54 protein-coding genes (2 of these 54 cut by a window edge) are annotated in these 55,946 nt (G+C 68.4%); 37 read left to right on the forward strand and 17 right to left on the reverse strand.

Translation table 11 applies throughout. The features are described 5' to 3' along the window. A protein-coding gene (locus tag C5E06_RS16645; protein ID WP_104243527.1) for an FUSC family protein crosses the window boundary here: on the reverse strand, nt 1-1,096 show its 5' portion. The gene continues 1,043 nt to the left of window position 1, outside the view; only the first 1,096 of its 2,139 coding nucleotides appear in the window; its start codon is at nt 1,094-1,096; its stop codon lies off the left edge, out of view. Nucleotides 1,097-1,116: 20 nt separating this feature from the next. Beyond that, a complete protein-coding gene (locus C5E06_RS16650; RefSeq protein WP_104243525.1) occupies nt 1,117-2,667 on the reverse strand; it encodes a LuxR family transcriptional regulator in 1,551 nt (516 codons plus the stop codon). Nucleotides 2,668-3,168: 501 nt separating this feature from the next. Here C5E06_RS16650 and C5E06_RS16655 point away from each other — a divergent pair. The 9 genes from C5E06_RS16655 (at nt 3,169) to C5E06_RS16695 (ending at nt 14,511) form a co-directional block, all read left to right on the forward strand. Further along, the gene (locus tag C5E06_RS16655) at nt 3,169-4,359 is read left to right on the forward strand and encodes an amidohydrolase family protein (protein ID WP_219819658.1); all 1,191 of its coding nucleotides are present in this window, start codon (nt 3,169-3,171) and stop codon (nt 4,357-4,359) included. Between the two features lie 39 nt (nt 4,360-4,398). After that, nucleotides 4,399-5,169, forward strand: a complete 771-nt coding sequence (locus tag C5E06_RS16660; RefSeq protein ID WP_219819657.1) for an ATP-binding cassette domain-containing protein — start codon at nt 4,399-4,401, stop codon at nt 5,167-5,169. Next, nucleotides 5,166-7,121 (forward strand): YhgE/Pip domain-containing protein, encoded by a 1,956-nt coding sequence (locus C5E06_RS16665; RefSeq protein WP_104243521.1) that lies wholly within the window; start codon nt 5,166-5,168, stop codon nt 7,119-7,121. Before C5E06_RS16660 ends, C5E06_RS16665 begins: the two co-directional genes overlap by 4 nt. Nucleotides 7,122-7,192: 71 nt before the next feature. After that, nucleotides 7,193-8,599 carry a glutamate decarboxylase gene (locus tag C5E06_RS16670; RefSeq protein WP_104307604.1) on the forward strand — a complete coding sequence of 469 codons (1,407 nt, stop codon included), beginning with the start codon at nt 7,193-7,195 and terminating at the stop codon, nt 8,597-8,599. Nucleotides 8,600-8,677: 78 nt separating this feature from the next. After that, entirely contained in the window at nt 8,678-9,403 is a 726-nt protein-coding gene (locus tag C5E06_RS16675; RefSeq protein WP_104307605.1) for a hypothetical protein, read from the forward strand. A 3-nt stretch (nt 9,404-9,406) separates the two neighbouring features. Further along, entirely contained in the window at nt 9,407-10,324 is a 918-nt protein-coding gene (locus C5E06_RS16680) for a DMT family transporter (protein WP_104307606.1), read from the forward strand. 130 nt (nt 10,325-10,454) lie between these two features. Next, the gene (locus tag C5E06_RS16685) at nt 10,455-12,263 is read left to right on the forward strand and encodes an oleate hydratase (RefSeq protein WP_104243513.1); all 1,809 of its coding nucleotides are present in this window, start codon (nt 10,455-10,457) and stop codon (nt 12,261-12,263) included. A gap of 79 nt (nt 12,264-12,342) precedes the next feature. Then, entirely contained in the window at nt 12,343-13,422 is a 1,080-nt protein-coding gene (locus C5E06_RS16690) for a linear amide C-N hydrolase (RefSeq protein WP_104243511.1), read from the forward strand. A 117-nt stretch (nt 13,423-13,539) separates the two neighbouring features. Next, nucleotides 13,540-14,511, forward strand: coding sequence for an FUSC family protein (locus C5E06_RS16695; RefSeq protein ID WP_104243509.1), 972 nt, complete (start codon nt 13,540-13,542; stop codon nt 14,509-14,511). A 15-nt stretch (nt 14,512-14,526) separates the two neighbouring features. Here C5E06_RS16695 and C5E06_RS16700 read toward each other — a convergent pair whose 3' ends face one another. Next, nucleotides 14,527-15,531: an AI-2E family transporter gene (locus C5E06_RS16700; RefSeq protein WP_181062591.1), complete on the reverse strand. Its 1,005-nt coding sequence runs from the start codon at nt 15,529-15,531 to the stop codon at nt 14,527-14,529. 275 nt (nt 15,532-15,806) lie between these two features. On the opposite strand from C5E06_RS16700, the gene C5E06_RS16705 reads away from it, so the two are divergent. Genes C5E06_RS16705 through C5E06_RS16720 form a run of 4 tightly spaced genes read left to right on the forward strand, consistent with a single transcriptional unit; the run spans nt 15,807 to nt 20,074 of the window. Next, the gene (locus tag C5E06_RS16705) at nt 15,807-16,487 is read left to right on the forward strand and encodes a GntR family transcriptional regulator (protein WP_104307608.1); all 681 of its coding nucleotides are present in this window, start codon (nt 15,807-15,809) and stop codon (nt 16,485-16,487) included. Continuing rightward, a complete protein-coding gene (locus C5E06_RS16710; protein WP_104307609.1) occupies nt 16,484-18,019 on the forward strand; it encodes an MmgE/PrpD family protein in 1,536 nt (511 codons plus the stop codon). The genes C5E06_RS16705 and C5E06_RS16710 overlap by 4 nt, the downstream gene beginning before the upstream one ends. Further along, a complete protein-coding gene (gene prpB, locus C5E06_RS16715; protein WP_104307610.1) occupies nt 18,019-18,918 on the forward strand; it encodes a methylisocitrate lyase in 900 nt (299 codons plus the stop codon). The genes C5E06_RS16710 and prpB overlap by 1 nt, the downstream gene beginning before the upstream one ends. 40 nt (nt 18,919-18,958) lie before the next feature. Beyond that, complete coding sequence (locus C5E06_RS16720) at nt 18,959-20,074, forward strand: bifunctional 2-methylcitrate synthase/citrate synthase (protein ID WP_104300446.1); 1,116 nt, start codon at nt 18,959-18,961, stop codon at nt 20,072-20,074. Nucleotides 20,075-20,152: 78 nt separating this feature from the next. On the opposite strand, the gene C5E06_RS16725 is transcribed toward C5E06_RS16720, so the two are convergent. The 4 genes from C5E06_RS16725 to upp all read right to left on the reverse strand — a co-directional run bounded on the left by C5E06_RS16725 (nt 20,153) and on the right by upp (nt 22,810). Next, entirely contained in the window at nt 20,153-20,485 is a 333-nt protein-coding gene (locus C5E06_RS16725) for a helix-turn-helix transcriptional regulator (RefSeq protein ID WP_181058082.1), read from the reverse strand. Beyond that, the gene (locus C5E06_RS16730; RefSeq protein ID WP_104243495.1) at nt 20,469-20,933 is read right to left on the reverse strand and encodes a MarR family winged helix-turn-helix transcriptional regulator; all 465 of its coding nucleotides are present in this window, start codon (nt 20,931-20,933) and stop codon (nt 20,469-20,471) included. Before C5E06_RS16730 ends, C5E06_RS16725 begins: the two co-directional genes overlap by 17 nt. Before the next feature lie 160 nt (nt 20,934-21,093). After that, nucleotides 21,094-21,789 (reverse strand): winged helix-turn-helix domain-containing protein, encoded by a 696-nt coding sequence (locus tag C5E06_RS16735; RefSeq protein WP_104243493.1) that lies wholly within the window; start codon nt 21,787-21,789, stop codon nt 21,094-21,096. Nucleotides 21,790-22,174: 385 nt separating this feature from the next. Then, a complete protein-coding gene (gene upp, locus C5E06_RS16745; RefSeq protein WP_104243489.1) occupies nt 22,175-22,810 on the reverse strand; it encodes a uracil phosphoribosyltransferase in 636 nt (211 codons plus the stop codon). An 81-nt stretch (nt 22,811-22,891) separates the two neighbouring features. Between upp and C5E06_RS16750 the strand changes: the two genes are divergently transcribed. Then, nucleotides 22,892-23,353 (forward strand): nucleoside deaminase, encoded by a 462-nt coding sequence (locus tag C5E06_RS16750; protein ID WP_374953243.1) that lies wholly within the window; start codon nt 22,892-22,894, stop codon nt 23,351-23,353. Nucleotides 23,354-23,374: 21 nt separating this feature from the next. Here the strand turns inward: C5E06_RS16750 and C5E06_RS16755 are convergent, their stop codons facing one another. Then, on the reverse strand, nt 23,375-23,674 hold the full coding sequence (locus tag C5E06_RS16755) for a hypothetical protein (protein WP_146080122.1): 300 nt from the start codon (nt 23,672-23,674) through the stop codon (nt 23,375-23,377). Nucleotides 23,675-23,889: 215 nt separating this feature from the next. On the opposite strand from C5E06_RS16755, the gene proC reads away from it, so the two are divergent. From proC to C5E06_RS16770, 3 genes are all read left to right on the forward strand, one after another. After that, complete coding sequence (proC, locus tag C5E06_RS16760; RefSeq protein WP_104307611.1) at nt 23,890-24,729, forward strand: pyrroline-5-carboxylate reductase; 840 nt, start codon at nt 23,890-23,892, stop codon at nt 24,727-24,729. A 91-nt stretch (nt 24,730-24,820) separates the two neighbouring features. Beyond that, the gene (locus C5E06_RS16765) at nt 24,821-26,374 is read left to right on the forward strand and encodes a DnaJ domain-containing protein (protein WP_104243483.1); all 1,554 of its coding nucleotides are present in this window, start codon (nt 24,821-24,823) and stop codon (nt 26,372-26,374) included. A 103-nt stretch (nt 26,375-26,477) separates the two neighbouring features. Further along, nucleotides 26,478-27,671 carry a CPBP family intramembrane glutamic endopeptidase gene (locus C5E06_RS16770; RefSeq protein ID WP_104307612.1) on the forward strand — a complete coding sequence of 398 codons (1,194 nt, stop codon included), beginning with the start codon at nt 26,478-26,480 and terminating at the stop codon, nt 27,669-27,671. A gap of 111 nt (nt 27,672-27,782) precedes the next feature. On the opposite strand, the gene C5E06_RS16775 is transcribed toward C5E06_RS16770, so the two are convergent. Together C5E06_RS16775 and C5E06_RS16780 are read right to left on the reverse strand one after the other, a co-directional pair. Next, complete coding sequence (locus C5E06_RS16775) at nt 27,783-28,994, reverse strand: M20 family metallopeptidase (protein ID WP_181063014.1); 1,212 nt, start codon at nt 28,992-28,994, stop codon at nt 27,783-27,785. 62 nt (nt 28,995-29,056) lie between these two features. Beyond that, on the reverse strand, nt 29,057-30,628 hold the full coding sequence (locus tag C5E06_RS16780; protein ID WP_104243477.1) for an AbgT family transporter: 1,572 nt from the start codon (nt 30,626-30,628) through the stop codon (nt 29,057-29,059). A 109-nt stretch (nt 30,629-30,737) separates the two neighbouring features. Between C5E06_RS16780 and C5E06_RS16785 the strand changes: the two genes are divergently transcribed. After that, entirely contained in the window at nt 30,738-31,754 is a 1,017-nt protein-coding gene (locus C5E06_RS16785) for an Lrp/AsnC family transcriptional regulator (RefSeq protein WP_181063016.1), read from the forward strand. Here C5E06_RS16785 and C5E06_RS16790 read toward each other — a convergent pair. Both C5E06_RS16790 and C5E06_RS16795 read right to left on the reverse strand, forming a co-directional pair. After that, entirely contained in the window at nt 31,747-32,415 is a 669-nt protein-coding gene (locus tag C5E06_RS16790; protein WP_068478414.1) for a TrkA family potassium uptake protein, read from the reverse strand. The genes C5E06_RS16785 and C5E06_RS16790 overlap by 8 nt on opposite strands. Continuing rightward, nucleotides 32,408-33,865, reverse strand: coding sequence for a TrkH family potassium uptake protein (locus C5E06_RS16795; protein ID WP_104307615.1), 1,458 nt, complete (start codon nt 33,863-33,865; stop codon nt 32,408-32,410). Before C5E06_RS16795 ends, C5E06_RS16790 begins: the two co-directional genes overlap by 8 nt. 210 nt (nt 33,866-34,075) lie before the next feature. Here C5E06_RS16795 and C5E06_RS16800 point away from each other — a divergent pair, with 210 nt between their 5' ends. The 3 genes from C5E06_RS16800 to C5E06_RS16810 all read left to right on the forward strand — a co-directional run bounded on the left by C5E06_RS16800 (nt 34,076) and on the right by C5E06_RS16810 (nt 34,892). Beyond that, entirely contained in the window at nt 34,076-34,288 is a 213-nt protein-coding gene (locus C5E06_RS16800) for a helix-turn-helix domain-containing protein (RefSeq protein ID WP_104243471.1), read from the forward strand. A gap of 106 nt (nt 34,289-34,394) precedes the next feature. Beyond that, nucleotides 34,395-34,493 carry a 30S ribosomal protein bS22 gene (locus C5E06_RS16805; RefSeq protein WP_082775156.1) on the forward strand — a complete coding sequence of 33 codons (99 nt, stop codon included), beginning with the start codon at nt 34,395-34,397 and terminating at the stop codon, nt 34,491-34,493. A 135-nt stretch (nt 34,494-34,628) separates the two neighbouring features. Further along, a complete protein-coding gene (locus C5E06_RS16810) occupies nt 34,629-34,892 on the forward strand; it encodes a glutaredoxin family protein (RefSeq protein WP_104300462.1) in 264 nt (87 codons plus the stop codon). A gap of 25 nt (nt 34,893-34,917) precedes the next feature. Here the strand turns inward: C5E06_RS16810 and C5E06_RS16815 are convergent, their stop codons facing one another. Genes C5E06_RS16815 through C5E06_RS16825 form a run of 3 tightly spaced genes read right to left on the reverse strand, consistent with a single transcriptional unit; the run spans nt 34,918 to nt 37,609 of the window. After that, nucleotides 34,918-35,856 carry an FHA domain-containing protein gene (locus C5E06_RS16815; RefSeq protein ID WP_104300464.1) on the reverse strand — a complete coding sequence of 313 codons (939 nt, stop codon included), beginning with the start codon at nt 35,854-35,856 and terminating at the stop codon, nt 34,918-34,920. Between the two features lie 38 nt (nt 35,857-35,894). After that, the gene (locus C5E06_RS16820; RefSeq protein ID WP_104307617.1) at nt 35,895-37,082 is read right to left on the reverse strand and encodes a M23 family metallopeptidase; all 1,188 of its coding nucleotides are present in this window, start codon (nt 37,080-37,082) and stop codon (nt 35,895-35,897) included. Continuing rightward, on the reverse strand, nt 37,079-37,609 hold the full coding sequence (locus tag C5E06_RS16825) for a hypothetical protein (protein ID WP_146081411.1): 531 nt from the start codon (nt 37,607-37,609) through the stop codon (nt 37,079-37,081). Before C5E06_RS16825 ends, C5E06_RS16820 begins: the two co-directional genes overlap by 4 nt. A 317-nt stretch (nt 37,610-37,926) precedes the next feature. Between C5E06_RS16825 and C5E06_RS16830 the strand changes: the two genes are divergently transcribed. From C5E06_RS16830 to C5E06_RS16870, 8 genes are all read left to right on the forward strand, one after another. Further along, nucleotides 37,927-38,220, forward strand: a complete 294-nt coding sequence (locus C5E06_RS16830) for a hypothetical protein (protein ID WP_104243463.1) — start codon at nt 37,927-37,929, stop codon at nt 38,218-38,220. A 19-nt stretch (nt 38,221-38,239) separates the two neighbouring features. After that, nucleotides 38,240-39,058, forward strand: coding sequence for a hypothetical protein (locus C5E06_RS16835; protein WP_104307619.1), 819 nt, complete (start codon nt 38,240-38,242; stop codon nt 39,056-39,058). Continuing rightward, entirely contained in the window at nt 39,058-40,641 is a 1,584-nt protein-coding gene (locus tag C5E06_RS16840) for a hypothetical protein (protein WP_104307620.1), read from the forward strand. The genes C5E06_RS16835 and C5E06_RS16840 overlap by 1 nt, the downstream gene beginning before the upstream one ends. 4 nt (nt 40,642-40,645) lie before the next feature. Beyond that, nucleotides 40,646-42,139, forward strand: a complete 1,494-nt coding sequence (locus C5E06_RS16845) for an SCO6880 family protein (RefSeq protein WP_104243457.1) — start codon at nt 40,646-40,648, stop codon at nt 42,137-42,139. Beyond that, nucleotides 42,136-43,698 carry an ATP/GTP-binding protein gene (locus C5E06_RS16850; RefSeq protein WP_104307621.1) on the forward strand — a complete coding sequence of 521 codons (1,563 nt, stop codon included), beginning with the start codon at nt 42,136-42,138 and terminating at the stop codon, nt 43,696-43,698. Before C5E06_RS16845 ends, C5E06_RS16850 begins: the two co-directional genes overlap by 4 nt. After that, nucleotides 43,695-45,455 carry a type IV secretory system conjugative DNA transfer family protein gene (locus C5E06_RS16855; RefSeq protein WP_104307622.1) on the forward strand — a complete coding sequence of 587 codons (1,761 nt, stop codon included), beginning with the start codon at nt 43,695-43,697 and terminating at the stop codon, nt 45,453-45,455. Before C5E06_RS16850 ends, C5E06_RS16855 begins: the two co-directional genes overlap by 4 nt. Further along, a complete protein-coding gene (locus C5E06_RS16860) occupies nt 45,452-45,853 on the forward strand; it encodes a DUF4913 domain-containing protein (protein ID WP_104307623.1) in 402 nt (133 codons plus the stop codon). Before C5E06_RS16855 ends, C5E06_RS16860 begins: the two co-directional genes overlap by 4 nt. A 269-nt stretch (nt 45,854-46,122) precedes the next feature. Beyond that, on the forward strand, nt 46,123-46,518 hold the full coding sequence (locus C5E06_RS16870) for a type II toxin-antitoxin system HicB family antitoxin (RefSeq protein ID WP_104307625.1): 396 nt from the start codon (nt 46,123-46,125) through the stop codon (nt 46,516-46,518). A 104-nt stretch (nt 46,519-46,622) separates the two neighbouring features. Here the strand turns inward: C5E06_RS16870 and aspS are convergent, their stop codons facing one another. Continuing rightward, nucleotides 46,623-47,933: an aspartate--tRNA(Asn) ligase gene (gene aspS / locus C5E06_RS16875; RefSeq protein ID WP_104243447.1), complete on the reverse strand. Its 1,311-nt coding sequence runs from the start codon at nt 47,931-47,933 to the stop codon at nt 46,623-46,625. Nucleotides 47,934-48,050: 117 nt separating this feature from the next. On the opposite strand from aspS, the gene C5E06_RS16880 reads away from it, so the two are divergent. From C5E06_RS16880 to ccsB, 5 genes are read left to right on the forward strand one after another with little or no spacing between them, the layout of a single operon-like run. Continuing rightward, entirely contained in the window at nt 48,051-48,698 is a 648-nt protein-coding gene (locus C5E06_RS16880) for a histidine phosphatase family protein (protein WP_104243445.1), read from the forward strand. After that, entirely contained in the window at nt 48,695-49,333 is a 639-nt protein-coding gene (locus C5E06_RS16885) for a TlpA disulfide reductase family protein (RefSeq protein WP_258063382.1), read from the forward strand. The genes C5E06_RS16880 and C5E06_RS16885 overlap by 4 nt, the downstream gene beginning before the upstream one ends. A 53-nt stretch (nt 49,334-49,386) precedes the next feature. Further along, nucleotides 49,387-50,241 (forward strand): cytochrome c biogenesis CcdA family protein, encoded by an 855-nt coding sequence (locus tag C5E06_RS16890; RefSeq protein ID WP_374953245.1) that lies wholly within the window; start codon nt 49,387-49,389, stop codon nt 50,239-50,241. Further along, nucleotides 50,225-52,036: a cytochrome c biogenesis protein ResB gene (locus tag C5E06_RS16895; RefSeq protein WP_104307626.1), complete on the forward strand. Its 1,812-nt coding sequence runs from the start codon at nt 50,225-50,227 to the stop codon at nt 52,034-52,036. The genes C5E06_RS16890 and C5E06_RS16895 overlap by 17 nt, the downstream gene beginning before the upstream one ends. Then, entirely contained in the window at nt 52,033-53,124 is a 1,092-nt protein-coding gene (gene ccsB / locus C5E06_RS16900; protein WP_104300480.1) for a c-type cytochrome biogenesis protein CcsB, read from the forward strand. The genes C5E06_RS16895 and ccsB overlap by 4 nt, the downstream gene beginning before the upstream one ends. On the opposite strand, the gene C5E06_RS16905 is transcribed toward ccsB, so the two are convergent. After that, nucleotides 53,109-54,122 carry an o-succinylbenzoate synthase gene (locus tag C5E06_RS16905; protein WP_104307627.1) on the reverse strand — a complete coding sequence of 338 codons (1,014 nt, stop codon included), beginning with the start codon at nt 54,120-54,122 and terminating at the stop codon, nt 53,109-53,111. The two genes, ccsB and C5E06_RS16905, sit on opposite strands and share 16 nt — an antisense overlap. A gap of 107 nt (nt 54,123-54,229) precedes the next feature. On the opposite strand from C5E06_RS16905, the gene C5E06_RS16910 reads away from it, so the two are divergent. The 3 genes from C5E06_RS16910 to C5E06_RS16920 form a co-directional block, all read left to right on the forward strand. Then, entirely contained in the window at nt 54,230-54,772 is a 543-nt protein-coding gene (locus C5E06_RS16910; protein ID WP_104243437.1) for a hypothetical protein, read from the forward strand. Nucleotides 54,773-54,851: 79 nt separating this feature from the next. Continuing rightward, the gene (locus C5E06_RS16915; protein ID WP_104243435.1) at nt 54,852-55,763 is read left to right on the forward strand and encodes a 1,4-dihydroxy-2-naphthoyl-CoA synthase; all 912 of its coding nucleotides are present in this window, start codon (nt 54,852-54,854) and stop codon (nt 55,761-55,763) included. A 42-nt stretch (nt 55,764-55,805) separates the two neighbouring features. Continuing rightward, nucleotides 55,806-55,946, forward strand: partial view of an AMP-binding protein gene (locus C5E06_RS16920; protein WP_258067729.1) — the beginning only. Its footprint extends 1,170 nt past the window's final position; 141 of the gene's 1,311 nt are visible here — the first part of the coding sequence; its start codon is at nt 55,806-55,808; the stop codon falls past the right edge of the window.

Here is a 55,946-nt window from a genome sequence, read left to right on the forward strand (position 1 = left end):
TCCACGGATCCTGCTTCGGGGCGAGCGAGACACGCGGCCGTGCTGAGCCTGAGCCTGAGCCCGGGCTCGGTTTCGGGTCTGGTGGCGCGCCGACGATGGTGAGCTCTCGCAGTCGGGCGTGCGCGTGCACGCTCCGGGCGATGAGGTAGCTCGCGAACGTCGCCCCGAGACGGGTGCCGCGTTGCGATGGTCGATGCGCGATGATGTCCGTCGCCCACTCGGTGGCGGAGCTGATGTCACACGCGGGAGCACGCTCGTCGAGCACCGTCCGGAGGTGCGCGAGGTCGCGGTGGAGGCGGGCGGGCAGATCGGCGGCGCTCGCGGAGAGACGGGCCAGCAAGTAGCAGAGCTCTTGGATGTCGACGCGGGCGTCGAGGACCCGATCGCCGAGCGTTTTCGGATCACCGTCTGCGTGCAGCTCGGCGTCCGAGTTCCGCTGCCACGCGTCGATGGATTCGCTGGTCGCGTCGATGCGCGCGAGCCTCAGGCGCAGGGTTCCGGGGTGACCGGGTCGCGAGGCGGCGTCGAGCGCCGACTCCGACGCAGCCCGCAGCTCTCGCAGCAGCAGCAGCAGCTGCCGCCTGGGTCTCTGCAGGAGGAGGGTGGCGCGCGCGACGAGCTGTGTCGTGCAGGCGAGGAGGGCGATCAGGCACAGCGCCGGCAGCTGATCGTGCGTGGGCTTCAGGAGGAGCGCGAAGAAGTACCCCATGAAGGTGACGGTGCCGAGCGAGCCGGCCCTGGCGCCGTAGCGGCGCACCCAGACGGCGGCTCCGCTGACGAGGATGAAGGCGCCGATCGCGAGGATCCGGTTCGGGGCGAGGAGTGCTGCGAGGGCGATCACGGCCACCGAGGCGGGAATGAGGAGCATCGTCGTGACGAGGCGTTCTCGTGGCGAACGATCCTTGACCGAGGCGCCGGCCATGATCGACAGGAAGATGCCGACGCTCAGGAGCGAGCGCTCGGCGTGGAGCTGCCCGATGAGCAGGTTGGTGAGGAGCGCGCTCGCGAGGACCCCGAGCGAGACGGCGGCGGCCGCGGTGAGTCGCGCCCGGGCAGGGTCGCGAGCGGCGAGGAGCAGGCGGAGGGTCTTGCGCATCAGCTCACCCGCTGCTGAACTCAGCGGTTGTCGTCGTCGACGGAGATGAGCTGCAGGGTGAGCCCCGTCTGGATCGCCTCCGCACGGTTCGAGCAGGAGAGCTTCCGGTATACGGACCTGAGCTGGGACTTGATGGTGTTGGGGGAGACGTGCAACTGCGCCGCGATCTCGGCGGTGGTCAGCTCTCGCTTGAGTGCAGTGAGCACGCGGAGCTCGCTGGTGGTCAGGGTGGGGCGCGTCTGCACCATCACGTGGGTGATGCCGGTCACCGAGACGTCGAATGTCGGGTGCATGGAGTCGTCGAGCTCGCACCTCACGCTCGAGAGCACCTCCTGCGGGATCTGGCTCAGGATGCGTCGGGAGTTGCCCCGCTGCACGATGTGCGCGACGCGCTGGGCGGTCGTCGGATCGATCGAGTCGGCCTTGGCGATGGAGAGCCAGGCGGAGAGGATGATGCGCTCCGTGTGCTGGGCGGGCGCGAGCGTTCGCTGCTCGGACAGACGCCGCAGGTGCGTCTCGGCGAAGTCGAGCTTGTCGTCGGCGATGGCGAGGCGGATGGCGGCGCTCGTCTCGAGGAACCCCTTCTGCTCGGTTCGGAAGGCGGCTGCTCTCGCCTGCTTCTTCGAGCCGAGTGCCCACAGCGCGTCGATGGTCGCCGCATTCATGACGTCGATGGCGAGCGAGCCGTGCTGCTCCGTGTGTGCGTCGCGGGCGAGGTGCACGCACTCGAGCGCCTCGTCCGGTCGCTTGCGGGCGAGCAGGGAACGCGTTCGGGCGAGGAGCCCGTATGGCCAGGTCACCTGCAGGCTGCCGAACGAGTCGAGCTTCGCGAGCAGGGGGTCGATGTCGTCGATCATCCGCTCGACGCCGATGAGGGCAGCTGCCGTGTTCTCCGCGAAGCGCGTGGGTTCGCTATACGGTGCGCACGGTTCGGGGAACTGGGGGAGTTCAGCGAGGACTCGCTCCGCCTCCTCGAGCGATCCCCGTTTCGCATGGGCGAGCGCGACCCGTGAGAGGGCGAGCCGCCTGGCGTCCGGGCGGCCCGCGATCTGGCCGATCTCCGCTGAGGCGGCGAGCTCGGTCAGCGCGGGACCCGTCTCTCCGGCGGCGAGCATCGTCGAGCCGATCTGCTGGTGGTAGAACCACAGCGGCCCGTCGGCCCGCTCGCGGAACCCCGTTCCCCGCGACCTGATGCGGTCGGCGAGGCGAGAAGCGTAGGCGAGTGCGGCGGTCACATCGCCGCTGTACCGGAAGGCGATCATCTGCGCGAGCGTGAGCATGTCGACCTCGTCTGTGGTCATGCTCTTGACGGTCTCCGCATTGAGGTGCGGTTTAAACGGGGTTCGTTTATGGGCGAGAACCGGATTTACCCGGTGAAGAATCCAAAGAACCGGGTAATTTTCGAGAAGTGACAGCGGGATCTTCTCTATAGCGTGGATGAGATCCAGGTAGTGCTTGTCGAACAGTGGCCAGATGTGCGCCATCGCGGCCTGTGCGATCTTGCGCGGGTTTCCCGTCTCCAATGCGGCGTCGAGCTTCTGCTTGGAGTCTGCGGCAGTGGCTGCGGTCATGAATCGCCATTCTCTGGGGGAAGTGCGGGTCGTTTCTGGTGGTGCGGCGAGAAAGTGGTTGTCTCAGGGTAAAAACGTGTTCATTGATCGACCGTCCTTCTGCTCAAGGGTCTCTTCGTCCCTCTCCAAGTGGGGAGAGGGGACGGGTGTGGTGGCTGTGATCCCCGGAAAGTCAGCTTCGATGGCGACTTTCGATACGGGTCGGGGGGTATCTTGTCCGAAGAAACCTATCCTGAAATGAACGTGCCGCGCGACCCTCGAGCGTGTCACGACGAGGGGTGTCGCGAGCACCTTTGGATCGCGGGGTGAAACCCGGGGTGAAGCGTCGGGTTACATCTCAGGTTACGCACCGGGTGAAATTCGTTGGCAGTCGCGGTGCATTTTTCCTCACGGGTTACTGTGGCTTTCATGCCCCAGGATGCGGATAGCCCGTCACGAATCATTATTCGAAATGCCAGGCTTTTCGATGGGATAAGTGAACGTGTTCGCGATCGTGTGGATGTGCTTATCGAGGGCTCGAGAGTGCTCGCGATCTCGGAATCTCCTCTGGCGAGCAACTCCCCGGACGGTGCGCGTGAGATCGACGCTCACGGCAGATTCCTCATGCCCGGGCTCACCGACGCCCATGTCCACCTCATGGGCAACGCCAACAGCATGAACGACTTCCTGCAGGCGGCAACGGGCGAGCTGTACGGCAACACGATCGCGGAAGCCAGGAAGATGCTGCTTCGCGGTTTCACGAGCGTGCGCGACATGGGTGGCGACACCAGTCCGATCAAGACGCTCATCGACCGCGGCGTGCTCGAAGGGCCGCGCATCTTCCCCAGCCAGGCCATGATCTCCCAGACCTCAGGCCACGCCGACTTCTCGTTCGTGTACGAGGAGCCGAGCGAGTTCGGCGGCAGGCCCGCACGCACCGAGGACATCCACTTCACGAAGGTCGCGGACGGAGTTCCCCAGGTGCTGACCGCGGTGAGGGAGCAGCTGAAGACCGGCGCGAGCCAGATCAAGCTCACGCTCGGTGGCGGGGCGGCATCGCTCTACGACCCGCTCAGCACGCTGCAGTACACGCCGGAGGAGATCCGCGCCGCGGTCCAGGCTGCTGCCGACTACGGAACCTATGTCGCCGCGCACGTCTACACCTCCGCGGGAGTGGCCAGGGCGCTCGACTGCGGCGTGCGCTCGATCGAGCACGGCCACCTCATGGACGAGGCCACCGTCAAGCTCATCCGGGACGCAGGTGCCTGGCTCTCGGTGCAGCCCTTCGCGGAGGACGACCACCACTATCCCGACCGCGATCGCGCGCAGAAGAACGCCGAGATCTGCCGAGGCACAGCGCAGGTCTACGCCTGGGCCAAGCAGCATGGAGTGCAGACCGCCTGGGGCACCGACCTCCTGCTCGAGCCCGGAGCGGCCGCGAGGCAGAGCGTCATGGCAGCTCGCCTCGGCGAGTTCTACAGCCCGACCGAGGCGCTCCTGATGCTGACCTCCGGGAACGCGAGCCTCTTCGAGATGGCCGGCGAGCGGAACTCGTATCGGGACGCGAAGCTCGGCGTCATCGCCGAGGGAGCCTGGGCCGATCTCATCCTGGTCGACGGCGACCCGCTCTCCGACCTCTCGCTCATCGCCGAGCCGGAGCTGAACTTCCCGCTCATCGTCAAGAACGGCCGGATCGTGAAGGACGAACGATGATGCTGCATGTAGCCGGACCATCGAACAGGAGTGCCTGACGTGAGCGATGTGACGCAGCTGTTCGGCGATCAACCCCTTCCCTTGACCCGAGCCGAAGGCGAGGCGGCGGTCGGCGACGTCATCCTGAACGCCGACGGCATCGAGGTGAAGGCGTCCTGGGGCCACATCTTCGGGCCGGTGAACCTCACGATCCGGTCCGGTGGAGTCACCGTGCTCGTTGGCGCGGGCGGCCGGGGCAGGACAGCGCTGCTGCTCACCCTGGCCGGGCGCATGAAGCCCTCGACGGGGCAGCTCGAGTCGTTCGGGCGGCTCAACGACGCCCACCACCTCTTCAAGCAGGCTGCCCTCGCCAACATCGACGAGGTCGATGGCATCGGCCAGACCATCCGAGTCCACGACATCATCACCGAGCAGATCCGGTGGGGAGCCCGAGGGGCCCGCTGGGTGCGGCAGTCGAAGCAGGCGGACCTCGAGCGCATCTGCGCCCCGGTCTTCGGCGAGTACACCCTGCCGACCATGGACGCGATGGTCGAGGAGCTTCCGGAGCTGACCGGCGCGCTGCTGCGCATCGCCGTCGCGAACACCCGCAAGCCGCCGATCCTCGTCGTCGGGGGTATCGACAAGCTCGCGAGCATCGAGAGCTCGCACAAGCTGCTCGAGCGCCTCGTCGAGCTCGGCAGGGAGCAGACCGTCATCACCGCCGACGTCAACGGCGTCAGCCCAGATTCTGGAATCCGCGACCAGTTCCTCGTGGAGAACCTGACGAACAAGGAGTTCGCCGTGCTCGAGCGAGAGGCTGATGGGCGATGATCGCTGCGTTCTCACCAGGAAGCGACTTCAAGCGCTACTACCGCGGCCGCATGCCGCGGCTCGCGCTCGCGGTTGTCATCCTCATGCCGCTTCTCTACGGTGCGCTCTACCTGTGGGCGTTCTGGAACCCGTTCGGCAACGTCGACAAGATCCCGGTCGCGATCATCAACCTCGACCGGGGCGCCACGGTCGAGGGTGAGCCGCTCACCGCCGGAGACTCGGTCGTGCAGGGCCTCATCGACTCCAAGCAGCTGGACCTCACCGAGACGAGCGAGCAGGACGGCGTCGACGGCCTCGCCCACGGCAAGTACTACTTCACGATCACGGTGCCCGCCGACTTCAGCGAGGCCGTGGCATCGGTGACCACCAACGAGTCTCGCTCCGCGCAGCTCGAGTTCACCTACAACGACTCCAACAACTATCTCTCGACGGTCATCGGCCAGGATGCGGCCGAAGAGGTCATCGTCATGGTCAACCAGCAGGTCTCGGCGCAGATGTTCGACCAGGCGCTGGCAGCCGTCAGAGCTGAGATCCCGACGCTCAAGGAAGCGGTCAGCAGCGTCGAGGAGCTCAACTCCGGCATGCAGACGGCGAATAGCGGTGCGAAGGAGATCGCGGACAACCTGGTGACGGCGAAGGACGGGTCGGCCACGCTCGCCGGTGCCATAGACACGCTCGACGAGGCCGTGCAGGGCGCCGTGACCCGAGTCGACAACGCGATCGCCACCTCCGGCATCACCGGCGCTGAGCTGCGAGACCTCTCGTCGGATGTCGTCACGAGCACGAACACCATCGCGACGGCGCTCAACGAGGCGTCTGCCGCGCAAGCGCGAGCCGACAGCGAGCTCGCGACGATAATGACCGAGCTCGCAGCAAGCGACGATCCGGTCGAGCAGGCGATCGCGGCCCGCCTCGAGAGCGTGCACACGCACATCCAGGACTCCAGGCTGACGGAGGAGTTCGTCACGGTCTTCGACGCCCTGCACACCGACATGAACCTGCTCGCCGGCGAATTCAACGATCCAGACAGCCGCGTCAACGTCATCATGACGGCCATCGAGGACGGCGCCGTGCAGCGCGACCTCGCGACCGCCTCCTCAGACGCGGAGCAGCTCCGCTCCGGAGCTGATCAGCTGGATACCGGCCTCGGTGAGCTCTCCGCCGGCGCCGCGCAGCTGTCGTCTGGCACGGACCAGCTCGCGGCCGGCACGATCGAGCTGGCTGATGCCGCCGATACTGCGCTCAACCTGTTTCCCGACTGGGACGAGGACCAGCAATCCAACTTCGTGCAGGCGCTCGCCCAGCCGGTGGAGCTGAAGGAGACGATCAACAACGAGGCCAAGACATTCGGCTACGGCTTCGCGCCGTTCTTCCTCGGCCTCGCGCTCTTCGTCGGCGGCATCATCGCGTGGATGCTCTTCACCCCGCTGCAGGCGCGTCCGCTCGCCCAGGGCCTCGGTTCCTTCCGCGTGATCCTCGCCTCGTACGTGCCGACTGTGTTCGTCGGGTTCCTGCAGGCGACCATCCTCTACCTGGTCATCTACTTCGGCATCGGGCTGCATCCCGAGCACACCTGGGGAACGTACGGGTTCCTGCTGCTGATGGTGATGATGTTCATGGCGATGATCCAGATGTTCAACGCCGTCTTCGGCCCGGCAGTCGGACGCGTGTTCACGCTCGCCTTCCTCATGATCCAGCTGACCTCCGCCGGCGGCATCTATCCCGTTCCGACGACCACCAACGTGTTCCAGTACATCAACGTCATCGACCCGATGACCTACACCAACAACGGACTGCGGCAGCTGATCCTCGGCGGCATCGACGATCGCCTGCTCACGGCGATCATCGTCATCCTCTCGATGACCGTCGCCTTCATCGCCATCTCGACCTGGGCCGCGAGAAGGAACCGGCAGTACAACATGGACCGCCTGTATCCGCCGGTGGAGGTCTGACCGTGTCAGCATCACCACGAACGCCCAGTACGTCCACGAAGTCACCGTCCGAACGAGAAGAGAGAGTTCCCATGGAGAAAAGCACCAGCAACGGCCACCACCGAAACATCAACCCGGATCTCGACGTCAACCCCGTCTTCGTTCGACCCGGCGAGGCGACGGTCTTCGACAAGTTCAAGCTGCCGGCAGACCAGAGCCTCCCTGAGACGGCCTACCAGATCGTGCACGACGAGGCCATGCTCGACGGCAACTCGCGCCTCAACCTCGCGACGTTCGTGTCGACGTGGATGGACGACGAGGCGAAGAAGCTCTACGCCGAGGCCGCGGACAAGAACATGATCGACAAGGACGAGTACCCGGGAACGGCGGCCATCGAAGACCGCTGCTGGCGGATGCTCGCCGACCTCTGGAACGTCCCGGACGCCGCTGACACCATCGGCACCTCCACGATCGGATCGTCAGAGGCCTGCATGCTCGGCGGCCTGGCGCTCAAGCGGCTCTGGCAGGAGAAGCGGAAGGCGGAGGGCAAGTCGACCGAGAAGCCCAACCTCATCATGTCGGCCGCAGTGCAGGTCGTCTGGGAGAAGTTCTGCAACTACTGGGACATCGAGGCGCGATACGTGCCCGTGTCGCCCGACCACCTGGTGCTCGACGGCTACGATCTCGAGAAGTACGTGGACGAGAACACCATCGGCGTCGTCGCGATCCTTGGACAGACCTTCACCGGTCTCTACGACGACGTCGTGGCGATCGCCGCGAAACTCGACGAGATCCAGGCCGCGACCGGCAACGACGTGAAGATCCACGTCGACGGCGCATCCGGCGCGATGGTGGCGCCGTTCTGCCAGCCGGACCTCGGCTGGGACTTCGGGATCGACCGGGTGAACTCGATCAGCACGTCCGGCCACAAGTACGGCCTCGTCTACCCCGGCGTCGGCTGGGTGGTGTGGCGCAACACGGCGGTGCTCCCCGAGAGCATGATCTTCCACGTCAGCTACCTCGGCGGCGACATGCCGACCCTCGCCCTGAACTTCTCCCGCCCGGGCGCCCAGGTCCTGCTGCAGTACTACCAGTTCCTCCGCCTCGGTCGCGAGGGCTACCGGCTCGTCCAGCAGAACTCGATCGACGTCGCCACCTACCTCTCCTCGGAGATCGAGAAGATGGGGCCGTTTGAGCTCGTGAGCCGCGGAGATACGATCCCCGTCTTCGCCTGGGTGTTGAAAGACGGCCACACCGGCAACTGGAGTCTCTACGACCTCGCCGACCGGCTCCGCATGAAGGGCTGGCTCGTGCCCGCGTACCCCATGGCCGACAACATGGGCGACGTCATCCTCCAGCGCATCGTCGTCAAGGTCGGTCTCAGCCGCGACCTCGCGTCGTCGCTCCTCGCGGACATCCGCGGTGACGTGGAGTACCTCGACTCGCTCGAGACGCCGCTGCCGCGCGAAGCGGGCCGCGGCGTGCACTTCCACCACTGAGATCAGCGGCCGCGCGGGGGAGCCGAGCTGCTCTCCCGCCGGCCCGCCGCCCACGAGCAGGAGACGGAACCCACCGACATGACGAGCGCAGCAACCTCCCCTCGCGAACACACGGGACCCCTCGGTGCCACGGGGAAGCTCCTCGTGCCGACCGTCGTCAAGCAGTGCTGGCTCTTCATGGTGGGCTCCGCGCTCTTCGCGCTGGGCTCCGCGCCGGTGCTCAGCGAGCAGATGGGCTCGCAGCTCTCGAACCTGTTCTTCTTCGTCGGGGCATGGTTCTTCACCTCAGCCGGCCTCATCCAGCTCTTCCTCAGCGGCGCGGTGGCCGTTCCCGTCTCCTATGCCCCCGGTCGAATGGTGAGAGCCGAGTGGCTGACGGCGTCCACCCAGTCGTTTGGGACGCTGCTCTTCAACGTCAGCACGACAGCGGCGCTGCACGCCAAGTCGCTGACCAGCCAGGAGAAGCTCGTGTGGAACCCGGACGCGGGCGGGTCGGTCGCGTTCCTCGTGAGCGGATGCGTTGCCTTCATCGCGTTCGCGCACACGAACCAGACGTGGAGCGTGCGCTCGAGCGCGTCCTGGTCCTTGGTCATCAACTTCGTCGGCTGCGTGGCCTTCGGCGCCTCCGCGGTCGGCGCCTACATCCTCCCTAGCGGGGCGACGATCAACGCCTCGCTGGCGACGTGGGGCACGTTCATCGGCGCGGTCTGCTTCTTCCTCGCGTCCCTCGTCGTCCTGCCAGGGGCGACGAAGGCCGGTGCGACTCCGGCTCGCGACAGCTCCAGTGTCGGACGGAGCGCCTAGGCCATGCTCATCGGCATCGCGCTCGCCCTGGCCGCCGCGGCCTTCATGGCCGTTGGCAACCTGCTCCAGTCGCGCGGCGTCCATCTCGCGGAGACGAGGTCCAGCAGCCGCAAGGATGCGGCCGTTCACGTGCTGCGGAATCGGATCTGGCTCTTCGGGAGCGTCGCGCTGGTCGTCGCGATGCTCGTGCAGGTCGGCAGCCTGGCGTTCGCGCCGCTGATCGTCGTGCAGCCGATCGGCGTGGCGGCGCTCGTGTTCTCCGTCGTCCTGACGAGCATCTTCCGCAAGACGCGGCCGTCGAGAGCCATCATCCGGTCGATCCTGCTGTGCGTCGTCGGCGTCGGCGGATTCGTCGTGGTCGCCGCGATCGTGAGCACGCAGCAGCCGATCGAAGACGCGCAGCTGGTCGCCGTGCTCGTGACGCTCGGCGGCGTGCTCGTCGCGACCGGCATCGTCGAAGTGCTGGGAAAGGGCCGTCCGACGCCGCCGCTGCTGTGGGTGCTGCTCGGCGGGGTCTACTCCGCGTTCGTCGCAACGCTCGGGAAGACGGTCATCCTCCGGGTGCAGGCCATTCTGAAGGCCCACGAGATGCCGTTCAACTCGACGGACATCCTCACCATCGCGAGCATCCTCGGCATCGGAATCGCCGGGGCCCTCTCCGTGATCTTCGTCCAGCGCGCGCACCTCGACAACCCACCGGAGGTCGTCGTCGCGGGGCTCACGGTCATCGACCCCACGATCGCGGTTGTCCTCGGCATCGTGATCCTGCACGAGGCGACGAATGCCCCGCTCTGGGCGGTCGTCGCATTCCTCGCGGCAGGTGCCGTCGCTATCACCGGGGTGATTCAGCTGGCGCGGGCCGAGAAGTCTCCCGTCGATGAGGTCTCGAATTCCTCATCCGCGGGTGAGAGGAAGGGTTAGTGGGCGGGTGAAATAACTCGCATCTCTTATCGGTGCAAAAGGGTCAAACATATACTTCGATAACGTCGGACAAATCATGATGGCATATTATCCTGGCCATTTGCACGAGCCGGCGGGAAATGAGTCGACTATGCATTACAGCAGTGGAAACTACGAAGCATTCGCACGCCCGCGCAAGCCGCAGGGTGTCGATGACAAGAGCGCTTGGCTCGTCGGCGCAGGTCTCGGGAGCCTCGCTGCGGCGATCTTCCTCATCCGCGACGGGCAGATGAGCGGCGACCGCATCACCATCCTGGAAGAGCTCAACATCGCCGGCGGCGCACTCGATGGCATCAAGTACCCCGAGAAGGGATTCGTCATCCGCGGTGGCCGCGAGCTCGAGGACCACATGGAGTGCCTCTGGGACCTCCTGCGCACCGTGCCATCGCTCGAGATCGAGGACGCCAGCGTGCTCGACGAGTTCTACTGGCTCAACATCGACGACCCGAACTCGACGAAGAGGCGGGTCACGGAGAAGCAGGGCCAGGACGCCGGCACGAACTTCAAGTTCGGTCTGTCCGAGAAGGCGCAAAAGGAGATCGTCGGTGTCTTCCTCGCCACGCGTGCGCAGATGGAGGACAAGCGGATCGACGAGGTGTTCAGCGCCGAATTCCTCGACAGCAACTTCTGGCTCTACTGGCGCACGATGTTCGCCTTCGAAGAGTGGCACTCGGCCCTCGAGATGAAGCTCTACCTCCACCGCTTCGTGCACCAGCTCGGCGGGTTCCCCGACATGTCGGCCCTCAAGTTCACGAAGTACAACCAGTACGAGTCGTTTGTGCTGCCCATGCAGAAGTGGCTGCTCGAGCGCGGCGTCACTTTCCAGTACGGAACCAAGGTCACCGACGTGCAGTTCGACATCACGGGTGACAAGAAGCAGGCGACCCGCATCGAGTGGGTCCGCGACGGCGAGGAGGGCGGCGTCGACCTCAGCGAGAACGACCTGGCGTACATCACCATCGGATCGCTGACGGAGAACTCCGACCAGGGCGACCACGCCACCGCGGCCCGACTCAACACGGGCCCGGCTCCGGCCTGGGACCTCTGGCGCAAGATCGCCGCACGCGACGAGGCGTTCGGCCGCCCCGAGGTGTTCTGCGGAGACATCCAGAAGTCGAAGTGGGAATCGGCGACGGCGACGACGCTCGACGCTCGCGTCCCCGAGTACATCGAGCGCATCGCGGAGCGCGACCCGTTCTCGGGCAAGGTCGTGACCGGTGGCATCGTCACGGCACGCGACTCGCCGTGGCTCATGAGCTGGACGGTCAACCGCCAGCCCCACTTCAAGGCGCAGAAGCCGACCGAGATCGTCGTCTGGATCTACGGCCTCTTCGTCGACACCCCAGGAGCCTTCGTCAAGAAGAGCATGCAGGACTGCACGGGTGAGGAGATCACCCAGGAGTGGCTCTTCCACCTGGGGGTCCCCGTCGACGAGATCCCCGAACTCGCCGCCACCGGCGTCAAGACGGTGCCGGTGATGATGCCGTACGTCACCTCCTTCTTCATGCCGAGGAAGGCAGGCGACCGCCCGGCCGTCGTCCCGAAGGGCAGCGTGAACTTCGCCTTCATCGGTCAGTTCGCCGAGACGACGCGAGACTGCATCTTCACGACGGAGTACTCCGTGCGCACCGCCATGGAGGCGACCTACGAGCTCCTCGGCGTCGAACGCGGTGTTCCGGAGGTCTTCAACTCGACGTACGACCTCAGGTTCCTGCTGCACTCGACGAACGTCCTGCGCGACGGCGAACAGCTCGACATCCCCGGGCCGAGCTTCGCGAAGCGCCACCTCGTCAACCGCTTCGATCAGACCGAGCTCGGCCAGCTGCTGACCGACTTCAACCTGATCCCGGCCACCAAGGACGCTCGCGTCCACGACCGCAGCGACGACGCGATCGCCTGACCCGCACGCGCACCCGCCGCCGTCGCATCCGCGTCGGCGTGCAGAGCAGTTCCCCTTACGAAAGGACGTGTCAACGAACATGTGCACTCGAATTGTGTGGCCCGACGCCAACGGGTCCGTCATCGTCGGCCGCAACATGGATTTCCACATGGATCTCCTCACGAACCTCTGGAAGTACCCGCGCGGCATCGAACGGGCCGACGGGGTCGAGGGAAACCTCACCTGGACGGCCAAGTACGGCAGCATCGTGGCGACGGCCTTCGACCTCATCGCCACCGACGGGATGAACGAGGAAGGATTCGCCGGGCACATCCTGTGGCTCGCCGAGTCGGAGTACGGAAAGCCGAACGACAAGACGACTCAGCTGAGCCAGTCGGTCTGGCTGCAGTACTACCTCGACAACTTCGCGACGGTCAAGGAGGCCGTCGCGTGGACCAAGAAGTCGCAGGTGCAGATCTCGCAGCTCTTCGACCCGACAGGACACCTGGTTCCGACCCTGCACCTCGCGATCAACGACGCCACGGGAGACTCGGCCATCATCGAGTACACGAGCGGCAAGCCGACGGTGTATCACAGCCGTGACTACAAGGTCATGACGAACTCCCCGACCTACGACAAGCAGCTCGAGCTCGCGAAGAAGATCGAGGGGCTCGGCGGCGATCAGCCCTTGCCCGGGTCGACGCTGGCGAGCGACCGCTTCGCTCGTGCGTCCTTCTACGTCGAGCACCAGGTGCAGCCCAAGACGCAGCTGGATGCGATCGCCGCGATGTTCAGCATGATCCGGAACGCGGCGCAGCCGTTCCGGACGCCGGAGCCCGGCAAGCCGGACGCGTCGCAGACGATCTGGCAGGTGGTGCTCGACCTCACGAACAAGCGCTACGTGTTCGAGTCGACGACCCGTCCCAACATCGTCTGGGTGGACTTCGACGAGGTGAGCTTCGCCGAGGGTTCCAAGGTGCTCAAGCTCGACCTCGTCGGCCAGCTCGCGCTCGAGGGCGGACTCGCCGGCAACGTGAGCCACAAGTTCACCGACGTCGGCCCGGAGGCGACGGAAGTGCTCGCGGACGGCGTCAAGGCGCTGGAGTTCGTGGCGAACAAGAAGGATGACTTCCTCGCCGTGAAGACGCTCGTGCAGGACCTCGTCGGCAAGAAGGGCTAGTCCGAGCGCGGCGGCGGGCGCCCCTCCTCGGGGCGCCCGCCGTTGACGTCTCGGGGCGCCCGCCGTTGACGTCTCAGGGGGTCGGAGTAGGGGAGAGCATCATGCGGGAGGGTTCTGATGGGAACTGACGGCGTGGTCAGCGCTGCCCTCTCGATCAAGCAGGTGCTGGTGGCGGTCGGTCTGGTCTCCGTCGCGGCGCTCATCCTCGGGGCCAGCCAGTTCCTTATCGGCCCGAACACGGCCGCATCCGGCTACCTGACGATCCTCTTCCTGCTCTCGATCATCCGCGCGGGGAGCTGGCGGGCTCGGCTCTTCTCCGTGGGCTGGTCGCTCGCCATCGCAGCCCTCGGCTTCGCGGTCGGGGGTCTCGGGCTCTGGGTGACGCTCGCCGCAGTCGTCTTCGTCTGCCTCGTGCAGGCCTTCGTGACGGTCGGCGAGACGGCATTCCTCACGCGGTCTCCCGTGAACCTGCTGGCGTTCGCAGCGCTGTCGCAGTCGGGCGCCGAACTCTGGCAGGCGATGCTGGGGTCCGCAATCGGCGCGGGGGTCGTCGTCGGCTTCGCCTCGCTCGTGAAGGCGAGGTCCCACGCTCACGAGCCTGGCTCGCCGCTCGTCGACCGGATCGCCTACGGTGCGGTCACCGCGGGCGGATCCTTCCTCATCGTGTTCGCCTCGGAGCTGCTGGAGTTCCCCTACCGCGACTGGACGCTGCTCTCGTTCAGCGTGATCCTGGCCGTGGGGTCGGACCAGCGCGCGAAGCGCGGCTACCTCAGGGTGCTCGGATCGGTCGCCGGGGTGCTCCTCGCGATGCTCGCGTCGATGCTGCCGCAGCCGATTCCGCTCGTCCTGGCCGGCCTCTTCCTCGTGCTGTGCGTCGCGTACGTCAACGCCGGGGAGTACGCGCTGTTCGTGCTTTTCCTGACGCCCGCCATCCTCCTCACGGCCGCCTCGGAGCTGTCCACCTTCGCGCTCGGGATCTACCGACTCGAAGCGGTGCTCTTCGCGACGCTCGTCGCGCTGCTCGGTGGGCTCGTCATGAACTTCATCACCAGACGCTCCGGTGACGGGGAGATCGTCGAAGCCGCGTGAGACCGAGCGGGTCGGCTAGCTCCGCGCCTTCTTGGGGATGACGACCTCGCGCACGAGCAGCACGATGCCGGCGGCGAGCGGGATCGCGACGAGGGCGCCCACCAGGCCGAGCAGCGTTCCACCCGCGAGGGCGGCGATCAGGACGAGGGAGCCGGGGATCTGCACGGCCTTCGACATGACGCGCGGCGTGAGGATGTACGCCTCGACCTGCATGTAGACGAGCATCGCGACGAGGACGATGAGCGCCGCGATGGGGGAGGCGAACAGTGCGATCACGGTCATGAAGATCGTGGTGATGATGGTACCGATGAGCGGGATCAGCGTGATGAAGAAGCAGATGACCGCGACGATGAACGGGTAGGGTGCGCCGACGATCCAGAGCAGGAGCCCGCTGAACACCGCGTTGATGAAGGCGAGCACCACCATGCCGTTGAGGTACGAGCCGACGGAGGCCATGATCCGCTCCGCGTACTCCTCGAAGCGGGGGCGGACCGAGGCGTTGATGAGCGAGTAGCCCGCCTGCTTGATGCTGCCGAGCGTCGCGATGAAGTTGAGGGTCAGGATGAAGACGAACAGTCCGGTGCTGACGCCGTTGACGATCGTCGTCCCCACCTTCAGGGCGCCGCCGCCGACGGTCGCCCAGGTGTTCGGGTCGGTTGCCGTCTTCTGCGCCCAGTCGAGGGCGTTGGTGGCGGCGCCGTTCGTGGCCTTGTTGACCGTGTCGAACCAGCCCTCGTTGTTGATCCGGGTGATCTCCTGAGGAATGGTCGTCGCGAGGGAGGTGATCTGGTTGACCAGAATGGGCACGACGATCCAGATGAGCCCGGCGACGATGAGGATGAAGACGACGATCACGGAGATGATCGCCATTCCTCGCTTGAGTCCGAGACGCTGGAGGAGGCGAATCAGCGGGTCGAGTCCGAGGGTGATGAAGAATGCGATGAAGACGGAGAGAACCACCGACTGCAATTGAATGACGGTGGTCGCGAGAAGCGCAGCCAGGAGAAGTCCGATTGCCACGGAAAAGGCCCACATGACGGGATTGCGACGAAAGAGATCAGTCGCTGTGCTGCGAATATCGGGCATCAAAAGGCCTTCTTCTGAGGGAATTTTCTCTAAGGCTAGAGCACAAGCGGCTCCGTACGACTCGTCGCGGTGGGCGGTAGGGCGACCTCGGGTGCCGGCGGTGCGAGCGGAGATGCCGCTATGTATGCATAGCCTGGCAGTTCGGGCAGAATCGTTGCCCGAGGGGCTGACTGTGCATACATTGAGGGGTGTCGAAACGAGGGGACTCCATGCTCGCCAGTGACCGGGTCTACGCGGTGCTCCGTGAGGAGATCCTCGCGGGCGCGCTCCCGCCCGGAACGGTGCTGACCGAGGTCGAGCAGGCCAGTCGACTCGAGGTGTCTCGCACGCCGGTCCGCGGTGCATTCACGAGACTCCTCGCCGACGGGCTCGTGCGCAGCCAGTCGCCGAGAGTGCTGCTCGTCTCCGAGATCAGCGCAGAACGTGTCGTCCAGCTCTACGAGCTGCGGGAGGCGCTCGAGACGCAGGCCGCCGCGCTCGCGGCGATGCGCCGAGACGAGCGGCCGTTCGAGTCCATCCGGATCCGCCTGCTGCACGCGCCAGAGCTTCTCGAGCTCGGCGAAGCCGGCATCGCCGACTACTTCGAGCTCGTCGACGCCCTCGACCGGGCGATCGACGAGGCCGCGGCAAGCGACTACCTCAGCGTCGCGCTCGAATCGTGCCGCCTCCACTCCTCGCGAGTGCGCAGGCTCGCGAGCCACAACCCCGAACGCCTGCGGGAAGCCGCGAGCGAGCACCTCAGCGTCGTCGACGCGATCCTCGCCCGCGACCCCCGCCTCGCCTCGCACGCGACCCACGTCCACCTGCACCGCAGCCTCACGACCGCGCTCTCCTCCCTGCAGTCGAGCGCTCCACGACCAACTCCTCCAGAAGGGATCCTCCACACGTGAATCTCCACGACGTCCGAGTCCACCGCAGCGACGAGAACCTCGAGCGCCGCGACCAGCTGGCGTGGAAGATCGCCGAGGTCGCCGCCGATCCCGTCCCCGTCCAGGCCGAGGTGACCGACATGGTCATCAACCGCGTCATCGACAACGCCGCAGTCGCGGCCGCCTCGCTCACCAGAGCCCCCATCGTCGCCGCCCGCGACCAGGCACTCGCGCACGGCGTCTCACGTCACGGCGCCGGCTCGACGCTCTTCGGGCTCGAAGACGCGCAGCGAACCTCACCGGAATGGGCGGCCTGGGCGAACGGCGTCGCGGTTCGTGAGCTCGACTACCACGACACGTTCCTCGCCGCCGAGTACTCGCACCCCGGCGACAACATCCCGCCGATCCTGGCGGTCGCCCAGCACCTCGCTGGCCAGCGAGCCATCTCCGGCGAGCAGGTCGTTCGCGGCATCGCGACCGGCTACGAGATCCAGATCGACCTCGCCAAGGGCATCTGCCTGCACAAGCACAAGATCGACCACGTCGCCCACCTCGGCCCATCAGCGGCGGCCGGCATCGGGACGCTCCTCGGGCTCGACGCGGAGACCATCTTCCAGGCCGTCGGGCAGGCGCTGCACACGACCACGGCCACACGTCAGTCGCGCAAGGGCGAGATCTCGACCTGGAAGGCGCACGCGCCGGCCTTCGCGGGGAAGATGGCCGTGGAGGCCGTCGACCGTGCCATGCGCGGCCAGACCAGCCCCACCCCCATCTACGAGGGCGAGGACGGCGTCATCGCCTGGCTCCTGGGAGGTGTGGATGCGCGCTACCAGGTGCCCCTCCCCGCCGCCGGAGAGTCCAAGCTCGCGATCCTCGACAGCTACACGAAGGAGCACTCCGCCGAGTACCAGGCGCAGGCCTGGATCGACCTCGCGCGCAAGCTGCACAACGAGCACCCCCAGCTCGCGACTGCGCCCGATCGCATCGAGCGCATCCTCATCCGCTCCTCCCACCACACGCACTTCGTGATCGGCTCCGGCGCGAACGACCCGCAGAAGTACGACCCGACCGCCAGCCGCGAGACCCTCGACCACTCGATCCCCTACATCTTCACCGTCGCGCTGCAGGACGGCGCCTGGCACCACGTGGGCTCCTACGCGCCGGAGCGAGCCGCCAGGCCCGACACCGTCGAGCTGTGGAAGCGCGTCGTGACCGAGGAGGACCCGGAGTGGACCCGCCGCTACCACTCGCTCGACATCGCCGAGAAGGCGTTCGGCGGGAGCGTCGAGATCCTGCTCGCCGACGGAACCGTCATCCGTGACGAGATCGCCGTCGCCGACGCGCATCCGCTCGGTGCGCGGCCGTTCGCGAGGGCCGAGTACATCCACAAGTTCCGCACCCTCGCCGCAGAAGTCGTCGAGGACCACGAGATCGAGCGCTTCCTCGACACCGTGCAGCGGCTCCCCGAGCTCGCCCCAGGTGAGCTGGGCCAGCTCGGCTTCGTCGCGTCGCCCGGCGTCATCGAGTTCAACGAAGGCGGAGGGATCTTCTGATGCTGTACGCCAAGACCAGCCCCGCAGAGAAGCGCGCGGCGTTCCGAGCGAGTCTCGCCAGCGGGGAGCTGCTGCGCTTCCCTGGCGCCTTCAACCCGCTCTCGGCTCGCCTCATCGAGCAGAAGGGCTTCGAAGGCGTCTACATCTCCGGAGCCGTGCTCTCCGCCGACCTCGGCCTGCCCGACATCGGGCTCACGACGCTCAGCGAGGTCGCAGGGCGTGGCAGGCAGATCGCCCGCATGACGGAGCTGCCGGCCATCATCGACGCCGACACGGGCTTCGGGGAGCCCATGAACGTCGCCCGCACCGTGCAGGAACTCGAAGACGCCGGCCTCGCGGGCATGCACATCGAAGACCAGGTCAACCCGAAGCGCTGCGGGCACCTCGACGGCAAGCAGGTCGTCGACGAGGAGACGGCGCTCAAGCGCATCAGGGCGGCCGTGGATGCGCGGCGAGACCCCAACTTCCTCGTCATGGCCCGCACCGACATCCGCGCCGTCGACGGGCTCGACGCATCCATCGACCGCGCCAGGAAGCTCGTCGACGCGGGCGCCGACGCCATCTTCCCTGAGGCGATGGCATCGCTCGAGGAGTTCGCGGCCATGCGCGCGGCCGTCGACGTGCCGCTGCTCGCCAACATGACGGAGTTCGGCAAGAGCGAGCTCTTCACGGTGCAGCAGCTCGCCGACGTCGGCATGAACCTCGTCATCTGGCCCGTCTCGACCCTCCGCATCTCGATGGGCGCGACGGCCGGGGCGCTCGACGAGCTCATCAGCCACGGAACGCTCACGGGAAAGCTCGACGAGATGCAGCACCGCGCGGAGCTGTACGAGCTTGTCGACTACGAGGGGTATAACCACTTCGACAGCGGAGTGTTCAATTTCACCGTCAAGCGCTGACGACAGCAGCGTTCGGCACACAAGGAAGGGCAGGTCAACGATGACTGAGCAGGAGATCTACAAGGGCCTCGCAGGGGTGCCCGTCGACTACAGCGCCATCTCGAAGGTCAACCCGGAGACCAACTCCCTGCTCTACCGCGGCTACCCGGTGCAGGAGCTCGCGGCGCAGAAGAGCTTCGAGGAGGTCGCTCTGCTGCTGTGGGGAGGCGAGCTGCCGAGCGAGGCGGAACTCGCCGAGTTCGTAGCGCAGGAGCGCTCGGGCCGGGCGCTCGCCGACAACGTGCGCTCCATCATCGATGTCCTGCCCGTCACGGCGCATCCCATGGACGTCGTGCGGACGGCCGTGAGCGTCATCGGCGCCAATGACCCAGACGCGGACGACCCGTCGCCCGAGGCGGAGCTCGCGAAGGCGAAGGCCCTCTTCGCTGCGCTCCCCGCGATCGTGGCTTACGACCAGCGCCGCAGGCACGGCCTGGAGCTCGTCGAGCCTCGCGACGACCTCGACTACTCGCAGAACTTCCTCTGGATGACGTTCGGGGAGGAGGCCGCCCCCGAGGTCGTCGATGCCTTCCGCGTCTCGATGGTGCTGTACGCCGAGCACTCCTTCAACGCCTCCACGTTCACGGCACGCGTCATCACGTCGACCACGGCAGACCTCTACTCGGCGGTCGTGGGCGCGATCGGCGCGCTCAAGGGCGCCCTGCACGGTGGCGCGAACGAAGCGGTCATGCACACGTTCGCGGAGATCGGCGACGCGGCCAACGTCGAGGCCTGGCTCGATGACGCGCTCGCGAACAAGAAGAAGATCATGGGATTCGGGCACCGCGTGTACAAGAACGGCGACTCACGCGTTCCCACCATGCACGCCGCCCTCGAGAGCCTCGCCGAGCACTACGACCGACGTGACCTGCTCGAGCTCTCCGAGGCGCTCGAGCGGAGCTTCGGCGAGCGGAAGGGCATCAAGCCGAACCTCGACTATCCGGCGGGTCCGGTGTACCACCTCATGGGCTTCGACACCCCGACCTTCACGCCCCTGTTCGCTGCGGCGCGCATCACGGGATGGACGGCTCACATCATGGAGCAGGCCGGAGCCAACTCGCTCATCCGCCCGCTCGCCGTCTACAACGGCGTCGACGAGCGCCACCTCGAGGGCTGAGGCGGACAGGGCGGGGCTATCGGCCCGTCCCGGCCTGCGTCTCGAGGCTCTCGCCTCTCGGGAGGCTCGGCGCCGGGCTCAGCGGGGACGGATGCTTGCCGAGGTCGCCTGGAGCTTCGTCGCCTCGAGGCGATACAGCCCCCATGTGCCGCTGCGCTCGTAGGTGAGATACCCGCCGTCAACGAGGATCCGCAGGTGGTGCGAGGCCGTCGACTGCGCGCATCCGAGCGCTGAGACGAGTTCCGTCACGGTCGTCGGACGGTCCGGATTCGCGGCCACGAGAGACAGGATGCGCAGTCTCGTCGGGTCGGCGAGCACCTGGAGTCCGTGGGCGAGCGTGTTGGCGGTCGCCGCATCGAGCGGTGCGGCGGAAGCAGCACCGGCCCATGCGAAATCAGGCGCCGAAGTCACGCCCGCGACCACCCGTCTGGCCGACTCGGAGCTTCGTGCAGAGGTGCTGCAGGGTGCGGAGCTCGTCCGCGTCGAGCGAGCTGGTCATCCGCTCCTGGATGTTGCGCATGTGCGTGCGCGCCGCACGAGTGAACTCGGCGCGGCCCTCCGTCGTGACCTCGATGAGCGTCGATCGCAGGTCGAGCCGGTCGTCGATCTTCACGAGGAACCCGCGCTGCACCAGCCGATCGACGAGCCTCGACACCGAGGACTGCGTGATCAGCACGTTGCGGTTCAGGTCGCGGAGCCGGATGCGTCCCTGCGGCTCCCGCACGACGTTGAAGAGCACGTCGTACTCGTTCATCGACATGGAATTGCTCGAGAACTCGCTGCGGAGCTCCCGCATTATCGAGACCTGGGCTCGGAAGAGGGACTCCCAAGCCTCCACTGGGTTGCTCGTCGTCGGCATCCGGCCTCCAGCTTCGTCGTCTCGTCAGCTTCCGTTGCAGTGTACTGGCCAGTACATCAGGCGACGGAATCCGGCGCGACCACGCGGCGCGAGAGGCCGCATCCACTCGCCGCAATGCGGCGCAGAGGCCCGGTCCCGGCGGGGGATGGGGCCAGGCCGATCAGAGGCGGTCGGGTGACTGTGCGTTCGGGTAGAGCACCTCGACGTCGGCGTGACGGTCGAAGCGGTAGCCGGTGCCGCGGACCGTGCGGACGATGTCTCCGTAGGCACCGAGCTTGGAGCGGAGGCGGCGGACGTGCACGTCGATGGTGCGCTCGTTCGGGCGCTCCTCGTCGCTGTCGCGCCACAGGATGTCGATGATCTCGGTGCGGTCGACGGTGCGTCCCTCGCGCAGCACCAGCGCCTGGAGGAGCTCGAACTCCTTGTAGGTGAGGCCCGCGTTCTCACCGGAGACGCTCACGCGCTTGCGAGTCGTGTCGATCGTGACCCCCTCAGCGGAGTCCGGCAGGTGGTCCTCCTCGACCCCGCGGGCAGCGAGCGCCTGAGGGTCCTGCAGTGCGAGGCGGACGACGTCGACATCGCGACCGCCGGCGCCCTTCGGAGCCAGCGCGACGGCTGCATGCGTCTCGGCGTGCGGGGCGACTTCGGCGGTGACGCGCTTGAGCGCTTCGACGAGCTCGGTGAGCGTCGTCCCGTCGAGGTTGGCCTTCGCTTCGTCGAGACCGACGTAGAGGACGAAGCCGCGCGCTTCAGGCGCGGCGGGGACCGCCTGGACATAGGCGGGGCGAGGAGTTTCTGGGATCTGGGTCACGGCATTCAGGGTGCGAGGGCGGCGGAAGTCGGTAGCAAGCGACATGGGAGGAAGTCCTTCGAGGTGATGATGCTCATGGCACCCACCTGCGGGCGGGTGCTGCCCGCGACGGTTCGCGGACGGTGCCGAGGGGCTGGAGCCTCGGCGGGATGCGGTCGGGTGCAGAGAGCAGCGCGACCACGCTGGCCCAAGGGGCGCAGGGCTCCTTCTCCATGGGACGGGCCGTCATGAGAGAAGGGGGCGGGAAATGCGGCGACTCGACGGAGGGTGAGTTCCGGAGTCAGCGGCACATTCGACAGCACATCACGCTGCTGGGCATCATCATGCCAGCGGTTCCCGTCGCCGAAATGGCGGTCAGGGGTCGCGAGATGTTCGTCATGCCGCCAGTATCTTTCCCCGTGACGGCACATGTCAACAGATGACGCGAAGTTTATTCCGCGACGCCGTAGAGGCGATCGCCCGCATCGCCGAGTCCCGGCACGATGAAGCCGTCCTCGTTCAGCCCCTCGTCGAGGGCTCCGACGACCACCGTGACGTTCTTGTCGGCGAACGCCTCACGCATCTTCTCGATGCCTTCCGGGGATGCGACGATGCAGATGGCCGTGACGTCGACTGCCCCCGCGTCGAACAGGAAGTCGATCGCGGCGACAAGTGAACCGCCTGTCGCCAGCATCGGGTCGAGGGCGAAGCACTGGCGGTTCGCGAGGTTCTCCGGGAGGCGCTTGGCGTAGGTCTCCGGCTGCAGCGTCTCCTCGTTGCGGCGCATGCCGAGGAAGCCGACCTCGACGTTGGGGACGAGCTTCAGGAACCCGTCGAGCATGCCGAGGCCCGCGCGGATGATCGGGACGACCAGAGGAACGGGGTCCGTCATGCGCAGGCCAGTGGTCTTCGCGACCGGGGTCTGCAGCTCGTACGACTCGGTGCGGACGTCGCGGGTTGCCTCGTAGCTGAGGAGGGTCACCAGCTCTTCGACCAGCGAGCGGAACTGCTGCGACGAGGTCTTCTCGTCCCGCAGCACCGAGAGCTTGTGGGTGATGAGCGGGTGGTCGGCTACGTGCAGGCGCATGAAATACAGAGTAACGATGCTGGAGGCGTCCCGGTGACATCCGGTCGATGAGATCGTGGCCGTGATGGGAAGATGGGCGGCGTGTCACTCCACGTCGACGAGCGCCTGCACGAGCTCATGGGAATCGCTCTCGGTGAGGCCGAGCTGGCGCTCGCGAGCGCCGACGTGCCCATCGGTGCGGTCGTCACCGACGCTGCGGGCCAGGTCATCGCCACGGCGCACAACGAGCGGGAGCTGACCGGGGACCCGACGGGGCACGCGGAGGTGGTGGCGATCCGCCGCGCGGCCGAGCGCCTCGGTGTCTGGCGCCTCGACGGATGCACGCTCGTCGTCACGCTCGAGCCCTGCGCCATGTGCGCTGGGGCGATCCTCTCCTCGAGGGTCGGCACGCTCGTCTACGGCGCCTGGGACGACAAGGCCGGCGCCGTCGGCTCGCGCTACGACCTCGTGCGCGACCGGAGGCTCCCCGAGCGTGCTGTGGTCATCGCGGGGGTGCGCGAAGCGGAATGCGCGGCGCTCGTACGCGGGTTCTTTCGGGACTGAGCGCTCCGGCGCTCGCGCTGGTCAATCGACGGAGCGGATGACGATCGACTCGGTGCTCACGTGCACGTTGTGTCGCTCGGTCACGTCGGGCTCGACGAAGATCGACTCCGCGTGCGGGGCGGCCTCGCGCACGAGCGCGCGGAGCTGAGCGAGGACGGGAGGCAGATCGAGCACCTGCGGCAGGTTCAGCACCGAGACGCGGACTCCCACGAGCGTCACGCGGTCATCGACTTCCACGCTGCGCACCTGGAGCACCTCGCCCACGTGCACGTTTTCGAGCAGCAGTTCGCGAATGTGAGCGGCGAGTTCCTGATTCGGCACGAGTTCCCCTTCGACGGTGACGAGTAACGGCCAGCATACCGAGGCCACCTTGGCGCGTCTCAGAGCAGGTGCTGCATCGCGGCGTCCTTCATGGTGCATCCGTACAGTCGCGACGCCGACGCGGCTTCGACCGACCCTGTCCTCGGGCAGCGGGGAGGCGGCGCGCGAGGGCGCACGGCGGGCGAATGTCGGTGGTGCATCCGTACAATCCCGGTATGACGGCACTCACCTATGCGTTCCTCGGCGGCGGCAACATGAACGGCGCGATCCTGCGCGGGCTGCTGGATGCGCCCCTCGGCGAAGGGGCACGGGTCCACGTCACGACGAGGTCCGCGGCATCGGCGGCGGCAGGCGAGAGCGACGACCGGGTCACGACGACGGCGCTCGAGTCCGATGCGCGTGCGAACCTCGCCGCGGTCGAAGAAGCTGACGTCGTCGTCCTCGGCGTCAAGCCCTACCTGATCGGCGAGCTGCTCGACGAGATCGCGCCGGCGCTCAAGCCGGACGCGGTTGTCATCTCCGTGGCGGCAGGCGTGCGTCTCGAGAGCCTGGCGGCACGGCTTCCCGACGGCGCGCAGATCGTTCGCTCGATGCCGAACACGCCCGCGAGCATCGGTCTCGGCGTCACGGGCCTCGCGGCGAACGACTCGACAGGCGAGGCCGCGCTCGCGGTCGCCGTCGCGCTCTTCGAGAGCGTCGGCAGGGTGGCCATCATCGACGAGGACCGCATCGATGCGCTTGCCGCGGTCTCCGGTTCGGGGCCAGCGCACGTGTTCCTGCTCATCGAGCAGTACCTCGAGGCGACCAGGCGCCTCGGCTTCGACGAGGAGCTCGCGCGGCAGCTGGTCGTCGGGACGTTCGAGGGCGCAGTCGGCATGGTCGTCCGCGATCCCGAGACCGAGCCGTCCGAGCTGCGTCGGCGGGTGACGAGCCCCAAGGGAACAACCGAGCGCTCCGTCGCGGTGCTGCAGGACGCCGACCTCGCCGGCCTCTTCGAGCGTGCGTTCGACGCGAACCGGCGCCGATCCGCTGAGCTGGCCGCAGAGAACTCCTGAGTCCACACTCGCGCTCGCCCGCACGGCGACGGGCGACGAGGCGATCACTGCGTAGGCTTGGGCACTTGAACCAGGAGCGGGAGGGACGGCCATGAGCGGTCGACGGCACGTCTTCACAGAAGACCTCTACCTCGTGCTCGGCGTCTCCAGAACGGCGTCCCTCGAAGAGGTCCGTCGCGTCGGGCGTGCGAGGCAGCGAGAGTCCCACCCCGACCTCGGCGGCAGCTCCGACGACTTCGTCAGGGTGCGACTGGCGGTCGAGGTACTGACCGACGAGACGACGCGGCGGGAGCACGATGCGTGGCTCGCCGGTGGCGGCTCGCGTCATGTCCGCACCCAGCAGCGCGCGCAATGGGCTCCGACGAGCAGGCGCTCAGCCGGTGGCGGCGGGCGATTCCGCACGCCCCCTCGCGCCAGCACGAAGCGGGACTCGGCCGCCTCCGCCCCTCGTCGCAGCGCCCACGCAGAGCCGGCGACGCGGGACGCACCGCCGCCGTCGCGCATCCCCGCGCAGGTCTTCGACGTGCGGCGCATGGCGTGGTTCCGCACGCGCTGGCCCGAGCAGCCCGCCTACTGGCCGCCTGCGGTCGCCGCGAAGCGTCCGTACACGCGCCGTGAGCTGATGGCGGTCTCGATTCACGCTGCGATCGTCGTCATCGGTGCGCTCCTGCTCCTGATCGACGCGTCGTTCGTGCGCCTCACGGTTCCCACGTTCGGGCCAGGGGAGGAGCCGACCATGTGGCCCGCGGTGCTCGCCTACGTGGCGGTCAGCGCGGCTTGGCTGACCTTGCGACTGCGTGTCCGAGCCCAGCGCTGGGCTCTCGTGCTGTGGCTCGTGACGCTCGTGGTGGCCGTCGTCGCTGGCGTGCTGTCGGCGACGCTCGGTGTCATGTCCCTGTTCGCGACGACTGCAGGCATGCAGAACCCGGCGTTCGCGAGCCTGCTCGTGCAGGCCGCCATCTACCTCGCAGCTGCAGTGTCCGGCTACTTCGCCTGGTCCGGCCTCACGCAGCGCCGCGTCGCGGTGACCCGCGAACGACTCCTCGTCCAGCTCGCCAACGAGTCCGCGCCCCCGGCGGGTGACGGCAGGCGAGTCTGGGGTGAACCAGGCCAGACGGCGATGGACGCCGGCGGAACCGCGGGCGGCACGAACCCCATGCGGGCATTCCTCGCGCAGCGCTCGGTCGGCGAGCCCCTCGCCCAGCTCCTCCGCATCCCAGGCGTGCGCATCGTGCATGGCCTCCGGGTTCCAGGCCAGGGCACCGGATCGATCGCGCACGCCGTGATCAGCGGCCGCCGCGTGGCGCTCATCAACGACGAGCTCTGGGCGCCGGGCACCTACGGCATCTCGGCAGACGGCGAGCTCACGCACAACGGCGTCGCCTTCTCCTCGCCCGCGGCGGAGTTCCCGCACGCCGTCGAGCGATTCCACGAGCTGTTCGGCGAGATGTCGGTGGTTCGGGGGTGGATGACGGTCGTCGCGGAACGTGAGGGGGCGCTCGAGGTCGACAACGCGCTCACCTGGCAGCGAGTCAGGCTCGCCACCACGGAATCGCTGCTGCGCGAGGTCGGCGACTGGCTGGCCGGCGACGGCAACCGTGTCGACCGGCTGCTCCTGCGCGACCTCGTCGCCCACAAGCGCTGACGTAGCCGCACCCCGGGCGCCTCCCTCGCGCAGCGGAGAGACCGGATGAGGAATCAATCGTGCGGCTGATCCCCGGGCATCCGCTCGTCGGTAGCGTCGAAGCATGAGCAACCACGGCATGACTCCGACCCCGACCGGCAGTGCACCGCTCACCGAGCAACCCGCGACCGGCAGCAGCAGACTCACGTACGACCATGCGCTGAGCCCGATCGGCCGCGGCAAGGGATGGTGGAGGGGGCTCCTCTTCATCGCGTTCCTCGTCGTCGGCTTCTTCATCAGCTCCATGACCATCGGCGGTCTCGGGATCCTGATCTCGACATTGACCGGGGAGATCAGCCAGCAGCAGCTCATGGACGCCGTCGAGAGCGGCATCGTCCCCATGACACCCGCGATCTTCGTGACGAACAACCTGGCGCTCGCGGCGCTCCTCCCGCTGGCGTACCTCGGCCAGCGGATGCTCTTCGGCGTCCGGCCGGGCACCATCTCGTCGGTCACGGGCCGCTTCCGGTGGGCGTGGTTCCGCAAGCTCGCCCTGGTCATCGTCCCGGTCTTCGCGGTCTACTCGGCTGGGCTGTTCCTGCTCGAGCCAGCCGAGGTCAACATCGACGGCACGGCGATGCTCATGCTCGTGTTCGTGCTGCTGACGACGCCCTTCCAGGCCGCGTCGGAAGAGTACGTGGCGCGCGGCGGCTTCCAGCGCGCGGCCGGCTCCTGGTTCGCCTCACCGCAGCTCTCCTTCATCATCGGCACCGCGGTCTCCGCGACGCTGTTCTGCCTCGCCCACGGGGCTGGCGACTGGTGGCTCATCGGGTACTACTTCTTCTTCGGCGTCATCATGTCGGTCACCGTCAAGTACACGGGTGGGCTCGAGAGCGCCGTGCTCATCCACGCGGCCAACAACGTCATGCTGTTCATCCCCTCCGTGCTCACGGGGCAGCTCAGCGAGGGCATCGACCGCTCGGAGGGTGCGGGTGGCCCGATCATGCTCCTCCCTGCCGCGTTCCTCGCGATCGTCGCGGCGTTTGTCATCTGGCGTGCCAAGAAGGAAGACGTCGAGACGACGACTGCGCCGCTCGTGACCGCCAAGCAGCGCAAGGAGGAAGCGGCGCGCGCCGCCTACGAGCTCTACGCGCAGCAGCAGGCGCAGCTCGCCCAGCAGGCCGCGCAGCAGCCGATGCAGACCTACGGCGACGCAGCCGGCCAGGCACCGCCGCAGCGCGACGGACAGGCGCCGAACCACGGTCAGCAGCAGTCGGACTGGGCGCCGCCAGCCGATACGAACCGGGGACGCGAGTAGCGCCCGCCGCTCTGCTCGACTGGCTGGGCGCGACGAAGCCCCTCGAGATGGACCCAGTGTCCATCCGAGGGGCTTCGTCGCAGCAGTGTCGGGGGCCCGCCGCAGGATCGGTCAGCGTGCGTCGAACGCCGCTTTCGCCTCGACCGCGAGGCTCGGTTCGCGGAACACGGCGAGTGCAGTCGCGGCGAGCATGGCCGCGCCGTCCGCGATGGTCGCAGCGGCGTTCGGGCCGCCCGCGGCTGCCGCGAACTCGCGCGTGTGCGCAACTCCGTCCGGGATGAGCTGGATCATCGGGTGGATCGACGGCACGACGTGGCTGACGTTGCCCATGTCGGTGGAGCCCGTTATGGGCTCCTCGCCCACTTCACGGCCCAGGCGATCGAAGGCCGAATGGGCGATGTCCGCCAGCACGGGGTTCGAGATGAGCGAGTAGTAGGCGGGCGTGTTCTCCTCGATCAGCACCGTGCACCCGGTTGCGATCGCGGCCCCCTCGAAGCAGGCGCGGACCCTCGGCACGACGTTCTCGAGCAGGTGGTCGCGCTCGGCCGCGCGGATGAAGATCCGCAGCGCCGTGCGCTCCGGGATGATGTTGGGCGCCTGGCCGCCATCCGTGACGATGGCGTGCACTCGGGCGTCGTCCGTGAGCTGCTGGCGGAGCAGCCCGATGGCGGTCAGCGACAGCGTGGAGGCGTCGAGCGCGTTGATGCCCGTCTCGGGGCTCGCCGCAGCGTGGCTGGCGCGCCCCGTGAACGTGACGTCGAGTGCCACTCGGGAGAGCGTGGAGCCGCCCACGGTGTTGGTGGCCCCCGGGTGCACCATGATCGCGAGGTCGATGCCGTCCAGCACGCCGCCCTCGATCATGGGCACCTTTCCTGCCGCACCCTCCTCGCCGGGGCTGCCGATCACGACGACGTGGGCGGGAGTGCCGGGGGCGGCGGTCAGGGCGTCCTTGAGCAGGATGCCCGCGCCGAGTCCGCTCGCCGCGATGATGTTGTGGCCGCACGCGTGCCCGATGCCCTCGAGGGCGTCGTACTCGCAGAACACGGCGATCGTGGGGGTGTCCTCACCCGCATCCGGGGTCGACCAGCGGCCCACGAAGGCCGTGTCGAGGCCGGCGAAGCCACGCTCGAGGGCGAAACCCGCCAACTCGAGCTCGGACGTGAGCCTCGCTGCGGCGTGCACCTCGGTGAAGCGGATCTCGGGGTTCGCGTGCAGGTCGGCGGCGACGTCGACCAGCAGGGGCAGTCGCGCTGGCAGCTGCGCGCTCAGCTCGTCGACGATGGCGGGGACGTTGTCCGTTCGGATGCTTGTGCTGGTGTTCATATGCGGTGTTCCTCCACTGGGTGGGATCGGGGTTCTGGGAGATCGGCTGCGGTCGGTCGGCATCAGCCGCCCATCATGAGGCTGTGTCCGGGGCCGACCGGCAGGTCGAAGATGCCCCACACGAGGAGCTGCAGGAGCCAGACGCCCCAGATCGCGATCGTGAACGGCATGACGAGGCTGAACAGGGTGCCGAGGCCTCCCTTCGGCGCCCACTTCTGCATGAGGCCGAGCACCACGGGCAGCATCGGGTTCATCGGCACGAGCGGGTTCGACGCGGAGTCCGTGATGCGGAACGCAGCCTGCACGTAGGCGGGGTCGACGCCGTTGAGCATGAACATCGGCACGAAGATGGGTGCGAGGAGCGTCCACAGTGCGGAGCCGCTGGCGAGGAGCAGCGCGGGGAGGAAGACGAAGACGCTGAAGATCATCAGGCCGCCGATGCCGCCGAGCCCCGTCGCCTCCATCGCGGTGGCGCCGCCCGTCGCGATGAGGAGGCCGAGCTTCGACCAGGAGAACCATGCGATGGCCTGAGCGGCCGTGAAGATGACGACGATGAACGGGACGAGCTCCTTCACCGCGTCCGTCATCATGCTCGGCACCTGCCCCCAGGTCGTGAGCGTGCCGGAGGCGATGCCGTAGCTGACCCCGCCGATGAGGAACATGAGCAGGATGAAGATCGGGATGCTCGACATGAACGGGGAGCGGAGGATCTCGCCGCCCTCGCCCTGCAGCGCGGAGCCGGGCAGCAGCAGGAGCGTCGCCAGGATGGCCAGGTAGGTGACGATCGCGACCGCGGCGACCAGGAGCGCGCGCCGCTCCCTGGCGGTCACGGGCTGCGGGTCGGCGTCAGGCGTGAGTGCGCTCGGCAGAGCGTCGGTGTTGGGCACGAAGGTGCCGAGCTTCGGCTCGAGGAAGCGCTGGCAGACGAACGTGATGACCACGGAGAGGATGACCGTCGAGGTCGCGAAGAAGTAGTAGTTCGCGACCACGGACACCTCGGCGCCAGGGTCGACGATCTGCGCGGCGCTCGTCGTGATTCCCGACATGAGCACGTCCGTGCCGGCTGGCACGATGTTGGCGCTGAACCCGGCCACGACGGCGGCGTAGGAGGTGATGAAGCCTGCGAGCGGGTGCCTGCCCGCGGCGAGGAACGCCGCCGCTGCGAGTGGGGGGAGGATCACCATGGCCGAGTCGGAGGCGAGGTTGCCCATGAGGCTCACGAACACGACGACGAAGGTCACCGACCACTTCGGGGCCGAGAGCACCGTCGCTCGCATGAAGGTGCTCAGGAGGCCGGTGCGCTCGGCGACGCCGATGCCCAGCATGACGGTGATGATGAGGCCGAACGGCGGGAACGTGACGAAGTTCTCGATCGCGCTCGAGACCGCGTACACGAGGCCATCCGGTGACAGGATGCTCTGGATCGGCACGATCTCGTCGGTGGCCGGGTCGAGCGTCGTCGCGCCGAGGCCCGCGGCGATGGCGGATGCGACGGCGACGAGGCCGGCGAGGATGAGGAAGAGGTAGAACGGATGCGGGAGGCGGTTGCCGACGCGCTCAACGCCGCGCAGCATCCTTCCGCTGAGTCCTGGCGCCTCCGCGAGCGTGAGCTCCGTGGTGTCAGTCCGAGGCATGTGCACTCCGATGTTCGAGGGGACTTCGTTGTCCTGAGTGTTGAGATTCTGCTTTACGGTCCTGTTACGACGGCTGTTCTGAGTTGGAATTGGGTCCAAGATGTTCGATATGGATCTTGAGCCGGTTGAAGTCGCACCCGCGTTGTCCGAAACGGACCTGGCGCTCATCGACGTCATGCAGGAGGACCCCCGCGCGCCGTGGGCGCAGATCGGGAAGTCCCTCGGCGTCAGCGCGCCCACGGCTCGGCGCCGTTGGGAGCGACTGCACGCGGCGGACTCCGCGTGGGTCACGACGCACGTCGGATGGAACTCCGGAGTGGTGACGGCCATCATCGCCGTGCAGTGTCGGCCGGGGACCGTCGAGACGGTCGTCGAGGCGCTCGTCTCGCATCCGCGCGTCGTCACCATCGCCGGCATCACGGGAGATCACGACCTCATGCTGACCGTGCTCGTGCCGAACGTGCAGGAGCTTCGACGCTTCCTCCGAGTGGGTCTCACCTCTCGCGGCGACGTCGTGCGGATGCGCTCCATGCTCGTGACTCGCATGTTCCTCGATGGCTCGCACTGGCGCTCGGGGCTCGGCGGAGCCCCGCGAACTGTCGAGGCTCGCGATGGCGGCTCCTCGGCCCCTTCGCCGAGTCCCGCGCTCGCGACGGCGATCAGCGTCCTTGAGCGCGACGGCCGAGCGCCGAGCAGCGAGCTGGCATCGGCACTCGGCGTCTCGGAAGCTCACGCCAGGAGGTTCGTGCACCGCGCCGTGCGGTCCGGACACATCGTGCAGCGCATCGACGTGCAGCTCGAGCAGCCACGCTGGCCCTATTCGCTCGTGCTGTGGATGGTCGTGCCGGCCGGCCGCCTCTACAGCGCCGCAGTCCGCATCAGCCAGCGCCAGTCGGTGCGTGCCTGCGCGGCGCTCGCGGGAGGCAGCGCCAACCTGTACGCCATCGTCTGGCTGAGCTCACTCGCAGAGGCGCCGGACGTGGAGATGCAGATCGTGCAGGACGGTGACGTGCGCGTCGTCGAGCGCAGCATCATGCTCCACTACAGCAAGCGCATGGGGCACGTCTTCGACAGCGAGCAGCGCAGGACCGGTCACGTGCCGTGGGTCGCCGGGGCGGTTACGTGAGCGCCGCGAAGCGCTCCACATCGGAGGCCGAGCCGGACACGATCACGAGGTCGTGGTTCGAGACCACCGTGTCCGCCATCGCGTAGGTGAAGGGCTTGCCCGGGCTCTTCACCCCGACGACCGTCACCCGGTACTTCGTGCGAACGCCGGACTCCATGAGGGGGACGCCCCGGATCGCCTTCGGCGGGTAGAGCTTCACGAGCACGAAGTCGTCATCGAACTGGATGAAGTCGAGCATGCGCCCCGAGAGCAGGTGCGCGATGCGCTCGCCAGCCTCCCGCTCCGGGTAGATGACGTGGTGCGCGCCGATGCGTCCCAGGATCTTGCCGTGTGTCGCCGACATCGCCTTCGCCCAGATCTGCGGCACCTTCAGGTCGGAGAGGTTCGCCGTGACGAGCACGCTCGACTCGAGCGACGTGCCGACGGCGACGACGGCGACGGCGAACTCGTGCGCGCCGATCTGCCGCAGGGCTTCGATGTTCCGTGCATCCGCCTGCACGGCATGCGTCACCCGCTCCGCCCACTTCTGGACGAGTCCCTCGTCGGTGTCGACCGCGAGCACCTCGCGGCCCTGACGCTGCAGCTGGCCCGCGGTCGCAGCGCCGAACCGGCCGAGGCCGATGACGAGCACCGGCGCATTGTGTGGAATCGGCTCACCCAACGATGATCCTTTCTTCGGGCAGCCTGAACAGCTGCTTGTGCTCGCTGGAAGCGAGCGCGGCGGCCATGGTGACCGTGCCCACGCGGCCGAGCCACATGGTGATGGAGAGAATGTACGCGCCCTGCTCTGGCAGGTCCCCGGTGAGCCCCGTCGAGAGGCCGCAGGTGGCGAATGCGCTGATCGCCTCGAAGATCGCCTCGTCGAAGGGCACCGAGGCGAAGTGCATGAGGGAGATCGAGGAGACCGCCACGATCGTCGCCCCCCAGAGCGTCACGCTGACGGCGAGGCGCAGCACATCGTTCGGGATGCGGCGGCCGAACGCCTGGATGTCGTTGACGCCCTTCGCCTCGGCGAAGGCCGCGAGGAAGAGGATCGCGAGCGTCGTCACCTTGATGCCACCCGCCGTGGACGCGCTGCCGCCACCCACGAACATGAGCATCTGCATGGCGAGCATGGTGGCGGGGTCGGCGTCGGCGAGGTCGATCGTGGAGAAGCCGCCGGAGCGGGTCATGGCAGACATGAAGCCAGAGGTCACCGGCCGGAACCATGGGTCCTGCGCGCCGATCGTCTGGGGGTTGTCGCCCTCGAGGAAGTAGATCGCGACCGCGCCGAGCACGAAGAGCAGCACGGTCGTCGAGAGGGTCAGCTTCACGTGCACCGAGATGCGCTGCTTCGTCTTCACCCAGCGAGTGAGAGCGAAGATGACGGGGAAGCCGAGGCTGCCGAGGAAGACGGCCGTCGCGAGGCACGTGAGCATCCACACATCCGTCGCGAAGGGCGCTATGCCGCTGCTCGTCGGCATGAACCCCGTGTTGGTGAACGCCGACGTCGCCCAGAAGAAGCCGTCGAGGATCGCGTCCCAGAGCGGCTCGCCCGCGATCAGGAGGCGAGGGATGATGAGCATCGCGATGATCGTCTCGATGATGACGAGCGAGATCGCGACGGTCGCGAGGATCCCGCCGATGTCGCCCAGCTTCACCGCCTGCGACTCGGAGACGGGGCCGGCGTGCGTGCGCAGCGCGTTGCTGTCGCTCGCCGCGACGAGCTTCTGCCGCAGTCCGAGGCGCCGCGTGACGATCGCGCCCATGATGCTCGCGAGCGTCAGCACTCCGATGGCTCCGACCTGCATGCCGAGCCACACCATGAAGTGGCCGAAGCCCGACCAGTGGGTGGCCATGTCGACCACGGAGAGGCCCGTGACGCAGATCGTGGAGACGGCGGTGAAGAGCGCCTCGTGGAACGGAGTCATGGTTCCGTCGGCCGAGGAGATCGGCAGCATGTAGATCGTCGTCCAGAGCAGGATGATGCTCGTGAAGATGATGACCGCGAACCGGGACGGCGTGTGGTGGGCGAAGTCGTCGATCTTCCGGCCGACGGCCGCGACGATGCGCCGCAGCAGCCCATCCGTGTCCACGGGTGCGGGGATGCTCGAGGCCCGCGGAGTGCGCATCCCATCCCCAATTCACTGCACCGTCGACGACGCCGCGCGTGCGCGAGGCGTCGGTCATGCTACTCCTCGCGGGTGGAATCGCGAATCCGTGGCACCGCATGATTCGCTCTGGACCTTGTTTCTGCAGTGCTCTGGGCCATAAGGTGTTCAATTGACACTCACTTCACTTCCGTAACGCGCGGATCATCTGTCACCTTGGAGCTGCAACACATGGCAAACGACCTGTCTGATGTGCGGTTCCTGACCGTTGCCGAGGTGGCAGAACTCATGCGGGTCTCGAAGATGACGGTGTACCGACTCGTGCACTCCGGTGAACTTCCCGCGGTGCGCTTCGGCCGCTCGTTCCGGGTGCCGGAGTCGGCGGTCTCCGAGGCCATCAAGCAGTCCGGCCGCGGAGATGAGCTCGACCAGCACACTGCCTGAGTTCCGCTGGACACAGGGTTACCGGCAGGTGACGTGTAAGCTGACGCGAGCGATGCCGCAGCCCACCGCTGCGCACACCTCGTACTTGTAGATAAAGGATGTTCCTATGGGTTCAGTAGTCAAGAAGCGCCGCAAGCGCATGGCGAAGAAGAAGCACCGCAAGCTGCTTCGCAAGACTCGCCACCAGCGTCGCAACAAGAAGTAGTCGCGACGACGCAGAGCGCCGGGCCCTCGGGTCAGGCGTTTTCTGCGTTAAGGCGCCGGTTCGCCGGTCGAGTGCTCGACCGGCGGTGACCTGCGCGCCTGCCGTCTCGGGGCACTCGTCTGCGAGACTCGAGGCATGACGGATGCGCGCGTTCCGAAGGTCACCTTCCTGGGCAAGCCGGGCTGTCACCTGTGCGAGCAGGCTGAGCCGGTGGTGCGGGAGGTGACGGCCCGTCACGGCGCCGCGCTGTCGGTGCTCAGCATCCTCGACGATGAGGCCCTGCAGCGGCAGTACGGCGAGCTCATCCCGGTCGTCCTCGTCGACGGGGTGCAGCATTCGCAGTGGTTCGTGGAGGCCCAGCGGCTGGATGTCGCGCTCGCGGCTGCGTCCCGCACGTAGGAGCTGCCGGTCGCTGCCAGGGCACTCAGCGAGCGCCGGCGGTCTCGGTGCTCACCCGGCAGAGGACGTCGCCGAGCCGCAGCTGCGCGCCGTCGGGGACGCGGTAGACGACGCCCGGCTCGAACGTCGAGGTGCGTCTCCCGCTGAGGTGCACGCCGTGTGTCGAGTGGTAGTCGGTGACGAGGATGCGGCCCGCGTGGTCGACGTCGACGAGCGCGTGGGTGCGGGAGACCGTGCTGTCTCGGCTGTCGACGCGAACCGGGATGCGGCCGTCGACGGGCGACGGGTTGCGGCCCAGCGCCGCGCTGCCCGAGAGGACCGCGCGTGAGCTGTCGTCGAACTCGATGACGAGGGCTCGGGGCGACGGCAGCGGTCGCGCAGACGCGCGACCCGCCCCCTGCTGCCTGGATCTCTCTCGGGATCTTCGGGAGAGCGTGGGCGATGGTGCGAGCGGCTGTGGCTGTGGCTGTGGCAGCGGCGCTTCTCGACGGAGCTCGCGTCTGCCGGTCCGTCGACGCTCGCCCGCACCGTCCTCCGCGGGAACCGCCCTCGCTGCTCTGGTCGAAGTCTCGGCGCTGCGACTCAGCGGTTCCAGGGCGCCGCACTCCTGGCACCGCGTCTCGGCGGCGCTCGAGGTGCAGCCGCACGCGCGACACGTGCCGGTCACCACCACCGGCGCTGGCAGGTCCGGCTCGGTGCGGCCTGGCCCGTCCTCGGCGTCTCCGGGCTCAGCGGCGCCAGACGGATGCACCACCAGCGCACGCATCCGGTCGCGCTCGTGCAGCTCGAGTCGGACGGGGCGTGCGATCGTCTGCGCGATGCGCGTGCACCGCGCGACGATGTCGGCGCGTGCCGCTTCGCGATCCGACGCGGAGATCCGGTGCACCACGGAGTTCCAGGACAGCTCCCCCTGGCCCTCGACTCCGAGCCGCGCGGTGATCCGCGGCCAGCGGGGCACCGCCATGCCGGGCTCCACTGGGTCGGGCCGTCGCCTCCTCGCCATCAGAAGCTCACCCCGCGGGACGCCAGGAACGGGAGGGGATCGACGCGACTGCCGTCGACGACCACCTCGAAGTGGAGGTGGCAGCCGGTCGACTGCCCGCTGGTGCCGGTGATGCCGATCTGCTGCCCCGCCGCGATCGTGGCTCCGACCCCGACGAGGTAGCCGTCCGCCTCCATGTGCAGGTACTTGGTGATGAGCCCCCCGCCGTGGTCGACGACGATCGTCCCGTTGCCGGAGCTGTCCGGTTCGGCCTCGATGACGGTGCCCGACTGCGCGGCCCAGATCTGGCCCCCGCAGCCGCCGGCGGCGAGGTCGATGCCGTTGTGCATCCGCCACTCGAGGTCGGTCGGGTGGAACCTGTTGCCGAACGTGTCGGTGATGCCGCCCAGACCGGGAGCTGCCCAGCCGCCCGGGCTCACCGCCGTGCGGCTGCCGCCGTCAGGGGTGGCTGCTCCTGCTCCCGCCGCGCCGCATCCATCGCCATCCGAGCCGATCGCGCTGGCACCGGAAGCGAGTGCTCCGTCGCCGAGGCCCGTGCTGGACGCGCTGATCGTCTCGCTGACTGCGACGGCTGCCTGCCAGTACTTCGAGTAGTGCGCCGGATCAGCGTTGCCCTGCACGCGGTGAGCTGCCTCGGAGGGGGTGAGCGCGTCTCGCTCGGTCACCGCGAGCAGTGCTGCGAAGAAGTGGTCCGCGCTGATGCGCGGGTCCATCCTGTCGGAGTAGCTGCCCCATGCGCCGTTGTCGCGCTGCTGGAACAGGCCACGTGAATCAGGGCCAGCCTCGTCGCCGTGGTCGATGACCAGCAGTGTCGATTCGCCGATCGCGGTCATGACGCCGATGACCTGATCGCGCGTGCCGAGTCCAGCCGCGCGGCCCGCCAGCAGGATATGGGCCGCATTCGACAGCTGCGCGCCGGCGAACTCGACCTCATCTGCGCCGATCATGGTGCTCACCTCGAGCGCTGCCGCGGCAGTCGGCTCGGCCTCCACGCCCACGCTCGACTTCGCCTCGGGTCCATCGTCGGAGAAGACGCCCGGCAACGGGAAGTCGGGCGTCGCGCAGGCGGCCACACCCACGAGCGCGGTGCTCGCGATGGCCGCGACCACGAGCGCGCCGAGCAGCAGACCTGGAGTGAGCAGGACCGCGATCGCAACGCCCCACCAGAGGCCGTTCCGGGTGCTCACGAGCTCGACTCCTTGGCCGTGATCTCGGCGACGAGCCAGGGCCCGGAGCTGCCATCGCGCACGAGCAGCAGGCGGTAGGAGCCCGACTCGGTCGGTGCGGTGACGTGAGCCAGGTACCCGCTCGTGTGGCGCTCGAGGTGCGTCGCGGCGGTCAGGGAGGCTCCGGGGATGGTGGCAGGGTCGACCGAGCTCAGCGCGGCCATCGCCGACGCCGTGAGATGCGGTTCCAGCGCTTCGAGCCAGGCGCGTCGTTGGGTCTTGCGGCTGAGGTAGGCCTCCATGGCGGCAGATGCGACGGCCAGAGCCTCCGCATCCGAGGCCTCGTCGTGCGTCGGAGACGGCCCAGGGAGGTGCGTGTCGACGTGCTCATCCTGCGGTCCGCGGGCGAGCTGCGTCGGCACCGATGGCGAAGCTGGAGCGGTGGCTGGAGCGTGCCTCGGTACCTCGGCGGGCGAGCAGCCGCTCACGCCTGCGCTCACACCGAGGGCCATGGCGGCAAGCCCGGCGACAGCGATTCTTCGGCGCATGGAGCACCCCCTTCTCGCCGCAGACCGGCTGCGGCGAGGACCAATCTAGGTGGCTCGGGAGGCCCCAGATCGTGGCTGTGGATAACTCCTCGCAGCCCCCTCGACCGTGCGTAGAGTCCATTCCTGTACCGAGCCGGTGCACACGCCGACGAACCGTCTGAGGTCGTCGACCTGCCGGCTCATGTCCCCGGTGGGTCCACGGCGAGCTGACTCGAGCGCTCGCGGTTCGACTGCCCGGCGACGGCTCGAGCCCGCCGTGAGCGGGGCTGCCCTTCATCGCGCGTTCCCGCGTTCATCTCGACAGGAGACCACCGACCATGACGATCGCCGCACTCACCGACCTGCTGCTCGACGCATCAGCGCACCTCACGACGCTCCCCGACCCCGACCCCGTGCAGCCTCCAGGCACCGAGGGGCTCACGACGCTGCTCGGCTGGGTGAAGTGGATCGGTCTCGCCGTGTGCGTCCTGGGCCTCATCGCGGCCGGCACGATGATGGCGATCCAGTCACGCAGAGGCGAGGGCGGCGAGCACGCGGGGAAGATCGGCATGGCGCTTGGCGGCGTCATCATCATCTCGGCGGCGACCAGCCTCGTCGGCTTCTTCGTCTGATGCGGGGAGGGCGAGCATCATGCCGAGCGGCGGATCGTTCCAACGGCGGTCAGCGCAGCGCCGGAGGGCTTCCTCCGGGAGCCGGCCAGGGTTCATCGTCGCCGCGCTGGGCGTCGCCCTGCTTGTCGTGGCCGGCGTCGTGGTCTCCATCCAAGCCGCCTTCGGTGGCGGCACATCCGGAGGCGAGATGACGGTGGGCGACGGCCAGCGGGCATCCGCTTCGGCGGGTGCCACGCCTGCGGGTCCCGAGCCCGGGCCCGGTGAAGCCGGCGTGGTCGCGGCCGCCTCGCCGAGCAGCTGCGGGCTGCGCGAACCGGAGCAGACCTCACCGCCTCCCGCCGACAGGCAGCTCCTGATCGCACCGGCGACCAGCTGGCGCGACGTCGACGTCAACCTGGCACCGAGCTCACCGGAAGCGGGCCCGGCGGCATTGCACGAGGACGGCTTCGGATACTGCTTCCAACGTTCAGCCGAGGGGGCGCTGTTCGCCGCCGCGAACTTTCTCGTGCAGTCGAACACTCCCGCGCTTCGAGCGCCGCTCCTCGACTACGCACTCGCCGCAGGCCAGCATCGGGAGTCCTTGCTCGCCGATTCGGGCTCGGGAGGCTCCGGCGTGCGACTCCAGATCGTGGGCTACCGGTTGCTTGCGTTCGACGGTGGCACCGCGCGCGTCGACGTCGCCCAGCGTGTGAGCGTCGACGGGACGACCAGCTTCATCGCCGCCGTCATCGACCTCGTCTGGGTCGACGGCGACTGGCGCATTCCGAGCGATGAGCCTGCTCCGGTGCGCCTGCAGTCGCTTGGCGACGTCGGCGGCTACGTGAGATGGAGCGCCTGATGGCCGACTGCGGACTCATGGACTTCGAGTGCTACTCCAAGGAGATCGCCTCGACGGTGTGGACTCGAACACGGGAAGCCCTCCAGAACGACATCAACGAGTGGATGGCCGAGCAGCTCTCGACTCTCGGCACGATGTGGGTCGACGTCCCGACGCCCGACCTCGGCACGACCGGCGCGCCCTCTGGCACGGCGCCGGCAGCGCCGACGGGCGACATCGAGACCCACCTCGGGACCGTCCTCGGCTACGTGAGCTGGATCTCGGGCACCGTCGCGGTCATCGGACTCGTCTTCCTGGCCGTCATGGTGGGGCTGCGCATCCGCTCAGGCGACGGCGTCCCCTTCCACGGACGCTTGTTCGCGGTGCTCGCTGGCGGGGTGCTCATCGCGGGAGCTTCGTCGCTCGTGTCGGCCCTCATCCCCACGGCCCCAGCGGCGGCGACCAACACTGCGACGTTCCTGCAGTCGTCGACGTGGTGGCTGGCTGGGGTCTGCGCGATCGTGTCGGTCATGATCGGCGGTGCTCGCATGGCCTGGGAGCAGCGCGCGAGGCCAGGGCAGGAGCTGCTGAAGAGCCTCCTCACACTGGTGGTCGTCGCCAGCGTCGGCCTCACGATCGTGTGGCTGCTCGTCCGTGCCGGCGATTCGTTCTCGACCTGGATCATCGACGAGTCGCTCGAATGCGACCTCGACGGAACACCGAACTGCTTCAAGGACAACGTCGGTGTGATGCTCGGAACCTCGATCGCCGGTGTCGCCGGCGCAGCAGGCGGGACTGCCGGTCCCGCCGCGTTCTCCGGGGTCGTGAACGGCCTCTTCATCGGGGTCATCGTCGGCCTCGTTTCCGTCGTCCAGGTGCTCCTCATGATCGTGCGAGGGGGGATGCTCGTGATCCTCGCCGGAATCCTCCCGCTGGCGGCCTCGGCGACGAACACCGAGCTCGGCCGGGGCTGGTTCCAGCGCTGCCTCGCCTGGCTCACCGCCTTCATCCTCTACAAGCCAGCCGCGGCGATCGTCTACGCCGCCGGATTTCGCATGACCGGGGCGGCCCCGAGCGCCGAGAGCGGCGCCGTGCTGACCACCTACACGGGGATCGTGATCCTCGTGCTCGCCATCGTCGCGCTCCCCGCGCTCATGCGATTCGTCACTCCCATGGTGGGCGCGATCGTCTCGAGTGGGGGCGGTGCCGCGATCGCCACCTCGGTCGCGGATCGGGTGCCAGAGGGCGCACGACCGAGGCCGGCCTCAGCACCCCAGGGGAGCAGCGTCCCGCGCGGCGGAGGGCGTGCCTCGACAGGCGGCGGCCCTGCGTCGCGCGGCTCAGGACCGAGCCCGCGGGCGGTGCCCGCTGCGGCGGGAACATCTGCGGCATCGCCGGGGAGCACACGCGCAGCCGCGTCGACGGGTACTGCCTCCGGCGGTGCGGCAGCCGCAGCGGGAGCAGGCAAGGCCCTCGCTGGGCCCTACGTCGCGGCAGCGATCGCAGGCGTTCAACCGTTGAAGAAAGCCGTCCAGTACGGCACTGACGCCGCGATCGCGGTCGCAGAACGGACAACAGGAGAGGACCCGAGCGGTGGTCGATAGCTCGATGACACGACAGACGCGAACCTACGGGAACTGGCGGAAGCCGACGTCAGCGGGACTGCTCGGTCTCGGCTCGGTGGGGACGGCGCTCCTGCTGGGCGGACTGGTGCTCGTCGTCGTGGCCGTCATGATCTCGGGTCTCATCGCTGCGCTCATCGTCGCCTCGGGGATCGGCGTCGCGCTCCTGATGCTCGTGGTGCGCGACGCGCACGGCAAGAACGCGCTGTCGCGGCTCGGAGCCCACTCAGGCTGGGGCCTCTCGCGGGCGAGGGGCGAATCCGCGTACCGGTCCGGTCCGGTCGGTCGAGTGCCGTGGGCGACGTTCCAGCTGCCGGGCATCGCAGCGCCGACCAGGCTGAGCGAGCACGTCGACTCGCACGGCCGGCCATTCGCGCTGCTCCTGACGCCCGCGGTCGGCAGCTACACCGTCGTGTTCGGCACGGACCCGGATGGCGCGGCGCTCGTCGACCAGGAGCAGATCGACTCCTGGGTCGCCGAGTGGGGCCACTGGCTCTCCAGCCTCGGCGACGAACCGGGCATCGAGGCGGCGTCGGTGACGATCGAGACGGCCCCCGACTCCGGCTCTCGCCTCAGGCGAGAGGTCGCCATGAACATCGACCCCAACGCGCCAGCCTTCGCGCGGGCGGTGCTCGAGGAGACCGTCGCGGGGTACCCGGAGGGCTCCTCCACGGTGAAGGCCTTCGTCGCGCTCACCTTCCAGGGGGCCCTCCGAGTCGGTGCCAGAAGGAGGGCGCCGGACGAGATGGCGCGCGAGCTCGCGGCGCGGCTCCCCGGTCTCAGCGCGGGGCTCCAGGCAACCGGCGCGGGCGCCGCGCAACCGCTCACCGGGCAGGAGCTCTGCGAGATCGTCCGAGTCGCCTACGACCCGGCAGCCGCGGTGCTGATCGACGAGGCGCACGCCGGAGGGGAGATCCCGGAGCTCAGCTGGAGTGACGTCGGCCCGGCGGCGGCCCGCGCCAGCTGGGCAGGCTACCGTCACGACTCCGCCTACTCGACGACCTGGGCGATGACCGTCGCACCCAGGGGCAGTGTGCAGTCGAGCGTCCTCGCGCGGCTCCTCGCGCCCCATCGTGACATCGCGCGCAAGCGGGTGACGCTGCTCTACCGCCCCATCGACGCAGCCAGAGCAGCGGCACTCGTCGAAGCTGACCTCAGCGCGGCCCAGTTCAGGCAGACCTCCACCTCGAAACCCGCCGCGCGCGACACGCTCGCCGTCCGCGCCGCCGCCGCGACGGCAAGCGAGGAGGCATCCGGCGCTGGCCTCATCAACTTCGGAGTGCTCGTCACGGCGACAGTGCTCGACGCCGCCCACGAGCTCGACGCACGAGCGGCCGTCGACAACCTCGCCGCGACAGCACGCCTCCGCCTGCGCCCCGTCTACGGATCCCAGGACTCGGCCTTCGCCGCGGCGCTCCCGCTCGGCCTGGTCCTCAGCAAGCACCTGCGAGTGCCGAGCGAACTGAGAGAGAAGCTATGAGACGAGCACACGCCAGGTCACGCAAGCAGGCGACCCAGGAACGGGCGCGCCCACCCGAGCGGCCGGGTCCCAGAGGCTGGAGCGGGACCGGCCGGGGCGCATCCACCTATATCCAGGCACCCGACGAATGGCGTGGCACCACCGTCCAGGTGTGCGGGCTCTGGCCGTTCGCCGTCGGCACGGGAACTCCCATGATCGGGGTGCCCCTCGGGCGGCACACGCAGACCGGCGCGACCCTCTGCTGCGACCCCATCTCGTGGTTCCAGCGGGCGAAGCTCATCAGCAACCCCTCCGCGTTCATCCTCGGCAAGCCCGGACTCGGGAAGTCGTCGCTCGTGCGCCGCATGGCGACAGGCCTCGCCGGCTACGGCGTCATGCCCCTCGTGCTCGGCGACCTCAAGCCCGACCACGTCGACATGATCACCGCCCTCGGCGGGCAGGTCATCTCGCTCGGGCGCGGACGCGGCTACCTCAACGTGCTCGACCCCGGAGAGGCGACGGCCGCCGCGCGGCGGCTCAGGGCGAGCGGCTTCGACGCCGAGGCTGGCCAAGTGCTCGCCGATGCGCATGGCCGCAGGCACACGATGGTGTCGGCCCTCCTCACGATTATGCGTCTCCAGCCACCGAGCGATCGCGAGGAGACGATCATCGACCGGGCACTCAAATGGCTCGACCAGCACCACGACGGCGTGCCCGTCCTCGGCGACCTCCTCGAGGTCGTGCGTGCAGGCCCCCCGGAGGTGCGCGCGGTTGCGCTCGACCGGGGAGACGACAGCAGGTACAAGGCCATCACGGAGGACCTCGAGGCCTCCCTCATCGGGCTCGTCGGCGGAGGCAGGCTCGGCGAGACGTTCTCCCGCCAGACCACCAACCCCATGCGACGCGACGCGCCCGTCGTGTACGACGTCTCCTCCATCGACGACTCCGACGTCGACCTGCAGGCGGCCGCGCTCCTCGCCTGCTGGTCGGCCGGGTTCGGCACCGTCAACGTCGCGAACGTGCTCGCGGATGCGGGACTCGAGCCCCGCCGGCACTACTTCGTCATCCTCGACGAGCTCTGGCGCGCGCTGCGAGCAGGCAAGGGAATGGTCGACAGAGTCGACGCCCTCACCCGCCTCAATCGCCAGCGCGGAGTCGGCATGGCAATGATCTCGCACACCATGAGCGACCTGCTCGCGCTGCCCACCGAGTCAGAGCGAATGAAGGCGAAGGGCTTCGTGGAACGCGCCGGCATGGTCATCTGCGGCGGACTGCCGGGTGCCGAGATGCCGCGCCTCACCTCCGCGGTGCCCCTGTCGCTCGCAGAGCAGGAACTTCTCATCGGCTGGCAGGACCCGCCAGCCTGGGACGCGGCCAGCGGCAGAGAGGCCGAGCCACCGGGGCGAGGCAAGTTCCTCGTCAAGGTCGGCGGCAGGCCTGGCATCCCGGTCGACGTGCAGCTCACCGCCGCAGAGGCGAGCATCAACGACACCAACAAGCTCTGGCACGAGCCGAGCCGTGTGGCCGGGCTGGACCCGGAACCGTCAGCTGGTCTCGACCCGGAGCGGATACGGCGATGAGCGCGCCGCGAAAGCGGGGCCCGGGCGGCATGGCTGCCGAGGCCGTGCTGCTGTGGATCGGACTCACCGCCGCCGTGGTCGCCATCGGCGGGACCAACCTCTCCGTGCGGGTCGCCGCGAACGTCGAACGCCCGAGCGAGCCGCTGCCCGACGACGTGTTCGCGCTGTTCTTCGGGGTGCTGCGGGGGAGCGTCCGCTGGAGTGCCACCGCGACCGGGGTTGCGATGGCGCTCGCGCTCGGTCTGGCGCTCGCGGTCTCGGCGACGCTGCTCCTCGCTCGCGGGCATCGCACCGGCAGTCGACGCCTCGACCGCTCTGCGGCGCTCCTCGGGCGGGGCCGGGAGATCGCAGGCATCAGCGCCCGCGGGGCGCGTGCGAGCAGCCAGCGCCTCGGCGTCGCGGGCCCCATCGGCGTGCGGCTCGGCACGAGCCTGCCGGGCGGCTCACCCGTCTTCGGCAGCTGGGAGGACATGCAGATCAACATCAGCGGCCCGCGAACCGGGAAGTCGACGGCCTTCGCCATCCCCGCCATCGTCGAGGCCCCGGGAGCCGTCATCGTCACGTCCAACAAGCGGGATGTCGTCGACGCCACCCGGGGCGTGCGCGCCGAGGCCGGGCGAGTCTGGGTGTTCGACCCGCAGGGTGTTGCAGGCGACGCCGCAGAGTGGTGGTGGGACCCGCTCAGCTACGTCACCGACGAGGTGCAGGCGGGAAAGCTCGCCGAGCACTTCGCGAGCGGATCCCGGGAGCCGGGTTCGAGGGCAGACGCGTTCTTCGACCCAGCTGCGAAGGATCTCCTCGCTGCGCTCCTCCTGGCAGGGGCGGTCGCGGGCACCCGCATCACCGAGGTGTACCGGTGGGTGACGCGGCCCGGTGACGACGATGCGGTCGGCATCCTGCGGGATGCGGGGTACCGCCTCATCGCCGACCAGCTCGAGGGGGTGATCAGCGCGCCCGAGCGCCAACGCGGCGGCATCTACGGTACCGCGCAGCAGATGGCGTCCTGCCTCACCAACGGCGCGCTCGCCCCGTGGATCACAGCGACCGGGGAGCTCGACACGAGGCCGCGGTTCGACCCGCACGAGTTCGTCCGCGGAACCGACACGCTCTACTCGCTGTCCCGCGAAGGACAGGGGACCACAGGCCCGCTGGTCACCGCCCTCACCGTCGCCGTGGCCGAGGCAGCGGAGGAACTCGCCTCCGCCTCACTGTCCGGACGGCTCGCTCGGCCGCTGCTCGGCGTCCTCGACGAGGCCGCGAACGTCTGCCGCTGGCGAAGCCTCCCCGACCTGTACAGCCACTACGGCTCGCGGGGCATCGTGCTCATCACCATCCTCCAATCCTGGTCGCAGGGCGCCGAGGTCTGGGGTGAAGGCGGGATGCGCAAGCTCTGGTCGGCGGCCAACATCAAGATCTACGGGGGAGGCGTCAGCGAGGCGGCCTTCCTCGACGAGCTCTCCAAGCTCGTCGGCGACCACGACCGCGAGCTCTCGTCGCTGAGCTACGGGCGAGGCCACCGCACCGTCTCGAAGCAGCTGCATCGAGAGCGCATCCTCGACGTCGCCGAACTCAGCGCGCTCCCGCGCGGCCGCGCCCTCGTGCTCGCATCCGGCAGCCGCCCAACCCTCATCAGGACCAGGTCGTGGATGCAGGGCCCGCACGCCGCGCGCATCCGCGCGTCGATCACCGCGCACCAACCACGCGGCGACGCCGCAGGACGCGACGGGGCTGAGCGCGGAGAGGAGACACTGCCATGAGTCAGGAGCAGAGCCCGGCTGGCATCTCGAGCGAACTCGCGCGGGCTCCGGGACCGCAGTTCGCGTGCCTCGCCGACTTCGTGGCCGAGTTCGTCGCGCGGAGCTGCGCGCGCAGAGTCGACGGCCGGACGCGCGTCTGGTCGGCGCGCTGGTGGGACTCCCCGGAAGCGGTGCTCCGCCTCGGCGGGCTCTGGCAGGCGTGGGAGGAGCTGAAGGACGTGCCCGGAGGTGCGTCCCTCTGGTTCCGAGACCACGCCGACTACCACCTCGGCGTGCTCTTCAGCCCAGACGGACCCTTCGAGGCGAGCCCCGACCTCCGCGAGAGCACCAGCCGCCGCGGCGACGACCTTCCCTGCGCGCCACCACCGCCCGGCCACGAGGTGTCCCGACGACGCTGACCCGTGCCCCGAACGCAGCAGAGCCCCTCGCAACTTGTCGAGAGCTCTTGCCAAGTTCCGTCTATACGTCTGGACAAATATGTGAAACGCTTGGACCTTATCCGGCGACTGCGTCGACATGCAGCCGAACAGCGACTCGAGATGGTGCTCACCGAAGGCGCCAGCCACACCAAGGTCGTGATCGGGGGAGCGAGGGCCGTCGTGCCGCGTCACAGTGAGATCAACGAGCGGACGGCAAGAGCCATCCTGAGACAGATGGGAATCGAACGATGAAGGTAACGGCGCGGGCGACCCGTTCCGGTTCCTGGTGGGCCGTCGAGGTGCCAGAGGTGCCAGGACTCTTCACGCAGGTGAAGCGCCTCGAGCACGTCAGAGAGCAGGTCGCGGACGCGGTCGAGCTCCTCGAAGGTGTGCCAGCGGCAGACGTGCACATCGCGCTCATGCCAGTGTTCGACACAGCGACGGACGGCGTTGTCCACGGCGCGCAGGACGCTGTGGCGGCAGCAGCCGCTGCCCAATCTGTCGCCTCACGCAGCATGCGGTCGGCTGTGGCGCGCCTTCGCGACGAGCAGCTCACGATGCGAGACATCGCGGAAGTCCTCGGCATCAGCCACCAGCGCGTGTCGCAACTGGCGCAGGCCGCCGGCGTCCGCGAAGCGGGCTAGCGCTCAGTCGACCGTGGTGCTGCGCGCCCCGAACGCAGCAGAGCCGCCCGCGATCACTCGCGGACGGCTCTGGGGAGACTCGGCAGGCCAGGCTGCCGGGTGGCTTACGGCTGCAGGCGGTTCGGGCCGCGGAACAGGTACGTGACCTCGCGCAGCGTCGTCTGGTGCAGCATCAGCATCAGGATGCGCGCGAAGCCCATGCCGAACCCACCGTGGGGCGGTGCGCCGTAGCGGAAGAAGTCGAGGTAGAAGCCGAGCTCGTCGACCTCCATGCCCTTCTGCTTCGCCTGCTCCTCGAGCACGTCGACGCGGTGCTCGCGCTGAGCACCCGTCGAGATCTCGACGCCGTTCCAGATGAGGTCGTAGCTCTTCGTGAGCGACTCGTCGCCCTCGTGGCGCATGTGGTAGAACGGCCGGATCGAGGCGGGGTAGTCCGTCAGGAACACGAACTCGTGGCCGAACGTCTCCTGCACGTGCGCCGCGATCTGGCGCTCGCCCTCAGGATCGAGGTCCAGGTCGTTGCGCTCGAGCTTGTGGCCGCGGGCCTCGACGATCTCTCGAGCCTCCAGCAGCGGGATGCGCGGGAACGGCAGCGACGGAACGACGATGTCGACGTCGAAGAGCGCCTTGATCTCCTCGCCGTGGGCATCCTTGACCGCCTGCAGGCCGGCAACCATGAGCTGCTCCTGCATCTGCATGACGTCCTCGTGCGACTCGATCCAGCTCACCTCGGCGTCGATGCCAGTGAACTCGGTCGCGTGGCGCGACGTGAAGGAGGGGTCAGCGCGGAAGACCGGCCCGATCTCGAAGATCTTGCCGAGGCCCGAGCTCATCGCCATCTGCTTGAAGAACTGGGGGCTCTGCGCGAGATACGCGCTCGTGTCGAAGTAGTCGACCTTGAACAGCTCGGCCTTCGACTCAGACGCCGAGGCCATGAGCTTCGGGGTGAACAGCTCGACGTAGCCGTTCTCCACCCAGTACGTGCGGAACGCGTGCGCGAAGGTCGTCTGGATGCGGAAGATGAGGGCGTTGCGGGGGATGCGCAGGTCGAGGAAGCGCCAGTCGAGACGCTTGTCGATCGACGTGTCCTCGGCGATGGGCGTCTCGGGGAGCGCCGCGGTCTCGACGACGATCTCGTCGACCTTGACCTCGAGGCCACCGAGCTTCACGCGTTCGTCGGCCTTCTTCTGGCCGCGCACGGAGATGAAGCTGCCCTGGGCGAGCGCGGAGATCGTGTCGGAGATCGCCTCGCGGCCCTCGGCGCGCGGGTTCACGAGCTGGACGGCGCCGCTCTCGTCGCGGAGGACGACGAACTGCACCTTCTTCTGGTCTCGAACCGTATCGACCCACCCCTGCACAAGCACGGGGCCGTCTTCGAGCGTGGAAAGGGAGGAGATGAGGGCGCGATCAGTCACCTCGCAAGGGTACCCGAGGCGCAGACGCGTGCGAGCGGGAAGAGAACAAGGCACTGCTTGGGGTGCGGATGCGCATCCTGTGCCGCAGTGTCGGTGGCGGTTCGTAGACTGGAGCGCATGGCGGCACAGCGAATCCACCTCGTCCGCCACGGCGAGGTCGAAAACCCCAACGGGCTCCTCTACGGGCGCCTCCCCGGCTTCGGCCTCTCCGAGCTCGGCGCGCGCATGGCGCGCGTCACAGCCGAGGACCTGCACGCCAGGGCCGTGCCCGCCACCCGCCTCGTCGTCTCCCCGCTGCAGCGCACCCGCGAGTCGGCGGCACCCATCGCCGAGCTGTTCGGCCTCGAGCCCGTCATCGACGAACGCGTCATCGAGCCGACGAACGCCTTCGAGGGGCGACGGATGACGGGCAGATACGGAGCCCTGCGTCGCCCTGGCTCGTGGCCGAAGCTCGTGAACCCCCTGCGCCCGAGCTGGGGCGAGGCGTACAAGTCCATCGTCGCCCGCATGCGAGAGGCGGTGCTCGACGGGGCCGAGCTCGCAGATGGCGGCGATGTTATCGTGGTCTCTCACCAGCTGCCGATCTGGATGGTGCACCGCGCGCTCTCGAAGGAGCCGCTCGCGCACAACCCGAAGCACCGGCGGTGCTCGCTCTCGAGCATCACGACGCTGGAGTACCACCCCGCAACCGGCTTCGTGGAAGCCGACTACCGCGAACCGGCGGCGCACGAACTCGGCGCCGCCACCGATGAGGGAGCCGTGTGACCATCCGCTCAGAGAGCGTGAAGACGTCGCGCTTTCCCCGAACCCTCCGTGCAGCCCTCGCGACCGCGGGCGTCGCCACCATGCTGGCGCTCGCCGCCTGCTCCGGAGACGAGCCGCTCGCCCAGGACTACGCCGCCGGGGGAGATCAGGGCTACGTCGCGGGCGACGGCAGCTACGAGATCTTCCCGGCGGGCGAACGACAGGACCCGATCCAGTTCGGTGGCGTCACCGAGTTCGGAGACGAGCTCTCCAGTGAGGATCTCGCGGGCTCCGTCACCGTCGTCAACTTCTGGTACGCCTCCTGCCCGCCCTGCCGCCTCGAGGCCCCCGACCTGCAGGCAGCTTGGGAAGAGCACGAAGACGACGGCGTGAAGTTCGTCGGCGTCAACATCTACGACCAGGCGGCGACCGCCAAGACCTTCGCCGAGACGCAGGGCATCACGTACCCGTCGATCCTCGACGTCGACGACGCGAGTGTGCGACTCGCCTTCGCCGACAATGTGCCTCCCCAGGCCATCCCGTCCACGCTCGTGCTCGACGCCGAGGGTCGGGTCGCTTCCGTCATCCGCGGGCCGATCGACCCCTCGATCCTGAACTCGATGATCACCGACACGCTCGCAGAGAGCAGCAAGTGACGACCCCCCTGCTCGCCTCCTCCGCGCTGACGGCGATCGCCCCCGGCAGCGCGGTGGGCGAGACGATCGTGAGCGGCCAGCTCTTCCTCGCGATCCCGCTCGCCGTCCTGGCCGGCCTCATCTCCTTCGCCTCCCCGTGCGTGCTGCCGGTCGTGCCCGGCTACCTCGGGCTCGTCGGCGCAGTGGCACAGGATGCGCCGGCCAAGGTCCCCGCTCGCCAGAGCGTCGGAGCGCACTCGGGTCCCGCAGCCGCAGCCGACTCCTCCTCACGCGCATCGCGACTCGCTGACCAGCCCGAAGCGAAGCGGGGCCTCCTCGCCCGCCTCACGACCGGACGCGGCCGAGTCGCGTTCGGCGCGACGCTGTTCGTGCTCGGCTTCACCGTCGTCTACGTCCTCTCCGGCGCGGCCTCCGGGCTGCTCGGATTCTGGCTCATGGAGTACCAGCGCGTCATCATGCGGGTGCTCGGCGTCGTCGTCATCGTCATGGGCGTCGTGTTCATCGGCCAGGTGTCGTTCATGCAGCGCACCGCGCGCATGAAGTTCGCGCCGTCCGGCCTGCTCGGAGCGCCCCTTCTCGGCATCGTCTTCGGCGTCGGATGGGCTCCGTGCCTCGGGCCGACGCTCATCGCGATCAACTCCCTCAGCTACCAGTTCGCCTCCCCCGGCCGGGGAGCGCTCCTCGCGTTCTTCTACTGCATCGGCCTCGGCCTCCCGTTCATCCTCGTGGCGCTCGGCATCGGCCGCGTGACGACGGGCATCAACTGGGTGCGGAAGCACATCCGCACCATCAACCTCGTCGGCGGCGGCATCCTCATCCTCATCGGGTTGCTCATGGTGATCGGCGTCTGGCAGCACTTCATGTCCGCGTTCGCGGCGACGATCGGCGGCTATGTCCCGGCCCTCTGACCACTTCGACGCGGGGAAGGACGGCTTCGAAGCCCGCGACCGCGAACCGAAGAAGACCGCATCAGGCGCCGCGCGCGCGAGCATGCCGAACAAGCCGGGCGACATCAAGAAGCCCGGCCGCGCATCCGCGCTCGTCGCCTGGCTTCGCACTGCCTGGCGTCAGCTCACGAGCATGCGCACCGCGCTGCTCCTCCTGCTGCTGCTCGCCATTGCCGCCGTGCCCGGCTCGCTGGTGCCGCAGCGCTCGAGCGACCCCAACGGGGTCATCGTCTACCAGGACACGTACCCGGACATCGCCCCGTTCCTCGACGACATCGGCATGTTCGACGTGTACAGCTCCCCGTGGTTCACGGCGATCTACCTGCTGCTCTTCGTCTCGCTCATCGGCTGCATCATCCCGCGTATCAAGCACCACTGGGATGCGCTGCGCTCGAAGCCGCCGAAGACTCCCGCGCGTCTCTCGCGGCTCGACGCCTACTCCACGCAGGTCCTCGACTCGTCGCTCGACCCGAAGCGCGGCGCCGTCATCGACGAGGCCGCCAAGCTGCTGCGCGACAAGAAGTACCGCACCGTCATCTTCGATGAGGGCAAGCGCGGCATCTCCGTGTCCGCGGAGCGCGGCTACCTGCGGGAGACGGGCAACCTGGTCTTCCACTCGGCCATGGTCGGCATCATCGTGGCCGTCGGCATCGGCGGTGGCTTCACCTGGTCCGGGCAGCGTGTGCTCGTCGAGGGCCAGACGTTCGTGAACGGCCTCGTCAGCTACTCGTCGTTCAACCCGGGACGATTCTTCACGCCGGACGTGCTCGCGCCGTTCTCGATGCGTCTCGACTCCTTCGACATCACGTACGAGGAGGAGAACCAGAACGCCATCGGGCAGGCCACCGACTACGCGGCGAACGTCACCGTCAACACTCCGGGCGGCGAGCCGAAGACCGAGACGGTGCGCGTCAACGACCCGCTTCGCTTCGCCGGCACCGACAGCTACCTCCTCGGCAACGGCTACGCCCCCGAGATCACGGTGCGCGACCCGGACGGCAACGAGGTCTTCTCCGACTTCGTCCCGTTCCTCCCGCAGGACGCCTTCCTGACCTCCATGGGCGTCGTGAAGGTCCCGGATGGGCTCGACGAGCAGATCGGCATGCTCAGCTTCTTCTACCCCTCAGCGGTCGAACTCGAGTCGGGTGCGCTCACCTCGAACCATCCCGACCTCCGCGACCCGATGCTGACCCTGAACGTCTACTCGGGTGACCTGGGTCTCGACGACGGGGTCCCGAGGTCCGTGTACACGCTCGACACGGATACGCTCACGCCCATCGCGGCGCGCGACCTCGACTTCAAGCCCATCGAGCTCCGGCCGGGTGAGACCGCCGAGCTGCCGAACGGCCTCGGCACGATCGAGCTCGGCGAGGTTCCCCGCTACGCGTCCTTCGACGTGCACGAGGACCCGACGCAGATACCGGTGCTCATCTTCGCGATCCTCATCATCGGCGGCCTCTTCACGTCACTGCTCGTGCCGAGGCGGCGCCTCTGGGTGAAAGCCGCGACCCGCTCCGACGGCACCGTGCTCGTCGAGTACGCAGGCCTCGCACGTGGAGACGACCCGCAGCTGGCTGCCTCGGTCAACGATCTCCTCGACGCCCACACGAGAAAAATCGTAGGCTTAGCGGAACCTGCGTCGCCGGCCCGCGCCGCCGGGGCACCTCAAGGCCCCGAGGACACCCAAAGCTCACCATCTGGCGCCGGCAGCCAAGGCGCGGCGCTCGCCTCTTCTCCCACTCAGGAAGCTCCATGATCGAAACGCTGTCCAGCTGGTCGAACCTGCTCCTCTACGTCGCGATGGCGGTGTACTCGATCGCGTTCATCGCCTTCGCCATGGACCTGGCCGGTCGCAGCGCACGCGCAGCCGAACGCTCCGAACGGCAGTCGGCGGTCGGAGCGACCGCCGCGCGCCGCAATGCGCTCGTCGGCGCGGCAGCCCCGGCAGGAGCAGCCGCGCATGACGGCGTCGCGGCAGACCGCGACGTGTCCGAGCCGGCCAGCTACACGACGGAGGACCCCGCGAGCTCGGTGTCTCTCGCATCCACCCGCACCGAGTCGGGCGACGCCTGGCGCGACACCCGCGCGACGCCGTCGCTGCGCATCGCGATGTGGCTGACCATCGCTGCGTTCGTCGTGCACCTCGCGGCGACCACCCTCCGCGGCATCGCCGCTGACCGGGTGCCGTGGTCGAACATGTTCGAGTTCTCCATGACCTCGACGCTCCTCATCGTGCTCGTCTTCCTCCTCGCCCGCTTCTGGGCCGACGTGCGCTTCCTCGGCACCTTCATCACGGGCTTCACCGTCATCACGCTTGGCATCGCCACGCTCGGCTTCTACGTCGATGTAGTGCCGCTTGCGCCCGCTCTGCAGTCGGTGTGGCTCGTCATCCACGTGTTCGTCGCGTCGCTCGCGACCGGCTGCCTCGCGATCGGCGCGGGTCTCAGCGCCGCGCAGCTCCTGCAGACTCGTCGAGTTGCGCGCGTGCGTGCCGGTCTGCCCACGAAGCTCAAGCTCCTCTCGGCGCTGCCAGACGCGGTGCGCCTCGAGAACCTCGCCTACCGCATCAACATCATCGGCTTCATCCTCTGGACCTTCACCCTCATGGCGGGGGCCGTCTGGGCTGAGCGCGCCTGGGGCCGCTACTGGGGCTGGGACACCAAGGAAGTGTGGACCTTCATCATCTGGGTGGTCTACGCGGGCTACATCCACGCTCGTGCCACGCGTGGCTGGCGCGGAACGCCGTCGGCGTGGCTTGCCATCGCGGGCTTCGCGACGGTCATGTTCAACTTCGGCGTCGTCAACGTGTTCTTCAAGGGACTGCACGCCTACTCGGGAATCTGAGCAGACCCTCCGGCGAGGAGGGCATGGCAGCTGCGGAGCCGTTCCCTCCACCATTCCTGCCGTTCGGCAGGGGAGGCGAGCCGCTTGAGCGCGGCTTCGTCGACCGTGACGGGGGCGAGCGGGATGCGCCCGGCGCGCGGGCGGAGCGGCTCGGTCACGACATCCTCCGCGAGCAGCGACGCCGTTCCGAGGCCCGCGTCGTGGCGCGGCGCTGGCAGGGCTGCGGCGAGCTGTGCTCCCATCGCGATGCCGACCGAGGAATCGAGGGCGCTCGACACGGTCGCGGGAAGCCCGGCAGACGCGACGATGTCGACCGCGCGGCGGATCCCGCCGAGGGGCTGCATCTTCACGACGACCACGTCAGCCGCGCCGAGGCGCGCGACCTCCAGGGGGTCATCGGCCTTCCTGATGGACTCGTCGGCGGCGATGGGCACCTCGATGCCAGCGTCCCGCAGACGGCCCCTGAGCTCGCCGAGCTCGGCCGTCGTCGCGCACGGCTGCTCCGCGTACTCCAGGCCGAAGCGGGCCAGCGCCCGGAGAGCGGTGACGGCGTCGTCGACCGACCAGCCGCCGTTCGCGTCGACGCGCAGCCGCGCATCCGCGCCGAGGCGTTCGCGCACGCCGGCCACCCGGGCGATGTCGTCGGCGAGCGTCTGCCCTCGCTCGGCGACCTTGACCTTGGCCGTTCGGCAGCCGTCGAAGCGCGCGAGCACGCCGTCGAGCGCGGCCTCCCCGACGGCGGGCACGGTCGCGTTGACCCAGATCTCGCCCTCCGTGTGACGCCCGAGGGTCTCATCGAAGCCGAACTCGATCGCGGCGCGCAGCCAGCTCGCGGCTTCCGCGTCGCCGTACTCGAGGAACGGCGAGAACTCGCTCCACGCGACGGTGCCGCGGATGATCGCCACCTCGCGTGCATCCACCCCTCGAAACCGGGTCACGAGGGGAAGCGTCACGATGTGCGTGCGGTCGAGGAGCTCGTCGATCTCGGGCAGCTGCATGCCGCCATTGTCTCGCGCGGTCCCGGGAAGGTCTCACCGGCTGGGGACGTTCGGCGCGGATCGCGCTAGGCTGAGGCATCGATCGGTCATGCCGGACGCAAACTCCTATGTCTACGAACCTCTCCAGCCCCGCACCTCGCTTCAGCCCTCCGCCGGCCGACGAGGACTTCGGTGACGCCCTCGTCAGCTCCGGCTCTGGAGGGCACCGCCCCCAACGGGTCGTCTCGACGGGCGGCAGTGGCAGGCTCGGGTACGGGAAGCCGCAGTATCGGCACGGCTCGCTCGTGCAGCGCACCTGGTACGAGATCGCCTTCAACCCGCGCCGCTGGTCGGCCGGCCACTGGGCGCTCCTCGGGGTGCTCATCACGGTGCTCGCCGACGTCTTCGTCTTCTTCTACGCCTCGAACCTGTTCGGCATCGACCGCAAGTTCGAGATCGAGATGTGGCTGCTCACGGCCGGCATCGCGGGCTTCCTGACGATCGCGATGGCCCTCTGGGGCATCATCTTCAACAGCGCCAGGGGTGCGGCGATCTTCGCGATCATCCTCGGACTGCCGTTCGGGGCACCCCCCGCGTGGCTGGTCGGCAACACGATCATCCAGCTGATGGCGAACGGCGGCACCCTCCCCGTCGCGCCGCCCCTCTGGTAGCGGCGCAACGCTCGGAGGCTCGGACTCGGCGGGTGCACGCCCCGCAGGACCCTGCCCGCTCGTCGGATAGCGTTATGGCATGACTGCCTTCGTCTCCGAACTCTTCGACGCCGAGCGCTGGCGCACCGTCCCGGGCTTCGAGGAGCTCACCGACCTCACCTACCACCAGGATCTGACGGGCCGCATCGCCCGCGTCGCCTTCAACCGGCCAGAGGTGCGCAACGCGTTCCGCCCGCAGACGGTCGATGAGCTCGCGCGCGCCCTCGACGATGCGCGCATGAACCCGCGCATCGGCGTGGTGCTGCTCACGGGCAACGGGCCGAGCCCGAAGGACGGCGGGTGGGCGTTCTGCTCGGGCGGCGACCAGCGCATCCGGGGTCGCGACGGCTACAAGTACGCCGACGGGGAGACGCGCGACACCATCGACTCGGCCCGCAACGGTCGGCTGCACATCCTCGAGGTGCAGCGGCTCATCCGCTTCATGCCGAAGGTGGTCATCGCGGTCGTTCCCGGGTGGGCCGCTGGGGGCGGGCATTCGCTGCACGTGGTGTGCGACCTGTCGATCGCGTCGCGCGAGCACGCGAAGTTCAAGCAGACGGACGCGGACGTCGGGTCGTTCGACGCCGGCTACGGTTCGGCGTACTTCGCGAAGCAGGTCGGGCAGAAGTTCGCGCGCGAGGTGTTCTTCCTCGCCGAGGAGTACTCGGCGGAGCGCGCCATGGAGATGGGCACCGTCAACCGGGTCGTGCCGCACGCGGAGCTCGAGGTCGAGGCTGTTCGCATGGCGGAGACGATCCTGACGAAGTCGCCCACGGCCATCCGCATGCTGAAGTTCGCCTTCAACGCGGTCGACGACGGGCTTGTCGGGCAGCAGGTGTTCGCCGGCGAGGCGACCCGCCTGGCCTACGGCACGGATGAGGCCGTCGAGGGGCGGGATTCGTTCCTCGAGAAGCGCGAACCCGACTGGTCGCCGTTCCCGTGGCAGTTCTGACGTCGCGGATCCCCGGCGCCTCGTTGGGGCGGGGGCTTCGACGTGGGTGCTGAGCTCGGGAGCGGCGGCGCGCGTCCGCTGGTCCGCGTGGATGCGCGTGACACGTCCGCGGTCACGGCTGCGCTCCGGAGCGCGCTGAGCGGTGCAGGTCCTGCCGTGCTGCCCACGCAGCCGCCCGCAGGC

It is taken from the genome of Pseudoclavibacter sp. RFBI5 (assembly GCF_002931395.1).
Taxonomy (GTDB): Bacteria; Actinomycetota; Actinomycetes; order Actinomycetales; family Microbacteriaceae; genus Pseudoclavibacter.

What these genes read in the sequence shown, in the direction of transcription:
- C5E06_RS16650 (WP_104243525.1), bottom strand. Translation starts at nt 2,667, where the DNA reads ATGACCGCAGCCACTGCCGCAGACTCCAAGCAGAAGCTCGACGCCGCA.
- C5E06_RS16665 (WP_104243521.1), top strand. Translation starts at nt 5,166, where the DNA reads ATGATCGCTGCGTTCTCACCAGGAAGCGACTTCAAGCGCTACTACCGC.
- C5E06_RS16670 (WP_104307604.1), top strand. Translation starts at nt 7,193, where the DNA reads ATGGAGAAAAGCACCAGCAACGGCCACCACCGAAACATCAACCCGGAT.
- C5E06_RS16675 (WP_104307605.1), top strand. Translation starts at nt 8,678, where the DNA reads ATGACGAGCGCAGCAACCTCCCCTCGCGAACACACGGGACCCCTCGGT.
- C5E06_RS16680 (WP_104307606.1), top strand. Translation starts at nt 9,407, where the DNA reads ATGCTCATCGGCATCGCGCTCGCCCTGGCCGCCGCGGCCTTCATGGCC.
- C5E06_RS16685 (WP_104243513.1), top strand. Translation starts at nt 10,455, where the DNA reads ATGCATTACAGCAGTGGAAACTACGAAGCATTCGCACGCCCGCGCAAG.
- C5E06_RS16690 (WP_104243511.1), top strand. Translation starts at nt 12,343, where the DNA reads ATGTGCACTCGAATTGTGTGGCCCGACGCCAACGGGTCCGTCATCGTC.
- C5E06_RS16695 (WP_104243509.1), top strand. Translation starts at nt 13,540, where the DNA reads ATGGGAACTGACGGCGTGGTCAGCGCTGCCCTCTCGATCAAGCAGGTG.
- C5E06_RS16705 (WP_104307608.1), top strand. Translation starts at nt 15,807, where the DNA reads ATGCTCGCCAGTGACCGGGTCTACGCGGTGCTCCGTGAGGAGATCCTC.
- prpB (WP_104307610.1), top strand. Translation starts at nt 18,019, where the DNA reads ATGCTGTACGCCAAGACCAGCCCCGCAGAGAAGCGCGCGGCGTTCCGA.
- C5E06_RS16720 (WP_104300446.1), top strand. Translation starts at nt 18,959, where the DNA reads ATGACTGAGCAGGAGATCTACAAGGGCCTCGCAGGGGTGCCCGTCGAC.
- C5E06_RS16730 (WP_104243495.1), bottom strand. Translation starts at nt 20,933, where the DNA reads ATGCCGACGACGAGCAACCCAGTGGAGGCTTGGGAGTCCCTCTTCCGA.
- C5E06_RS16735 (WP_104243493.1), bottom strand. Translation starts at nt 21,789, where the DNA reads ATGTCGCTTGCTACCGACTTCCGCCGCCCTCGCACCCTGAATGCCGTG.
- upp (WP_104243489.1), bottom strand. Translation starts at nt 22,810, where the DNA reads ATGCGCCTGCACGTAGCCGACCACCCGCTCATCACCCACAAGCTCTCG.
- proC (WP_104307611.1), top strand. Translation starts at nt 23,890, where the DNA reads ATGACGGCACTCACCTATGCGTTCCTCGGCGGCGGCAACATGAACGGC.
- C5E06_RS16765 (WP_104243483.1), top strand. Translation starts at nt 24,821, where the DNA reads ATGAGCGGTCGACGGCACGTCTTCACAGAAGACCTCTACCTCGTGCTC.
- C5E06_RS16770 (WP_104307612.1), top strand. Translation starts at nt 26,478, where the DNA reads ATGAGCAACCACGGCATGACTCCGACCCCGACCGGCAGTGCACCGCTC.
- C5E06_RS16775 (WP_181063014.1), bottom strand. Translation starts at nt 28,994, where the DNA reads ATGAACACCAGCACAAGCATCCGAACGGACAACGTCCCCGCCATCGTC.
- C5E06_RS16780 (WP_104243477.1), bottom strand. Translation starts at nt 30,628, where the DNA reads ATGCCTCGGACTGACACCACGGAGCTCACGCTCGCGGAGGCGCCAGGA.
- C5E06_RS16785 (WP_181063016.1), top strand. Translation starts at nt 30,738, where the DNA reads ATGGATCTTGAGCCGGTTGAAGTCGCACCCGCGTTGTCCGAAACGGAC.
- C5E06_RS16795 (WP_104307615.1), bottom strand. Translation starts at nt 33,865, where the DNA reads ATGCGCACTCCGCGGGCCTCGAGCATCCCCGCACCCGTGGACACGGAT.
- C5E06_RS16800 (WP_104243471.1), top strand. Translation starts at nt 34,076, where the DNA reads ATGGCAAACGACCTGTCTGATGTGCGGTTCCTGACCGTTGCCGAGGTG.
- C5E06_RS16805 (WP_082775156.1), top strand. Translation starts at nt 34,395, where the DNA reads ATGGGTTCAGTAGTCAAGAAGCGCCGCAAGCGCATGGCGAAGAAGAAG.
- C5E06_RS16810 (WP_104300462.1), top strand. Translation starts at nt 34,629, where the DNA reads ATGACGGATGCGCGCGTTCCGAAGGTCACCTTCCTGGGCAAGCCGGGC.
- C5E06_RS16815 (WP_104300464.1), bottom strand. Translation starts at nt 35,856, where the DNA reads ATGGCGGTGCCCCGCTGGCCGCGGATCACCGCGCGGCTCGGAGTCGAG.
- C5E06_RS16825 (WP_146081411.1), bottom strand. Translation starts at nt 37,609, where the DNA reads ATGCGCCGAAGAATCGCTGTCGCCGGGCTTGCCGCCATGGCCCTCGGT.
- C5E06_RS16830 (WP_104243463.1), top strand. Translation starts at nt 37,927, where the DNA reads ATGACGATCGCCGCACTCACCGACCTGCTGCTCGACGCATCAGCGCAC.
- C5E06_RS16835 (WP_104307619.1), top strand. Translation starts at nt 38,240, where the DNA reads ATGCCGAGCGGCGGATCGTTCCAACGGCGGTCAGCGCAGCGCCGGAGG.
- C5E06_RS16840 (WP_104307620.1), top strand. Translation starts at nt 39,058, where the DNA reads ATGGCCGACTGCGGACTCATGGACTTCGAGTGCTACTCCAAGGAGATC.
- C5E06_RS16845 (WP_104243457.1), top strand. Translation starts at nt 40,646, where the DNA reads ATGACACGACAGACGCGAACCTACGGGAACTGGCGGAAGCCGACGTCA.
- C5E06_RS16850 (WP_104307621.1), top strand. Translation starts at nt 42,136, where the DNA reads ATGAGACGAGCACACGCCAGGTCACGCAAGCAGGCGACCCAGGAACGG.
- C5E06_RS16855 (WP_104307622.1), top strand. Translation starts at nt 43,695, where the DNA reads ATGAGCGCGCCGCGAAAGCGGGGCCCGGGCGGCATGGCTGCCGAGGCC.
- C5E06_RS16860 (WP_104307623.1), top strand. Translation starts at nt 45,452, where the DNA reads ATGAGTCAGGAGCAGAGCCCGGCTGGCATCTCGAGCGAACTCGCGCGG.
- C5E06_RS16870 (WP_104307625.1), top strand. Translation starts at nt 46,123, where the DNA reads ATGAAGGTAACGGCGCGGGCGACCCGTTCCGGTTCCTGGTGGGCCGTC.
- C5E06_RS16880 (WP_104243445.1), top strand. Translation starts at nt 48,051, where the DNA reads ATGGCGGCACAGCGAATCCACCTCGTCCGCCACGGCGAGGTCGAAAAC.
- C5E06_RS16895 (WP_104307626.1), top strand. Translation starts at nt 50,225, where the DNA reads ATGTCCCGGCCCTCTGACCACTTCGACGCGGGGAAGGACGGCTTCGAA.
- ccsB (WP_104300480.1), top strand. Translation starts at nt 52,033, where the DNA reads ATGATCGAAACGCTGTCCAGCTGGTCGAACCTGCTCCTCTACGTCGCG.
- C5E06_RS16905 (WP_104307627.1), bottom strand. Translation starts at nt 54,122, where the DNA reads ATGCAGCTGCCCGAGATCGACGAGCTCCTCGACCGCACGCACATCGTG.
- C5E06_RS16910 (WP_104243437.1), top strand. Translation starts at nt 54,230, where the DNA reads ATGTCTACGAACCTCTCCAGCCCCGCACCTCGCTTCAGCCCTCCGCCG.
- C5E06_RS16915 (WP_104243435.1), top strand. Translation starts at nt 54,852, where the DNA reads ATGACTGCCTTCGTCTCCGAACTCTTCGACGCCGAGCGCTGGCGCACC.